Source organism: Stenotrophomonas sp. NPDC077420 (assembly GCF_044543385.1).
Classification (GTDB): domain Bacteria; phylum Pseudomonadota; class Gammaproteobacteria; order Xanthomonadales; family Xanthomonadaceae; genus Stenotrophomonas.
Map to the genome: position 1 here is coordinate 1 of NZ_JBITVZ010000016.1, position 57,671 is coordinate 57,671.

The following is a 57,671-nucleotide window of genomic DNA, read 5'->3' on the forward strand; positions in this document are numbered from 1 at the left end:
GGGCGAATTAAAAGGAGGAAGGGGGCGGCCGCAGGCCGACGCCGGGGGAAATTCGCCCACAAGGGCACGGCGGCCCCGCACTCGCCCCACCGGCAACCGCGTCTGGTTCAGCACGCGCGGTATGGCGCAGCCACGCAGGGCGTTGCGTTGCGCTACGCCTTGGGTTTGAGGGAGGCTGCGAGTTCTGTCTTGAACTGCTCGAAGTCCATGCCGTCAGCCTTGGCCTCGGCATGCGCGGCGTCCTTCAGCGCGTCCGAATACACCAAGCGTACCGGCGTGCCCTGGCGCTCGTGCAGTTCGGCGGCCTGCATGATCAGGGCCAGCACGCGCGCGGCACTGGGGGTCTGCCCGGCAATGCGGCCATCCATGCCCAGCACCCATTCGCCGTCGCGACGGACCACGCCCGCCAGCAGCGTGCGCTGCTGGTCGCGCAGTTCGGCATGCGGCTCGACCGGCGAGGCATGGGCCTTTTCGCGGTTGGCTTCTTCGATTTCGCGGCGCCGGCGCAGGTCACGGCGCAATTTGGAGGTGGTCGACATCAGGGGGACTTCCGTACCGCAACAATAGGAGAAGAATAGCGCACGGGGGCTCAGGCCAGGCCAGCCGCCGCCTCGCGACGGCGTTCACAGCGACGCTCCCAGAACCAGAAGCTGGCGCCAATGGCGAAGAACCCGGCATAGCCCAGTGCCAGGTGCAGCGGGGTGCTGCTGAGCAGCGGCGAGATCACCCCGGCCACCACGGTGTTGATCATCAACTGGATGAACATCTGCATCGACGAAGCCAGGCCGCGCTGGTGCGGGTACATGTCCAGCACTGCCAGTGCCAGGATCGGGAAGATCAGCGCCATGCCGACGCCACCGACGAAGATCGGCAGCACCGCCCATGGCAGCGCGATCTGCCCCACCGCCAGGACATAGGCCAGGTTGACCAGCGCCGACACCGCGCACAGGCCAAAGCCGATGGCCACCTGCCGCTGCGCGGTGATCCGCCCGGCCATCCGCCCGGACAGGAACGACCCCATCGTCATGCCGCCGATGGTGGGAATGAACAACCAGGCAAAGCCGCCCTCGCCCAGCTTCAGGTGCTGCATCACGAACACCGGCGCCGAGGCGATGTACAGGAAGATGCCGGAGAAGTTGAAGGCGCCCGCTGCGGCCAGGCGCAGCAGGCGCGGGTTGCTGCCCATCTGCAGGTAGCTGCGCAGCAGCGCGCCGGCCGACAGCGGCGTGCGCGCTTCGACCGGATGGGTTTCAGGCAGCCACTTGCCCGTGGCCACCAGCAGCACCAGCGCAAACAGCACCAGGAACCAGAAGATCAACGGCCAGTCGCCGCCACCGAGCAGGATCCAGCCGCCGATGATCGGCGCGATCGCCGGGGCGATGCCGAAGATCATCGACACCTGGCTCATCAGCCGCTGCGCATCGGCGCCATGGTAGAGGTCGCGGATCACCGCGCGGCCGACGATCACCCCCACGCCGGCGGTCACGCCCTGCAGCGCGCGGAACACCAGCAGCGTGGTCAGGTCGCGTGACAGCGCGCAGCCGATCGAGGCGGCGATGAACAGCACCAGCCCGCCCAGGATCACCCGGCGGCGGCCGAACGCGTCCGACAGCGGGCCGTGCGCCAGGCTCATCAGCCCATAGAACAGCAGGTACACGCTCACCGTCTGCTGCACGGCGACCTGGTCGACCTGCATGCGCTCGCCCAGCAGCAGGAACGCCGGGAAAATGGTGTCGATCGAGAACGGACCGAACATGGCCAGGCCGGCAAGCAGCAGGGCCAGGCGGCGGTTCGAAGGGGCGGCGGGCGTCATCGGGGGCTTCCGTCAGCGACCGTGCGTGAACGCACGGAAGGCGCCGGCCCGGAGCGGGTGGCGCCTGATGAATACGAGGATCTCCCCATGATAGGCCGTTGGGGCCGCCAGTTCCATGCCGCATACGACATTCAGGTATGGAACACGGTGCACGTTCATCTGCCGGACGGCGGCTGTACAGCGGGGCCCTGGGATATAATCGGCAGGCAACATGGTGGGAGAAGCGGCGTCGTGTGTTCACGTGCCGCTGCCGAAGGCGCAACGCCCGTAATCGCTCAGGCCCGATACCACCCGCAGCAAAACTCTGGAGAGACCGGCCAGTGCCGGCGCCGAAGGGGCACGAAGCACGCCGCCGCGTGCTTCCAAACTCTCAGGCAAAAGGACAGAGGGGCACCCAGGAAGACCGCAGGGTCCGGTGGATCGTTGTCGCCCGCGACACGCCCCGTCCGCGCTTCCGACCGTGCGTGCCCACTCTTTTGGATGCCAGCCATGTCCCAGACCCGCCCCTCAACGGCCGCCCCTTCCCTGCGCGAGCTTGAACACAGCCACGCGTTCGTCGAACGCCATATCGGCCCCAACGACGCCGAAATCGCGCAGATGCTCGAGGTGGTCGGCCACGCCTCGCTGGACGCGTTGACCGACGCCATCGTGCCGGCCTCGATCAAGTCGCCGGCGCCGCTGGCACTGCCCGTGTCGATGACCGAGGTGGACGCGCTGGCCAAGATCCGCGCCATTGCCGACAAGAACCAGGTGTTCCGCACCTTCATCGGCCAGGGCTACTACGGCACGCTGACCCCGAACGTGATCCTGCGCAACGTGCTGGAAAACCCGGCCTGGTACACCGCCTACACCCCGTACCAGGCGGAAATCTCGCAGGGCCGCATGGAAGCGCTGATCAACTTCCAGACCCTGTGTGCCGACCTCACCGGCATGGAGATCGCCAACGCCTCGCTGCTGGACGAAGCCACCGCGGCGGCTGAAGCGATGACCCTGGCCAAGCGTTCGGCCAAGTCGAAGTCCGACACGTTCTTCGTGCACGACGCCGTGCATCCGCAGACGCTGGAACTGCTGCGCACCCGCGCCGAGCCGATGGGCATCGTGCTGCGCGTGGGCACGCCGGCCGAAGCGCTGGAAGCAGACAGCTACGGCGTGCTGCTGCAGTACCCGGACACCTTCGGCCATATCGGCGACTACCAGGCGCTGGCCGATGCCGTGCACGCGCGCGGCGGCCTGGTGGCCGTGGCCACCGACCTGCTGGCGCTGACCCTGATCGCCGCCCCCGGCGAATGGGGCGCGGACATCGTGGTCGGCAACTCGCAGCGCTTCGGCGTGCCATTCGGCTTCGGCGGCCCGCACGCCGCGTTCATGGCCTGCCGCGATGCCTACAAGCGCTCGATGCCGGGCCGCCTGATCGGCGTGTCGGTCGACGCGCAGGGCAATGCCGCCTACCGCCTGACCCTGCAGACCCGCGAACAGCACATCCGCCGCGAGAAGGCCACGTCCAACATCTGCACCGCACAGGTGCTGCTGGCGGTGATGGCCTCGATGTATGCGGTGTACCACGGTCCGGAAGGCCTGACCCGCATCGCCCGCCGCACCCACCGCCTGGCCGCGATCCTGGCTGCTGCCCTGCGGGGCGCCGGCATCAATGTCGGCGAGCACTTCTTCGACACCCTGCACGTCAAGGCGATCGACGCCAAGGCGATCCACGCCAAGGCCGCCGTCGCGCGCATCAACCTGCGTGCGATCGACAGCGAAGCGGTCGGCATCAGCCTGGACGAAACCACCACCCGCGCCGACATCGTCGCGCTGGGCCAGCTGTTCGGCGTGAGCGTCGACGTGGACGCGCTGGACGCGGCCACCGCCGACGCGCTGCCGCCCGCCCAGGTGCGCACCAGCGCCTTCCTCACCCACCCGGTGTTCAACACCCACCACAGCGAGCATGAACTGCTGCGCTACCTGCGTTCGCTGGCGGACAAGGACCTGGCCATGGATCGCACCATGATCCCGCTGGGCAGCTGCACCATGAAGCTCAACGCCACCGCCGAGATGATCCCGGTGACCTGGCCGGAGTTCGCCAACATCCATCCGCTGGCCCCGGCCGACCAGGCCACCGGCTACAAGGAACTGATCGACGGGCTGGAAGCGATGCTGGTGGAATGCACCGGCTACGACGCGGTGAGCCTGCAGCCGAACTCCGGCGCGCAGGGCGAATACGCCGGCCTGCTGGCGATCCGTGCCTACCACCGCTCACGCGGCGAAGGCCACCGCGACGTCTGCCTGATCCCGGATTCGGCGCACGGCACCAATCCGGCGTCGGCGCAGATGTGCGGCATGAAGGTGGTGGTGACCAAGACCGACGCCAACGGCAACGTCGACGTGGAAGACATCCGCGTCAACGCGGAGAAGTACAGCGACCGCCTGGCCGCGCTGATGATCACCTACCCCTCCACGCACGGCGTGTTCGAGGAGGAAGTGGTCGAGATCTGCGAGATCATCCACAAGCATGGCGGCCAGGTGTACACCGACGGCGCCAACATGAACGCGCTGGTCGGCGTGGCCAAGCCCGGCAAGTGGGGCTCGGACGTGTCGCACCTGAACCTGCACAAGACCTTCTGCATCCCGCACGGCGGCGGTGGCCCGGGCGTGGGCCCGTGCGCGGTCAAGTCGCACCTGGCCCCGTTCCTGCCCAAGGTGCTGGGCGGCGAAGGCGACGTGGGCATGGTCAGCGCGGCCAGCTTCGGCAGCGCCTCGATCCTGCCGATCAGCTGGATGTACATCACCCTGATGGGCACCGAAGGCCTGCGCAAGGCAACCCAGGTGGCACTGCTCAACGCCAACTACATCGCCAAGCGCCTGGCCCCGCACTTCAAGACGCTGTACACCGGCCGCAACGGGCTGGTGGCGCACGAATGCATCCTGGACGTGCGTCCGCTGGAGAAGACCTCCGGCGTGGTCGCCGAAGACGTGGCCAAGCGCCTGATCGACTTCGGCTTCCATGCGCCGACCCTGAGCTTCCCGGTCGCCGGCACGCTGATGGTGGAGCCGACCGAAAGCGAATCGCTGCACGAGCTGGACCGCTTCATCAACGCGATGATCCAGATCCGCGAGGAAATCGCCGCGATCGAAGACGGCCGCCTGGACCGCGAGGACAACCCGCTCAAGCACGCCCCGCACACCGCCACCGCGGTGTCGGCCAGCGAGTGGGCGCACGCCTACCCGCGCGAACTGGCCGCCTTCCCGCTGGCCAGCCTGCGCCAGCAGAAGTACTGGCCGCCGGTGGCACGCGTGGACAACGTGTACGGCGACAAGAACGTGATGTGCGCCTGCATCCCGGTCGACGCCTACAAGGAAGACGAGGGTGTGGAGGTCTGATCCTCCTGCCTGATTGAAACGAAGACGGCCCGCGAAAGCGGGCCGTTTTTGTTGGCGGATCTCTTCAGTCCCCGCCCCTGATCATGCGACTACTGCTGCACCATGTACTTCTCAAAGACCGCCAGGGTTTCCGGTGATCCAGAATCACCCGCCCTCTTGTGCGGCGTGTTACCAAAACGTTCGCGCGCAAGCGGGTCTGCACCCCATTCAAGCAGGAGTTCGCACATTTCCTTTTTCCCGTGCCATGCCGCCCAACGTAGCGGTGTTTCCATTTCGCCCCGCGACCCGATGTTCGGATTGGCGCCCGATTGCAGAAGCAAGCGCGTCATGTCGATCAGGTCACGGTACACGGCGTTGGCAAGCACGGTTCTTCCTTCCGGATCCAGCACATCGAGTTCGGCGCCATGCCTGATCAGGCACGCAGCAACGCCAAGGTGGTTGTGATATGCCGCAGCATGGAGTGCGCAATCGCCATCGCCGCTGTGCAGGCTGGGATCCGCGCCCCACGAGATCAGCGCTTCCGCCACCTCGGTACGCCCGTGCAAAGCGGCATACGTCAGCGCACTGGCCCCGCCGCGTGACACACTGTCAACGATGGCCTCGCCATGCAGCCTGTACAGCTCGTTGAGCTTGCCCATATCTCCCGCTATGGCGGCGCGGCTCCACGGTTTTGAATCCGGGTGCGACCGTGCCTCGTCATACGCCTCAAACAGCGACACCATGGAAGGCGTATTTGTGTCGTACATGCAATTTTCCCTCGCGTATTCCCGTGCAGCCACCCCCCGCTCATCCGGAAGATCGGGCTTGATTCCCGGTTGCTGCAGAAGGATCTGGACAACGTGATTCAAGCGCAGTTTCACCGCAAGCAGCAACGGCGTGGTTCCATCGAAAGAACTGCAGAGATTGACGTCCGCGCCGCCAGCCAGCACCGCCTTGAGGGTCGGCAGGTTGTTGCTCTCAATGGCCGATGCCAGCGTCGAGCGCCCCCGGACGACAACGTTCACATCGGCCCCGGCGTTCACCAGCGTCTCCACGGCACGCGCGTTGCCGCGTGCGGCGAACCAACGGAGCGCTGCGGCGGGCGACGGCCCATCGCCGGAAGGTTTGCGGTGGGCGCCAACGAGGATTTTGGCGACCTCCACGCTGCCACGGGTGGCGGCGACAAGCAGCGCGGTATCCTCCTCATCATCGATCGCCGAAACGTCGAAACCCGTCTCCAGCAATGCGTCAATCACCCTGGGCAGGTCGTCGTTCGCCGCCTTGAACCAGAGTGCGTTCCGGGCTGTGCCGTCCATCCGCCCAAGCAAATCGACCACCTCCTGGCGAAAGGCCCGCGACGTACCCGCCATCGCGTCGAGTCCAGCGGCATCAAGTCGACCCCATATCTGCTCTCGCATCTCGGGTGGCAGTCGCAGGAAGGCCCCCTGCAGGCTGCCCTGGCCTACGTGATCCGCGCCCGTGCCGACCGGCTGGAGCGGAGAGGGAGCGTTGGCGAGACTGTTCAGCGCCGATAGCGGACTCAGCTGCCCTCGCTCAGTCGCAAGGGACCGGGTTCCAGCGGTGGTGGTAGCCGGGGTTACGCCGCCCGTGGCGTGCATTGGCATATCAAAACGGTTCCGTGTGTACTGTCCGCGCCGGCCCGTGCTGGGCGGAACGCTGAAAGTGGGGCGCATACTCTCCCTCGCCTCTACTGCCGACGCTTCCAAGGAAGCCTCATCAGAGGCATCTGACTGCGCCAACCGTCGGCGCCATCGATGAAGGAAGACGAGGGCGTGGAGGTCCGATCTTCCTGGCGCGTTGAAACAAGAGCGGGCCGTGTCTTGCTTCCTGTGATGGCATTCTGGAAGCCGCATCAGCACGTCAGAGCTAACCTGCTCGCCCTCACCTGCAATGAAGCGTGGACTGCGGACGATTGAGCCGCGCTGCGCGCGGTTGACACGCATGGCGTGTCACTACGAACCGTGGCGTGCACGGGGACCGATGAGCCCGCCTGCGCGGGCACTGTGATGCAAATGCCGTCGGGAATCAGTCGACCCGGCGGTTGCGGCGTACGCGGCGGGCGATTTCGCTGCTCGCTGCGATCAGGGCAGTGAGTGCGGCCATCGACAGGAACTGCAGGCGGGTCTCCGACTCGGACAGCAGCAGGCCGAAGATCAGCGCCAGCACGCCCAGGCCGAACAGAGTGAGGTAGGGGTAGCCGGTCATGCGGAACGGCAGGCGGGTACCGGCCCGGTTGGCGCGCCGGCGCAGGATCAGCTGCGACAGCAGGGACATGGTCCACACCAGCAGGCAGGTCGAGCCGACGATGTTCAACAGCACCGGCAGTACCTTGCCCGGGAACAGCAGCTCCATCACCGTGGCGGCAAAGCCGAACAGCACGCTGGCCAGCACCGCGATGATCGGCACCTGGCGCGGGTCGGTCCAGCCCAGCACCGCCGGGGCCTCCTGGCGGCGCGCCAGCGAATACATCATGCGCGAGGCGCCATACAGGTTGGCATTCAGCGCCGACAGCAGTGCGATCACCGCGATCAGGGTGATGGCCGTGGCGGCGCCGGGAATGTTGGCCACCTGCAGCACCGCCGCGAACGGCGAGGACAGGCCTTCGCTGGTCCACGGCACCACCGCGATGATCACGCTCAGCGAGCCGATGTAGAACACCAGGATGCGCCAGGCCACCGTGCGGATGGCCCGGGCAATGCTGCGCTCGGGATCTTCGGTCTCGGCAGCGGCCACCGCTACGATCTCGGTCCCCCCGAAGGCGAACACCACCACCAGCAGTGCGGCCCCGATGCCGGCCAGGCCCTTGGGAGCGAAACCGCCGTGCTCGGTGAAGTTGCTCAGGCCCGGTGACGGGACGTCCGGCAGCCAGCCCATCAGCAGCGCCACGCCGATCAGGATGAAGCCGATGATGGCGACGACCTTGAGGATGGCGAACCAGAATTCGAATTCGCCGAAGTTCTTCACCCCCAGCAGATTGATCGCAGTGAAGAACAGCATGAAGGCCAGCGCGGCCATGGGTACCGGAATGGCGGGCCAGACCGTGGCCAGCAGGCCAGCCGCACCCACCGCTTCGGCGGCGATCACGATCACCAGCTGCACCCACCACAGCCAGCCCACCGTGGCCCCAGCGGTGGCGCCCATGGCGTCAGCGGCGTACACCGAGAACGCGCCGCTGGTCGGCTTGGCGGCGGCCATCTCGCCCAGCGCGTTCATCACGATGATCACCAGCGCGCCGGCGACCAGGTAGGAGAGCAGCACGGCCGGTCCAGCGGCCTGCACACCCACCCCCGAGCCCAGGAACAGGCCAGCGCCGATCGCGCTGCCCAAGCCCATCATGATCAGCTGGCGGGGTTTGAGCGCGTGCTCGAGGCGGGCGGGAGCGGAAGAAGCGGAGGCGGCCGGAGTCTGGGATGCGGGCATCGGTGTCGGAGGCGGGCAACAGGTGCGACACGATACCCTTTCCGGGCTGTCGCAGGCATCCCACCCAGGTCAGGGTGGGTCAGGCGTCGGCGCGTTCGGCGATCTGGGCGCGATAGGCCCGGGGCGACACCCCGACCTCGGCCTTGAACTTGCGGGTGAACGCGCTCTGGTCAGTGAAGCCGCAGGCCTGACCGATGCTGGCAATGGTCTCGCTGCCGTGCAGCAGATGCACCGCCATCTGGATGCGCAACCGGGTCAGCACCTGCTGGGGGGTCATCTGGAACACCTTGCGGAAGGTGCGCTCCAGCTTGGAGAGCGAGAACCCGGTGATGTCGAGCAGGGTCTGCATGCGCACGTTCTCGGCGTAGTGCGCGTTCAGGTGGGCCAGCGCCAAGCGCAGCTGTTCGTACTGGGTGCCCAGGCTGTCCTTCTGGCCCAGGTCGCGCGAGATGCCGATCAGCCCACGGATCTGCCCGTCCACCAGCAATGGCCGTTTGCAGGTCAGGCACCAGCCCGGTTCGCGGTTGGCGAACAGGTGCAGCTCCATCAGGTTCTCGATCACCTTGCCGGCCAGCACCTGGGCGTCCTGGGTGGCGTAATCGGCGCCCAGCCCGGTCGGGTAGATCTCGGCGGCGGTGCGCCCGATCACCTCTTTCCGCGACTTCAGCCCCAACCGCCGCAGCATGGTCTGGTTGATGTGCGTATAGCGACCGTCGCGATCCTTCATGAAGAACAGCACGTCGGGAATCGCATCGAACAGCGCTTCGATGTCGGCAGGTTCAACACGCATGGGCGGGCGCAGGCAGGAGGGGCACGCCCCCAAGGATACCTGCCGCGCGCCTGCCAGGCGCCCCGGCGTGAAGCGCAGGTGCAAGCCGGGTCGGGTTCTCCGACCCACGATTAACACGCATCACGCCAGTGTTGGGGATCAAACCCCCCTCGCCAGCCCGGAGTCGCCTGATGGCCACCAGCAAGCCCCGCACCAAACCCGCCCCGCCCTCCGACGCACGCGGCGAGGGTGACGAACTGCACCAGCGCGCCGGCGGTGGCCATCCCGCGCTCACCACCAACCAGGGCATTCCGGTTGCCGACAACCAGAATTCGCTGCGTGACACCCCGCGCGGCCCGACCCTGCTGGAAGACTTCATCCTGCGCGAGAAGATCACCCACTTCGACCACGAGCGCATCCCCGAGCGCATCGTGCATGCCCGCGGCAGCGCGGCGCATGGCTACTTCGAGCTGACCCGTTCGCTGCAGGACTACACCCGCGCCCGTGTGCTGACCGAAGTCGGCGTGCGCACCCCCGTGTTCACCCGCTTCTCCACGGTTGCCGGTGGCGCCGGCTCGGTCGATACGCCGCGCGACGTGCGCGGCTTCGCCGTCAAGTTCTACACGCCCGAGGGCAACTGGGACCTGGTGGGCAACAACATCCCGGTGTTCTTCATCCAGGACGCGATCAAGTTCCCCGACCTGATCCACGCCGTGAAGATGGAACCGGACCGCGCCTTCCCGCAGGCGGCCAGTGCGCATGACACGTTCTGGGACTTCGTGTCGCTGATGCCCGAGTCCATGCACATGATCATGTGGGCGATGAGCGACCGCGCCATTCCGCGTTCGCTGCGCATGATCGAAGGCTTCGGCATCCACAGCTTCCGCCTGCTCAACGAGCAGGGCGAGTCGACCTTCGTGAAGTTCCACTGGCGCCCGAAGCTGGGCCTGCAGTCCACGGTGTGGGACGAAGCGGTGAAGCTGCAGGGCGCCGACAACGATTTCCACCGCCGTGACCTGTTCGAAGCGATCACCGGCGGCGATTTCCCCGAGTGGGAGCTGGCGGTACAGCTGTTCACCGAGGAACAGGCCGAGGCCTTCCCGTTCGACCACCTGGACTCGACCAAGATCATCCCCGAGTCGCTGGTGCCGCTGACCGTGATCGGCCGGATGGTACTGGACCGCTGGCCGGACAACTTCTTCGCCGAAACCGAGCAGGTGGCCTACTGCCCGGCCAATGTGCCGCCGGGCATCGACTTCAGCAACGATCCGCTGCTGCAGGGCCGCCTGTTCTCCTACCTGGACACCCAGCTCAGCCGCCTGGGCGGCCCGAACTTCCACCAGATCCCGGTCAACGCACCGAAGTGCCCGTTCGCCAACCACCAGCGCGACGGCCACATGCAGATGGCCATTCCCAAGGGCCGCGTTGCCTACGACCCGAGTTCGCTGCAGGGCGACAGCCCGCGCGAAACCGCCAGCGGCTTCCCCAGCCACGCCACGCCGGCCGATGACGGCCGCAAGGGGCGCGTGCGCGCGGCCAGCTTTGCCGACCACTACAGCCAGGCACGCATGTTCTTCCGCAGCCTGGAAGCGCCGGAACAGGCGCACGTGGCCTCGGCGCTGGTGTTCGAGCTGTCCAAGGTTGAAACGGTGGCCGTGCGCGAACGCACCGTGAGCCACCTGCGCAACATCGACGAGTCGCTCGCCAAGCGCGTGGCTGATGGGCTGGCGATGCCGGCCCTGCCCGCGCCCGCCCCCACCGCCACGCCCGCCCAGGACATGCCCAAGACACCGGAAGTGCGGGTCATTGGCCGCACCAAGGATCTGCTCATGGGGCGTTGCGTGGGCATCCTGTTCGACGAGGGCTCGGATGCAGGCCTGATCGCCAACCTGCGCAAGGCCGCCGAGAAGGCCGGCGCCAAGGTGAAGCTGGTCGCCCCGAAGGTAGGCGGCGGCAAGCTGAGCGACGGCAAGCTGCAGCCGGCGGACGGCCAGCTCGCCGGTACGCCGTCGGTGGTGTTCGACGCGGTGGCCATCGTGCTCAGCGCCGACGCGGCCAAGCGCCTGTCGAAGGAGTCTGCAGCGATCGATTTCGCCGCCGACGCCTGGGCCCATCTCAAGGCGATCGCCGCCGACGAAGGCGCCCAGCTGCTGCTGAAGACGGCACGCGTGGGCAAGGACAACGGCGTGGTGGAAGCCGAAGACGCAAAGGGTTTCATCGCCGCCGCCGCGACCCGCCAGTGGGCCCGCGAACCCAAGGTGCGCACCCTCGCCTGACCCACCCCGGCAGGAGCGGACGGTAGATCCGCCCCTGCATTGCAACCGGTAGAGCGGACCGTTGGTCCGCTGCTCCCTGAAGAGAGGACGATTCCATGCCCCGCGGAGACAAATCCAGCTACACTGACAAGCAGAAGCGCCAGGCCGAGCACATCGAGGCAAGCGAAAAAGCCGAAGGCCGGAGTGAAGAAGCGGCCGAGCGCATCTCCTGGGCGACCGTGAACAAGCAGGACGGCGGTGGCAGGAAGGCGCCTGCGAAGAAGGCGGCCAGGAAGACCACGAAAAAGGCTGCTTCAAAGAAGACTGCAACGAAAAAGGCTGCTACGAAGAAGACTGCTACGAAAAAGGCTGCTACGAAAAAGGCTGCTACGAAGAAGGCTGCTTCAAAGAAGACTGCTACGAAAAAGGCCGCTTCAAAGAAGGCTGCTACGAAGAAGGCTGCCACGAAGAAAGTTGCTTCAAAGAAGGCTTCTTCAACGAAGACCGCTGCGAAGAAGGCTCCTGCAAAGAAGGCTGCGACCAGGAAGACCGCGACGAAGAAGGTTGTTGCGAGGAAGACTGCTGCGAAAAAGGCGGCCGTAAAGAAGGTAGCCCGGAAAGCGGCGAAGAAAACCGCAACAAAGAAGGCAGCGGCCCGGTAGGAGCGGTTTCCCAGACACCAGGACACGGTCCACGCGCTTTGACGCATGGAACAGATGCCGAAACACGCTCCCTGAACCAGCACGGGGTGTCGGCAGAACCGGCACCCCGTTGTCGTTACAGGCCTCCGCTTTGGCGCTACGGCACCCAGCGGGAATCGGCGATACTCGGGCATCACCGCTGGAAGCGACTACCGGGGACCACGACCCATGAAATCTGCACGCTCACTGGCCGCCATGGCCCTGCTCCTGCCGTTGTCCGTGCTTGCGCAGACGGGGCAGCCCGACGCCACGGGCAGCAGCATGCCGCTGACCTCCGCCACGCAGACCAGCGAAGGCTTTTCCGCCTCGATGGTGATCACCGCCGACCCCGACTGGCAGACGAAATGGGAGTCCCCGCCCGACGTGGCGCCCCGCTTCGACCTGGCCACCGAGGTCAAGGAAGGCGGTTCGCTCTACATCCTGTCGTTCCTGTCCAATCCCATGCTGGATGCTGCGGGCATGGCGCAGGTGCGCTGCGACCTGCGCATCAGCAAGCCGGACGGCAGCCTGAGCGGCGACGAGCACGACCTGCCCTGCTTCGTCACCGCGCTGCAAACCGACCCGAAGCTGGTCTACCTGTCTACCGTTGGCGTGAAGTTCACTGCTGAAGCCGGTGATCCGAAAGGCACCTGGACCGTGGCGATCACCGTGCGCGACACCCTGCGCAACGTGGCTATTCCGCTGCGATCATCGTTCGAGATGCGCTGACCGGGAGTACGACGGCCGGCTTGGCTGCCAGCACCCCCGATTGCATGCCGTTGATGGCCGAAATGGGCACCGCCTCGGCGCGGCGCTGCTTTGGCCACCATCGCTGGGGCCCGCAGTGCAGATCGCATCGCTTCACAGACCTCGATCAGATCGAGCACCAGCCGTTCGGTGCTGAGGCTTATCTATTGCAGCTGAGCCAGCATGTCGTTGACCGGGCCATGGATGATCGCTCGGAGCAATCGGGCCTCGCCCGGATCCACGGCCCGGGCGGCGCCGTCTTCGTACTCGTTGTAGAGCCTGCCAACGTGCGCTTGAACTCGCTCAAGCAGGTAATCCAGCTCGCGTTCTGCTGCACGGGCGTTGATTCCGATAGTTGCGCCGAACGCTACGACAGGGCCGCGGGTCAATTGTCTGTAGGGCAAGCCTCCAGGTGACGTGACCGGGATATCGTTCCCCCACGCATTGCCTGGCGCGTAGATGCTTGTGCAGATCAGGTCGTAGTGCGGCGCCAGCACCCATCCATCGGCCCCGCCGAGGAAGCTCAGGTTCTTCAGGTGTGCGTCGGAGTTGCCCGTGATCAGGTTGAACAGCCACCACCGGTAAAGTCGGGCGCGTGTGTCGGCTTTATGCACGCAGAGTTCGATGAGCGCATTCAATGCCGCCGGCGTCGCTTCCCTGTACTTGAATACTGCGTCCAGGGAAAGCATCTGGCACGCGTCCAGCACGGGCAGACGTTCAACCGGTGTTCGGAAGGTGCGATCAAAGCGCCGGACCAGGTACACAGCCTCAGGAACGCGTCGAATGGTCACTTCCGCCGCATCCATTCCTACAGCCGATGCCAGTCGCATCACAAACCACTCGTTGATGGTGGTCTGCCAGTAATGGTCCGGCTGCGGGTGATCCGGCTTGAGGATATGGGTGGAAGGCTCGGATCCTGCCGGCTCGAAAATGCCTTCCTCCCGCACTGTCACGGCAAGCTTGTGCTGCGCACCCGCCAGCGACATACGCTTGGGTGCATCATGGCTCAAGGGAACCTGGGGCAGGCGCCGGATCCGCTCAGAGAGGGCGTCATCCGTCAGCGGCTGGAGGCTGGCAGGTGAAAGCACCTCGCCCTCGGCCAGCAACGTGAGGGCTCCCGCGGATTCGCGGCCGTAGAATTGCAGTAATCCGAAGTTGTCGGCGGCATCCACGCGCGCATCCTGCGCGAGGAGGACCTTCGCGCCTTCCTCTGGCAGCAGGTTGCTGAAGAACCACTGGACCGGTCGGAGCGATGCTCCGTCGAGGATGGAACCTTGTGAGCGACGAATGGCGGGTGACAGGTCACCCCCTTCCCACGCGGGTTCGTAGTCGAACCGCCAGATGTTCCCTTCTTCGGAGAGCCGACCTACCAACGCTGTATCCAGCCAGACACACAGCAGACGCCGCGAGGATGCGTTCATCCGGCACCGGACCGCTTTGATCTGGGCTCCATGACCGCGTCCGGGACCTGCAGCGTGACGTTGATTCCCAGCTCATCCAGCGCGCGGAGCACTCTGCCCAGCTGTACCGACGGTTTCCCGCGCTCGGCGTCGCGCATGAACACATGGCTGGAGTCGATGTATGCGGCCAGATCGTCCTGGCGGATCCCTTGGTTGCGGCGGACACGACGGATGATTTCGCCAATGTCTTCAGGGGTTTTCACCTTGATGTCGATCACGGTCGTTGCCACCGAATCTAAGCAGTTGTTTCTATCATGCGAGATGATGTGGGGGTTTGCAACGATTTCTAAACAGCTATTTCGAAATAGCGGCCTTGGGGACTGGAATCCATCTAAACGAAACAACAGCTTCGAAATACCAGTCCTTGCCCGATGGGTAGGTTCTTCCCCTACCTCCGCCCCCTGCGGGGCAGAAAGCAGAAGCCCCGCTTTCGCGGGGCTTCTTTTGCCGGCCAACGGCCGGCGCTACCGGGGTTCGGTATTTCGCATTGCCAGGCAGGGCCTGGCACTACGGTTACGCGAACGGGTCCTGCAGGACCATGGTGTGGTCGCGGTCCGGGCCGGTGGAGACGATGCTGATCGGGCAACCGGCCAGTTCCTCCAGCGCGCGCAGGTAAGCGCGGGCCGCGGCCGGCAGCTTGTCCCACTCGGTGATGCCGTGGGTGTTCTCGTTCCAGCCCGGGAATTCCAGGTACACGGGAGTGCACTCTTCCCAGCCCTGCGCGTCCAGCGGCGCGTACTCGGTGCGCTTGCCACGGTATTCGTAGGCGATGCAGACCTTCAGCTTCTCCATGCCGTCGAGCACGTCGAGCTTGGTGATGCACAGGCCGCTGATGCCGTTGATGGCCACGGCGCGCTTGAGCGCGACGATGTCCATCCAGCCGCAGCGACGCGGGCGGCCGGTCGAGGCGCCGTACTCGGCACCGCGGTCGCGGATGCCCTGGCCGATCTCGTCGTCCAGTTCGGTCGGGAACGGGCCACCGCCGACGCGGGTGGCATACGCCTTGGCGATGCCCAGCACGTAGTCGATCGCGTCGGCGCCCACGCCGGCACCGGCCAGCGCACCACCGACGGTGGTGTTGGAGCTGGTCACGTACGGGTAGGTGCCGTGGTCGATGTCCAGCAGCGCGCCCTGCGCACCTTCGAACAGCACGCGCTTACCCTGCTTGCGCAGGTCGTGCAGGATGCCGGCCACGTCGGACTTCATCGGCTGCACGTATTCGCCGAAGGCCAGCGCTTCGTCGTAGGTCTTCTGGAAATCGACCGCGTCGGTCTTCAGGTAATTGGTCAGCACGAAGTTGTGGTAGTCCAGCGCGGTGCGCAGGAGCTCTTCGAGCTGGGCCGGGTAATGCAGGTCGGCGATGCGGATGCCGCGACGCGCCACCTTGTCTTCATAGGCCGGGCCGATGCCACGGCCGGTGGTGCCGATCGCCTTGCCGCCGGCGGCGCGTTCGCGCGCCTGGTCCAGGGCGATGTGGTACGGCATGATCAGCGGCGCGGCCGGGGAGATCTGCAGGCGCGAACGCACTTCCACGCCGGAGGTTTCCAGCTCGGCGATTTCCTTCTGCAGGGCGGCCGGCGAGATCACCACGCCGTTGCCGATCAGGCACAGCGCGTCTTCGCGCAGGATGCCCGACGGGATCAGATGCAGCACGGTCTTCTTGCCATTGATGACCAGGGTATGGCCGGCATTGTGGCCGCCCTGGAAACGCACTACGGCACCGATTTCCTCGGTGAGCAGATCGACGATCTTGCCCTTGCCTTCATCGCCCCACTGGGCACCAAGCACTACGACAGACTGACCCATGACGGGCTCCTCGAATTGTTGCGGCCATCGGGGCCGCGGACGGGTAAACCGTAGCAGGGTCGGCCAGCGCGGGGGTGACGGCTCCAATCGGGGAGCGGTCGGCGATGGCAGGCCCAGACACGGAAAAAGCCGAACGGGGGAGGCCCGTCCGGCTTTTGTGCATTATCCGGGTTTCCGGGGTCGGCCGCCACCCCGGGGGGCGGCGGATTCAACCAGCGGTCAGCGGTCGTTCTTCATGTACTGCAGGAACGGGTCGTTCTTGTCCAGCACGATCACCCCGTTGCCGTCGGTCATGGAGTTCCGGTAGGCCTCCAGGCTGCGGTAGAACGAGAAGAAGGACGGGTCGGCCGAGCCGGCCTTGCCGTAGATCCGGGCGGCTTCGGCGTCGCCGGCGCCGCGCAGGCGCTGGGCGTCACGCTCGGCTTCGGCCACGATCACCGTGCTTTCGCGATCGGCCTGGGCGCGGATGGTCAGCGACTGCTCCTCACCCTCCGCACGCAGCTTGGCCGCTTCCTGCTTGCGCTGGGCGCGCATGCGCTCGTACACATCGCTGATCACCTGGCTGTCGGTGGGCAGGTCGATCTGCTTGATGCGCAGGTCGATGATCTGCATGCCCAGGCCTTTGACCGCCTCGTTGATGCCGGTCAGCTGCCCGGCGATCAACTCGCTGCGGTCGCCGGACACCAGCTGCTGCAACGAACGCGAGTTGATCTGGTTGCGCAGCGAGTCGGTGATGATCGGGGCCAGGCGTGCATCGGCCACGCTGGCATCGCCGCCGGTCGCGCGGTAATAGGCGCGCACGTCGGAAATGTAGCCAATGGCGAAGAAGTCGACGCTGACGTCCTTCTGTTCGGCGGTGAAGTAGCGCGCCGGCGCGGTGGCCAGCACCTTCAGGCGACGGTCGAACACCCGCACCGACTCCACAACCGGCACCTTGAAATGCAGGCCCGGCTTGATGTCCGAACGCACCACCTTGCCCAGGTTCAGCACCATCGCGGTCTGGTCCTCACGGACCACGTACACCGAGCCCAACAGGGCCAGGACCGCGGCCACGGCCAGGCCGATCCACAACGAACTCTTCATCGGATGGCTCCTTCACGACCGGCCGGTCGCGTGGTCGGGCGCTCGGTGGTACGCACGCCGTCCACCGGCGTGCTGGCCGGCAGCGACGGCATCATCACTTCCGGGGTCACCAGCGGGGTGCTGCTGCCGGAAGCGCCGGCCGCGCCGGCGCGGTTGTCGGGCATCGGCACATAGATCAGCTGGCGACCATCGCCGCCGATCACCTTGCGGTTTTCCTTCAGCACGCTTTCCACCGTTTCCAGCCACAGCCGCTTGCGGGTGACGTCCGGGGCGCCCTGGTACTGCTGCTGCAGCAGGCTGAAGCGTTCTGCGTCGCCTTCGGCGCGGGCCACGGCGGCCTGCTTGTAGCCTTCGGCAGTGGTACGGGCCCGCGAGGCCTGGCCACGCGCTTCGGGCACCACCTTGGCCGCGTAGGCCTGGGCTTCGTTGATCAGGCGTTCCTTGACCTGCTGGGCACCGTTGACCTCGTCGAAGGCCGGCTTGACCTCTTCCGGCGGTCGCGCGTCGGGCAGGGTCAGGCCGGTCACCACCAGGCCGGTACGGTAGGCCTTCAGCGCGGCCTGCAGGCGTTCCTGCGCGACCACGGCCAGCGGACCACGGTTGTTGAGCACCGCGTTGAGGTCGGCACGACCGACCTGCTCACGCACCGCGCTCTGCGCGGACTGCTCCAGCACCTGGTTGGCGTCGACCGAACCGAACAGGTACAGGCGCGGGTCGTCGATGCGGTACTGCACGTTGAGCGACACGCGCACGATGTTCTCGTCGCGGGTCAGCACCGGCACATCGCTGCTGAAGGTCTTGATCTGGGTCGCGTTGACCTTGGTCACCGACTCGATCGGCCACGGCAGCTTGAAGTTCGGGCCCGGCTGCAGGATGCGCGAGAACTGGCCGAAGCGCAGCACCACGCCGCGCTGCTGTTCGCCGATCAGCTGGAAGCTGGAGAACAGCAGCAGCAGGACCACCGCCACCACCACCCAGCGCAGGATGCCGCCATCGAACAGGTCTTTGAGCGGTCCGGGGAATCCGCCCCAGCCACCCCCACCGCCGCTGCCACCGCGGGGACCGAACGGCCCTCGTCGATTCTCGTCGGGGCCTTGTCCGCCCTTGTTGCCGCCGGGTGTATTCCAGGCCATGCACGCTCCATCAGTAAAGGTTGCCTGCGGGCCAGTCCCGCACCGTCAACCGTTGAATCCCGCCCGATTCTACTAGATGGGGCTGGCCGACAGGATTGGAAGGGCGAATGCGTCGCAGGCCGCGATTCATCCCCCGCCCCGGCCCTGCCGGGCCACCGGCGGGGCGCGGCGCGATAAGGTGGGAGCCCCCTTCCCCCGCAGGCCACCCCATGGCACTCCCCGACCGCTTCACCGCATTCCGCATCCACCAGGACGACCAGGGCCACCGCAGCGGGCTGGAGTCCATTGCGCTGGACCAGCTGGATCCCGGCCAGGTGGTGGTGCGGGCCGAATGGTCGTCGGTGAACTACAAGGATGCACTGGCCGGCACCGGCAAGGGGCGCATCCTGCGACGCTTCCCGCTGGTGGGCGGGATCGACGTGGCGGGCACGGTGGTGGCGTCCAGCGACCCGGCCTGGCGCGAGGGCGACGCGGTCCTGGCCACCGGCTGCGGCCTGAGCGAAACCCGCGATGGCGGGTACAGCCAGTACGTACGCCTGGAGGCCGGCGCGGTGATCGCGCGCCCGGCCGCCTTGGGCGCGCGCGAGGCGATGATCATCGGCACCGCCGGCTTCACCGCGGCGCTGGCCCTGCTGCGCATGCTCGACAACCGCCTCACCCCCGCACACGGCCCCCTCGCGGTCACCGGCGCCACCGGCGGCGTCGGTTCGCTGGCGGTGGACATCTTCAGCCGCGCCGGATTCCAGGTGCATGCGATCAGCGGCAAGCCCGAGCAGGCCGACTACCTGCGCGGGCTGGGTGCCCACCAGGTGCTGCCCCGCGACACCCTGGCCACCGACCGGCCGATGGAATCGGCGCGCTTCGGCGGCGGCCTGGACAACGCCGGCGGGCCGATGCTGGCCAGTCTTCTGGCCCAGACCGTGCCCTACGGCAGCGTGGTCAGCGCTGGCCTTGCCGCCCGTCCGGCGCTGGAGATGACGGTCATGCCGTTCATCCTCCGCGGGGTGTCGCTGCTCGGCGTGTCGTCGTCTTCGGCCCCACGGGCGCTGCGCGAGCAGGTATGGGAACGCCTGGGCAGCGACTGGAAGCCGCAGCACCTGGACCGCATCTGCACCAGCGAGATCGGCCTGGACGGTTTGCCCGCGGTGTTCGAGCGGATGCTGGCCGGCGGTTCGCACGGCCGCACCGTGGTCCGGATCGACTGAGCGTTGCAGCTGGGCGACGGACGGCGCGGCGGATGCTTCACGCTGACATGGGCGCAGCACTACACTGCGGACATCACTTGGGGAACAACATGGCACGCATTCTGATCGTCGACGATTCACCGTCGCAGCAGCTGGGCATCAAGCGCATCGTCGAAAAGCTGGGGCATGAAGTGTTGACGGCCGAGGACGGCCAGGCCGGCGTCGAGGTGGCCAAGGCCGAACTTCCCGACCTGGTGCTGATGGATGTGGTGATGCCCAACCTCAATGGTTTCCAGGCCACCCGTACGCTTGCGCGCGAAAGCACCACCCGGCATATCCCGGTGATCCTGGTGACGACCAAGGACCAGGACACCGACCGCATGTGGGGCATGCGCCAGGGCGCCAAGGCCTACATCACCAAGCCGTTCTCCGAAGACGAGCTGTCGGAAGTGCTGGAGCGCGTGTTCAGCAGCAAGGAACCGCCGGCGGTTTGATCGCCAGCGGTTCCGTACCGACCAACGGTCGGTACCTACCGGTTTGCGTACCGACCAACGGTCGGTACCCCGGTCAGATCTTTTCGCCGAAGGCTTTGGCCAACGCCTTGTAGGCCTTCTTCTGCGCCTCGTCGGTCGGGGCCGGGGCGATGATCTCGATCTCCACGATCTGGTCGCCGTCGGGGTTGCCCGGCAGGCCACGGCCGCGCAGGCGCAGCTTGCGGCCCGCATCCGAACCGGCCGGCACCTTCAGTTCCACGGCGCCGCCCAGTGTGGGGACGCTGATCGAGGTGCCCAGCGCGGCCTGCCACGGCGTGACGTCCAGCGTGTAGAGGATGTTGCGGCCGTCCACTTCGAACTGCGGGTGCGCCGCGTATTCCACTTCCAGCAGCAGGTTGCCGCCCTGGGTGCCCTGCCCGGTCAGCCGGATCACCTGGCCCGGCCGGATGCCCTTGGGCACGCGCACGTCCAGCTGCTTGCCGTTCACCGTGATGCGCAGGCTGTCGCCGGTATAGGCCGCCTCCAGCGGCACCGACAGCTTCGCGCGGGTGTCGCGCACCGGCTGCGGACCGGCCCCGGCACCGCCAAAGCCACTGGCCCGGCCGCCACCGCCGCCGCGCTGGCGCGCGAACAGGCTCTCGAAGAAGTCGCTGAAACCGCCGCCGCCGGCCCCGCCGCCGAACACCTCCTCGAAATCGAAGCCCTGCGCGCCGCCATAGTTCGGCGGGGCATTGAACTCTTCGCCCGGACGGTAGCCCTGGGCCTTGAGCTGGTCGTAGGCCGCGCGCTTCTGCGGGTCGCGCAGCGCTTCATAGGCCTCGTTGACGGCCTTGAACTTCTCTTCCGCGCCGGTTTCCTTGCTCACGTCCGGGTGGTACTTGCGCGCCAGCCGGCGGTAGGCGGTCTTGATCTCGGCATCGCCCGCGCTGGGTTCCACGCCCAGGGTGGCGTAGTAATCCTTGAATTCCATCCATACACCTCGAATAAGTTCGGCGGCCCGCGCCGGCGGGCCCCGTCAACACAATTCTAGCGGCTGGCGGCCCGGCTGCCGTGATCGGGCGGATGATCCTGCGCAATGCGGTCCGCGCACGCCCCGCTCATGCTCCCTATGGGAATGAACAGGCCGCGTTCAACGTTTTGACGCCGCCCTCCCACGTCCCTTACTACCCTGCCCATGAACCAGGAGCTCCCATGACCATCCACGTTGGCGACCGCATTCCCGAAGTCACGCTCAAGCGCATCCGCCAGGGCATGGAGACACTGGATACCCATGCCCTGTTCGACGGCCGCAAGGCGGTGCTGTTCGGCGTGCCCGGTGCCTTCACCCCGACCTGCTCGGCCCAGCACCTGCCCGGCTTCGTGGAGCACTTCGCCGCATTCCGCCACCGCGGCATCGACGTGTTCTGCATGGCGGTCAACGACCCGTTCGTGATGAAGGCCTGGGGCGAAAGCCAGCAGGTCCCGGATGGGTTGCAGCTGCTGTCCGATGGCAACGGCGATTTCACCCGCGCGCTCGGACTCGAACAGGATGCCAGCAGCGCCGGCATGGGCATGCGCTCGCGCCGCTTCGCGCTGTATGTCGAAGACGGCGTGGTCCGCGAAACCTTCATCGAAGAACCCGGCAACTTCGAGGTGTCTTCGGCGCAGTACGTGCTGGAGCACCTGCCCAGCTGATCCTTCTCCCGCAACAAAGGAACCCGGCCAGCCATGTCCAAGCCAGCCAAGCAGCACCCGACCCCATCCTCCAATGAACGCTCCGCCCCGCACGACAGCCGACCGCCGGGCATCAGCGACACCGCCACCCTGCGCGCCAAGGCCCGCCAGGACATCGAAGATGGCGCCGTCACCGACAGCTACACCGCCGATCGCGAGGCGGTGATCACGCTGCTCAACGCTGCGCTCGCCACCGAATACGTGTGCGTGCTGCGGTACTACCGCCACTACTTCATGGCCAAAGGCATGCTGGCCGACGCGGTCAAGGGCGAGTTCCTCGAACACGCGCAGCAGGAACAGGCGCATGCCGGCAAGCTGGCCGAGCGCATCGTGCAGCTGGGCGGCGAACCCGACCTCAACCCCGACACGCTGACCCGACGCTCCCATGCCGAGTACAAGGAAGGCAAGGACCTTCGCGACATGGTCCGCGAGAACCTGATCGCCGAACGCATCGCCATCGACAGCTATCGGGAAATGATCAACTTCGTGGGCGACAAGGACACCACCACCAAGCGCATCCTCGAGGAGATCCTGGCGCAGGAAGAAGAGCACGCCGACGAGTTCGCCGACCTGCTCGAAGGCTGGATCGGCGAGTAGGCGCACATCACGCCTTACTGCAGGATCCGGAACCGCACCTGGGTCCAGGCCCCATCGGCGGCGAGCGCGGTGAGCGTGTGCTCGCCGACCTCGTCGAAATCGCGCTGGAAGCTGCGCGCGCCCTCGCTGCGTGCGATCCAGCGGCCGTCCAGCAACCAGTCCACGGCGTGCTCACTGCCCAGCGCGCGCAGTTGCAGGCGCACGCCGTGTTGCGCGTTGGGCGCGCGCGCCAGGGTTGCACGGTCGTTGAGGCCCTCGATATGCAGGCTGCCGCCGTTGCTGCGACCATCGTCGCGGCAATCCGGCGACAACGCGGGCAACTGCGCGGCCTGGCGCTGGGCCAGCGGCAGCCACGGCGACACCAGCGCCGGCCAGCGCGCGATTTCACGCCGCTCGGCCGCATGCGGCGCGCTGCATTCCGGTGACAGGCGCAGGCCGGTGCGTGCGTCCACGTCGAAGGCCTGCCGCCCCGCCTGCCACAGCCGCGCATCGCGTTCGGCGAAGGTGGGCGGCACCACGTCATCCAGGAGGTAGGCCTGCAGGCGCCGCTGGCAGAGCGCCGGCGGCGTGTGTTCGGCGCGTTCGCCGGTGGGCCAGCACACCTCGGCCCGGGTGACGTTGGCCGGCAGTGGCGCGGCGGCGGCGTCGCCGCGCTGGCGCGGCAGGCTGTCCACCACCTCGAACATCAGCGGCAGCGCGGTCACCGCGCCGTACTGGCCCGGCAGCGGGGTGCCATCCGGCCGTCCCACCCACACGCCCACGGTGTAATGGCGGGTGCCGCCGATCGCCCAGGCATCGCGGTAGCCGTAGCTGGTGCCGGTCTTCCAGGCCACGCGCGGGCGGCCCGTGACATCGAACGTGCCCGCGCCGTAGCCGGGACGCGGATTCGACTCGAGTACCTCGCGGGTGATCCAGGCCGCGCCCGGCGACATCAGGCGCCGTTCGATCACCGCATCGTCGGGGGTATAGCGCACCCGGCCGGCGATGCCGTTGCGGTTGAATGCGGCGAAGGTCCCCACCAGGTCCTCCAGCCGCGCGCCGGTACCGCCCAGGATCAGCGACAGGTTGGGCGCGCTGCCGTGCGGAAAGCGCAGGGTGATCCCGGCATGCGAGAGGCGGGCGGCGAAGCGGGCCGGGCCGACCCGGTCCAGCAGGTCCACCGCCGGGACGTTGAGCGACAAGCGCAGAGCGGTGGCGGCACTGACCGGGCCGTTGAACGCCGCATCGAAATTTCCCGGACGGTACCCTGAGAAGCTCTGCGGCGCATCCACCATCAGGCTTTCGGAATGGATCAGGCCGTCGTCGAGGGCCATGCCGTACAGGAATGGTTTGAGCGTGGAGCCCGGCGAGCGCCACGCCTGCACCATGTCCACGTGGCCCAGCCGCTGCTTGTCGCCGAACGCCACCGAACCCACGTAGGCGCGCGCCTCCAGCGTGCGGTTGTCGACCACCAGCAGCGCTGCGGAGGTGCGTTCGGGCAGCTGCGAGAAGTACGACGCCACACGCTCTTCCAGGGTGCGCTGCAACCCGCTGTCCAACGTGCTCTGGATCCGCGCGGCGCGCGGTTGCGCGGCATGCAGGCGCTGCGCGAGCAGGGCCGCGCGCAGCGGCGGCTGCAGCGCGCGGGTCACCACCGCCTCGATGCGGGCATCGTCCACCTCCTCGCGCGTCCACACCCCGAGCGCGACCATGCGTTCGAGCACTTTGTCGCGGGCGGCCTGCGCCGCCTCCGGATGACGGTCCGGGCGCAATCGGCTGGGCGACTGCGGCAACACCGCCAGCAGCGCAGCCTCGGCATGCGACAGCTGCGCGGCCGGCTTGCCCAGGTAGGCCCAGCTGGCCGCTTCGACGCCCTCAATGGTGCCGCCGTAGGGCGCGCGCTCCAGGTACAGCGCCAGGATCTGCGCCTTGGTCAGATGCAGCTCCAGCTGCAGCGCGCGCAGCAGCTGCTTGGCTTTGCCCCAGGGCGTGCGCGTGTGCGGATCGAGGATGCGCGCGACCTGCATGGTCAGGGTGGAGCCGCCGGACACGATCCGCCGTTCCAGCAGCCACTGCTTGCCCGCGCGCAGCAACGCCCACGGGTTGACCCCGGAGTGGCGCCAGAACCAGCGGTCTTCGTAGTTGAGCAGCGCCTGCAGGTACAGCGGCGAGACACTGTCTGCCGAGGCCGGGTAGCGCCAGACGCCATCGGCGTCGGCAAACGCACGCAACGGCGTGCCATCGGCGGCCACCACCAGCGTGCTGGTATCGCGCTGCTTCGGCAGCGGCGGAGGAAAGCCGAGGTCCAGCACCAGCAGCAGCGCCAGCAGGGCCGCCGTCCCCCAACGCAGCGCCAGCCACAGCCAGGGCCGCCACCGGGTCCAGCGCAGTCGGGGAAGAACGGTCTTCATTGCATCACTGCCGGCAGTGCGGACGCCGGCAGCGGCCGGCGCCCTCGCAGGGTCACGGCTGGACCACCGTCAGCGTGGTCGGATTGCTGCGGCCCACCCCGCGCAGGTCGGGGCGATACATGTCCTCCACCAGCGGCGGCGGCACCGTGTAGGTGCCGGGGGTGACCGCACGCACCAGGTAGAACACCTTGGCGGTGCTGCCACGCGAGAGCTTGAGCGCGGCCACGTAACGGTCGTCGCGGAACTCTTCGTGGCGCAGCGTGGCCGCCTCGCCACGATCTTCCACGCGCAGTCCATCGACCACCACGTCGGACCACTGCTTGGCATCGCCCAGGTTGAAGTTCTCGATCTCCAGCCCGGCCGGCAGCAGGTCGGTCAGCAGCGCATCGGGCACGTCCACGTTCGGGGTCACGCTGACCCGCACGATCAGTGCTTCGCCTTCCTTCAGCGCACGCGGGGTCCAGGGCTTGCCGTCGGTGGTGAACCAGCTGCGTTCCACGCCAAGGGTGCGGTTGTCCGGTTCCGGCGCGGTGCGCGGAATGCCGGCCACTTCCAGGCTGGCAAACATCGGCGGCTCGCCCTTGGGGCTGAACCGCACGCCCTTGGCCAGTGCGGCGTAGTCGAAGCTGCGGCCGAACATGCGGCGCGCGGCGATGGCCTCCACGTCGCCCCCGACGGCCAGCTCGCCGGATACCTGCCTGGTCTGGTTGGCCGCCAGCGCCTTGCCCAGGCGCGCGATGGCCACCTGTTCCTGCGTGCTCAGCCACATCCAGCCGTTGTTGCGGCGGGCATCCAGTGCGCGGCCCAGTTCCACCGCGCGTGCGTCGTAGGCGGGCTTGGACAGCTTGCGCTCGTGCAGCAGCGCGATCATCAACGCATCGTCGCGCACCGCGCTGCCGTAATCACCGAAGTACTCCGGGCGCTCGCTGCTGGGCTTGGCGAAACCGGCGGCAATGGCGGCATCGCCGCGCTTGTGGTCACCCTGCAGCGACAGCGCGATGCCCAGGTGGACCAGCGACAGGCCGGTGAGCGACTTGCTGCGTTCGTTGTCGTACAGCGCGCGCAGGGTCCCCAGCGGAGCCCGGTTGACCCGCGCCAGCACGTAGCCCGAATACGCCTGGTTGGCGAATTTCAGGTTCTCGCGGCGGTCCTCGCCGTAGAACTGATTGCCGCCGGACAGCAGGTCCTCGCTGAGCCGGTTGAGCGCCTTCTGCAGCACGCCGTCGGGCACGGCGAAGCCGGCGTCCCTGGCATCGAGCAGGAACTCGGCGATGTACGGGGTCAGCCACGGGTTGACGTAGCCGTCGTCGCCCCACATCGAGAAGTTGCCGTTGGCCACCTGCATCGACGCCAGGCGGCCGAACGCGCCTTCCATGCGTTCGCGGCGGGTTTTGGCATCCAGGCCATCGGCCCCGAGCATGGCCGAAGTGGCTTCATCCAGCATCAGTGCGGCGTAGCCCTTGCTGGTGGTCTGCTCGGCGCAGCCATACGGATACTTCAGGGCACCGTCCAGCGCACTGGCGAAGGGAATCGGCGGCAGCGCGCTGACCAGCATGCGTGCGGTGACCGAATCGCTCATCAGGCCATCGGCCAGGCCCGCGCCCAGCTCCACGTCGGCCAGCGGGTCCAGCGTGCGGGTCTGCGCGCGCAGCACCTGCGGCCACGCCGCGCGTACCGGAAGGTCATAGCGGCGGTCGACCTTGAAGCCGTTGCCTTCCACCCGCACCCGCACCTTGGCCACCGTGTAGCCCTCGCGCGCCACCAGCGGGAAGCTGAGCGTGCTCTTGGCATCGGCGTTGAGCTTGAGCGCCCGGCTGGGCTCGCCGAGGGTCAGCGGGCCGATCCCATCGACCTGCACCTTGAACTCGCCGGGCGTGCCGGTGAAGTTCTGCACGTCCAGGGTGACCGTGCTGCGGTCGCCCGGGGCCAGCACGCGCGGCATGCTGGCTTCGGCCAGGATCGGTGCACGCACCACGGTTTCCACCTCGCGCTTGCCGTACTGGTCATCGGCGTAGACCAGCGCGGAGACGCGCAGGGTGCCGTTGAAATCCGGCACCTTCAGGGCGATCCGGGCAATGCCCTTGGCATCCAGTTTCACCGGGCCGGAGAACAGGTCCACGGTCTGCACCCGCGCGGTGGGGCGCTTGGCCTGCGGCAATGCGGCCAGGGCCATGTCGCCACCGAACTTCAGCTTGCCGCTGCTGCCGTCGAAGCTCTCGATCACCCGGCTGTAGATGTCATAGGCATCCACGCCCAGGCGACGCTGGGCGAAGAAGTGGCCGGCCGCATCGGGCACAGGGAAGCGGGTGATGTTGAGGATGCCGACGTCCACCGCCGACACCGTGACGTGCGCCAGCTTGCCCGCCAGCTGCGGCGCGCTGACCGTCACCGGCAGCGTCTGCTCGGGCCGCATCTGTTTGGGTGCGGACAGGCCGACGGCGATCTGGCGTGCCTTGCGGTCCATCGGCACGTGCACCACGCCGACCGCGCGGGCCGGGGTGATCTTGCTCGGCGCACTGCCACCGCGGAACACCAGCGCGGTGATGTAGACGTCGTGGCGCTCCCACTCGGCGGTGACCGGGATGTCGAAGGTGCTGCCCGGCTTGGCGTCGATGTCCTGCACGTACAGCATCTTGTCGCTTTCAACCATCAACACGCCCTTGCCCGCGTGCGGCGGGGTGACGGTGACGCGGACCTTGTCGCCGGCCTTGTAACCGGTCTTGTCCAGGCCCAGCTTGATCTTGTCCGGGCGTGCATCCAGGCCGCGGTTTTCGTCATTCCAGCTCCAGCCGGCGTGGAACGGGTAACGGGCGGTCAGCCCGGTGGCCGGGTCGAACACGTCCAGCCGGTATTCGCCCCACTCCACCGGGAAGTCGATGCCCACGGCGGCGGTGCCGGCATCGAGGGTGCGGCTCTCCTTGTTCTCGAAGCGGCGGCTGAAGTCGTAATCCCAGCGATTGTCGTTGAAGGTCCAGTGGTAGTCGCGCAGTTCGCGCACCAGGGTGACCTTCAGGCCCTTGCCCGGGTGCGGCTTGCCGGCCGCGTCCACGCGCAGGACTTCAAAGCGCGCGTTGCTGTTGGCGTCGGCGCCGTCGTCCGGATTGAACAGCGGGCGCACGCCGACCAGCACCGGGGCGGGCCACATCACCCGCTTCAACGTGCGGCTGACCGTGCGGCCGCCGGTTTCATACACGCTGCCGGACAGCACCACCGCCACCGGCGCGCTGGCCTTGACCTCGGCCGGCAGCTCCACGTCCTGGCGCAGCGTGCCATCGGCGGGGAACTCGGTATCGATCACGTCGCGCGCTTCGCGCGGCAGTTCCAGGGTCGGGTCGCCGAAGAAGTAGCCCGGCAGCGATTCCACCGGCGACTGCTCGGCCGCCACCGCCAGGCGCGCGGTGAAGCGGTTGCCATCGGCCGGCGCGCCGTACAGGTAGGCGGCATCGGCCTGCAGCTTGAGCGGCTCACCCGGCTTGAGGGTCTTCTGCGGGCTGTCCAAATCCAGCTTCATGCGCTCGGGCAGGAACTCCTCGATGCGCAGGGTCATGCCCTGGATCGCTTCCTTGCTGGCCGGGTTGGTGCGGAATTCCACCTGCCAGCGCCCGGTCGGCGCTTCCACCGGAATGGTCTGCTCGAAGCTGAGGTAACCCTGCTCGCCCGGCTGCAGGCGGGTTTCGCGGAAGGTCTTGCCATCGGGCTGCTTCAGGCGCAGGAACACCGGCTGCCCGCCCTTGCCAGGGCCGCTGACCGGCTTGCCGTCGTTGTCGCGCAGCAGCGCGGAGATGCGCACGGTTTCGCCGGGGCGGTACAGGTCGCGCCCGGACCAGGCAAACACGTCGAACCAGGCGTTGTCACGGCCGGCCACGGCGAATTCGCTCAGGTCCAGCGCCGGCTGGTTGAACGGCAACATCGTGGTGTCCGGGCCGCTGCTGGCGATCAGCACGTGGCCCGCATCCAGGGTGTACTTGAGCAGCGCGTTGCCGTTGCCGTCGGTAGCGCCCTTGAGCACCACCTCGCCCTTGGCGTCGATGATGCGCAGGTCGACCTTCTTCAATGCGGCGCCGCTCTGCAGCGAGGCGGTGTGCACGAACAGCGTGTCCTTGTAGGCACGCGTGTGCAGGCCGATGTCGCTGACGGTGAAGAAGGCGGTATCGAATTCGCTGTCGAACGAGCCGCTGCGCTTCATCACCGCGAAGTACAGGCCCGGTTCCTGCAGTTCCTTGATGTCCTGCGTGGGCAGGTAGGTGAGCACCCGCTCGTTCTGCTTGCCGCCCAGCACGAAGCGGTTGACGTAGACCGGCTCGGCCAGCTGCGACATCGGGGTCTTGTCGCCGTACTCGCTGTCCAGCTCCCAGCTGCCGCGGCGGCCGCCGCGCTGGTACTGGCTGAAGAAGCCGGGCAGCTGCTTTTCGCGCACGCGCAGGAACTCCACGTCGACTTCGGTCACGTTGACCGACACCACCGGCAGGCCGCGGCTCTCGCGCGCCGGCAGCACGCTGCCCTGCGAGGCAAAGCCGGCTACCGGCTTGAGCTCGCCACTGAAGACCTTCTGGCGCAGTTCCTTGCCGATGCGGCTGCCGTCGGCGGCCAGCAGGTCCGGCGAGACGATCAGGGTGTACTCCCTGGCCGCCTCGACAAACGGGTAGCGCAGGGTCTTGCCGTCATCGGACAGGGTCCAGCTGCTGTCCTCGGTGCCGACCTTTTCGCCGAAGCGGACCAGTGTGTCGAAGTCCTGGGTGCCGACCAGCGGCCGCGAGAACTCCAGCGCCAGCGAAAGCCCATCGCTCTTCTGGTCAGGGAAGGCGCGTACCAGGGTGAACTCGCTGACGGTTTCGGCCTTGGCGGCGATCGGTGCGCCGGACGGCGTTGGCAGCTGGCCGCTGTCGTTGCGCTTGCAGCCGCCGATCCCCAGTGCCAGGCCGGCGACCAGCGCCATCCCCAGGATTCCTTTCCAGCCCCACCGCCCGACCGTTGCCATATGTCGCTCCTTGAACAAGGGCTTCATTATGCACCCGGGCGTTACGGGCTGCCTGGACACGCCATGCGTGTCCCAGGGAGTGCGTACCGGGCGGTCAGACGGTCCCGGCCGGGACCCTCACCGCGCCTTCCATCAGCACCCGTGCGCTGCGACTCATCACTGCCTTGGTCACGACCCACTGGCCATCGACCTGCGCCGCCTCGGCACCCACACGCAGGGTTCCAGACGGATGCCCGAACGTCACCGCGCCGCGTTCGCCGCCGCCAGCCGCCAGGTTCACCAGCGTGCCGGGAATGGCCGCCGCCGTGCCGATGGCCACCGCCGCGGTGCCCATCATGGCGTGGTGCAGCTTGCCCATCGACAGCGCGCGGGCGTGCAGGTCGATGTCGCCCGCCGCAAACTGTTTGCCACTGGAGGACACGTAGTCCTGCGCCGGGGCGACAAACGCAACCTTGGGCGTGTGCTGGCGGGTCGCAGCCTGGTCGACGCTGTCGATCAGGCCCATGCGTACCGCGCCGTGTGCGCGGATCGCCTCGAACCGGGCAAGCGCGGCCTTGTCCTCGTTGATCGTCGGCTGCAGCTCGGTACCGGTGTAGCCCAGGTCCGCGGCGTTGAGGAAGATGGTGGGAATGCCAGCGGTGATCATCGTCACCTGGACGCTGCCCACGCCGGGCACGTCCAGCGTGTCGACCAGGTTGCCGGTGGGAAACATCGAGCCGCCCTCGCCTTCGCCGTCGTCGGACGGATCGAGGAACTCCAGTGCGATCTCAGCGGCCGGGAAGGTCACCCCGTCCAGTTCGAAGTCACCCATCTCCTGCACCTGCCCGTCCACCACCGGGACGTGGGCCAGGATGGTCTTGCCGATGTTGGCCTGCCAGATCCGCACCGTGCAGATGCCATCGCGCGGAACGCGGGTCGGATCGATGAAGCCGTTGCTGATCGCGAACGGTCCCACGGCGGTGCTGAGGTTGCCGCAGTTGCCGCTCCAGTCCACGAACGCGGTGTCGATGGAGACCTGCCCGTAGAGGTAATCCACGTCATGGTCGGGCACCGATGGCGCCGAGATGATCACGCACTTGCTGGTGCTGGACGTCGCCCCGCCCATGCCGTCGGTGTGCTTGCCATAGGGATCGGGCGAACCGATCACGCGCATCAGCAGCGCATCACGCGCCGGGCCTGGGACCTGCGCGGCGAACGGCAGGTCCTGCTGGCGGAAGAACACACCCTTGCTGGTGCCACCGCGCATGTAGGTGGCGGGAATGCGGAGTTGGGGAAGATAGGTCATTGCGTATCCAATAGGGCATCAAGGCCGCGACGTGCATTCCAGGTCCTGACGACACGGATGTCGTCAGCCAACGCTATGTAGTAGATGAGGTAGTCATCAAAACGACGAATGGGAAGGAAGCGCAGCGATCCTTCAGGAAGGTCAAGGACACCATCGTGTCGGCTTGAGCCTGCTTCCGGGTGCCGCTCCACCAGTTCAACGGCTGCCTGAAGTGCATCGATGAACGCCAGTTCCAGCGCCGTTCCGCCTGCGCCGGCGAACCACTGGGCCGCCTCGTCGGCGTCCTGGAGCGCGCGTGGATACCAACGGGAGGGCTTCATTTCCCGCTGCGCTCCTTGGCCCGTTCACGCATGCGATGGAAATGATCGGATTCCAGCGGCTCTGCGGTTCCCGACGCAAGGCCTTCTGCAACCAACTTGCGGAGCAGGTCTTGCGATTTGCTCCGCTGACGCTGGCGGATCAGGTCACGCACGTAATCGGAGGTACTGGAGTAGCCGCCTTCGCTGACTTCTTCGTCGACAAACTGCTTGAGCGGGTCACTGAGCGAGATGTTCATCGTGGCCATGGGGGCCTCCTATGGCAATTCTTGCCATGGATGGTGCGCCTACCGCCGGATGGCTGCAAGCGCACCCCCATTCATCCTTCAGCTTCGGTCGGACCCACAGGATTTCACGCCACCTGCGAGGATTCGAGGAAGTCCTGCGCAAAACGCTGCAATACCCCGCCCGCTTCGTAGATCGAGACTTCTTCCGCGGTGTCCAGGCGGCAGGTGACCGGCACCCGCAGCTGTTCGCCGTCGCGGCGGTTGATCACCAGGGTCAGCTCGGCGTGCGGCACGCGCTCACCGACCACGTCGAAGGTTTCGGTACCGTCGATGCCCAGCGACAGGCGGTTCACGCCCGGCTTGAATTCCAGCGGCAGTACGCCCATGCCGATCAGGTTGGTGCGGTGGATGCGCTCGAAGCCTTCGGCGGCGATGGCTTCCACGCCGGCCAGGCGCACGCCCTTAGCGGCCCAGTCGCGCGAGCTGCCCTGTCCATAGTCGGCGCCGGCGATGATGATCAACGGCTGCTTGCGCTCCATGTAGGTTTCGATCGCCTCCCACATGCGGGTGACCTTGCCTTCCGGTTCGATGCGCGCCAGCGAACCCTGCTTGACCTGGCCGTCGACCACGGCCATTTCATTGATCAGCTTCGGGTTGGCGAAGGTGGCCCGCTGCGCGGTGAGGTGGTCGCCGCGATGGGTGGCGTAGGAATTGAAGTCCTCCTCGGGCAGGCCCATCTTCGCCAGGTACTCACCGGCGGCGCTGCTGGCCAGGATCGCGTTGGACGGCGACAGGTGGTCGGTGGTGATGTTGTCGCCCAGCACCGCCAGTGCACGCATCCCGGTCAGCCCGCGCTCGCCGGCCAACGCGCCCTCCCAGTACGGCGGGCGGCGGATGTAGGTGCTCTGCGGGCGCCAGTCGTACAGCGGGCTGATCGGCGCGCCGTGTTCGACCTTGAAGGTGAACATCGGCGCATAGACCTGGCGGAACTGTTCCGGCTTGACGCTGGCGGCCACCACCGCGTCGATCTCGGCGTCGCTCGGCCACAGGTCCTTGAGCGTGATCGCGCTGCCGTCGTCGCGGAAGCCCAGCGCATCCTTTTCAATATCGAAGCGCACCGTGCCGGCAATGGCGTAGGCCACCACCAGCGGCGGCGAGGCCAGGAACGCCTGCTTGGCATACGGGTGGATGCGCCCGTCGAAGTTGCGGTTGCCCGACAGCACGGCGGTGGCGTACAGATCGCGGTCGATCACTTCCTGCTGGATCTTCGGGTCCAGCGCACCGCTCATGCCGTTGCAGGTGGTGCAGGCGAAACCGACGATGCCGAAGCCCAGCTGCTCCAGCTCGCCGATCAGGCCGGCCTCTTCCAGGTACAGCTGCACCGCCTTGGAACCGGGCGCCAGCGAGCTCTTCACCCACGGCTTGCGGCTCAGCCCGGCACGGTTGGCGTTGCGCGCCAGCAACCCGGCGGCAATCACGTTGCGCGGATTGCTGGTGTTGGTGCAGCTGGTGATGGCGGCGATGATCACCGCGCCGTCCGGCATCAGCCCCTGCTCCTGCTCGAGCCTGCCGGAGGCCAGCTTGGCTTCGTCGGCGATGCCGCGCGCGGCCAGTTCGCTGGTGGCCACGCGCTTGTGCGGGTTGGACGGACCCGCCATGTTGCGCACCACGCTGGACAGGTCGAACTGCAGCACGCGCTCGTAGCGCACCTGGCCCAGGTCGTCCGACCACAGGCCGGTCACCTTGGCGTAGGTTTCCACCAGCTGCACCTGGGCCTCTTCGCGGCCGGTCAGGCGCAGGTAGTCCAGGGTCTGCTGGTCGATGGAGAACATCGCCGCGGTGGCGCCGAACTCCGGGGTCATGTTGGAGATGGTGGCGCGGTCGCCGATGGTCAGCGCGGTGGCGCCTTCACCGTAGAACTCGATCCACGCCCCCACCACGCGCTCCTTGCGCAGGAACTCGGTCAGCGCCAGCACCAGGTCGGTACAGGTGATGCCCGGCTGCGGGCGACCGGTCAGCTCGACACCAATGATGTCCGGCAGGCGCATCCACGAGGCGCGGCCCAGCATAACGTTCTCCGCTTCCAGGCCGCCCACGCCGATGGCGATCACGCCCAGCGCGTCCACGTGCGGGGTGTGGCTGTCGGTGCCTACGCAGGTATCGGGGAAGCCCACGCCATCGCGCACCTGGATCACCGGCGACATCTTCTCCAGGTTGATCTGGTGCATGATCCCGTTGCCCGGCGGGATCACATCGACGTTCTTGAACGCCTTTTTAGTCCAGTTGATGAAGTGGAAGCGGTCTTCGTTGCGGCGGTCCTCGACGGCGCGGTTCTTCTCGAACGCGGCCCTGTCGAAGCCGGGGTATTCCACCGCCAGCGAGTGATCCACGATCAGCTGGGTGGGTACCACCGGGTTGATCTGGGCCGGGTCGCCACCGGCATCGGCAATGGCGTCGCGCAGGCCGGCAAGGTCGACCAGCGCGGTCTGGCCAAGGATGTCGTGGCACACCACGCGGGCCGGGTACCACGGGAAATCCAAGTCCTGGCGGCGCTCGATCAGCTGCCGCAGCGAGGCCTCCAGGGTGGCCGGGTCACAGCGGCGCACCAGGTTTTCGGCCAGCACGCGCGAAGTGTAAGGCAGCGTGGCGTAGGCGCCCGGGGCGATTGCATCGACCGCCGCACGGGTATCGAAATAGTCCAGCGCGGTGCCTGGGAGGGTCTTGCGGTAATCAGTGTTCATGGCTGGCGTTAGCTGCTTGTATTTGGCGGGCCGTGCGGTGATACGGACAGCCGGCCAGAGGCCGGCTCTACAGGACGTGCCGGCCCGGTGGGCCGGCAGCTCCGTTCAGCGGCGTTCGTCGATCGGCACGAAGGCCTGGTCTTCCGGGCCGGTGTAGTTGGCGCTGGGGCGGATGATCTTGCCGTCGATGCGCTGTTCGATCACGTGCGCGCTCCAGCCCGAGGTGCGGGCGATCACGAACAGCGGGGTGAACATCGCGGTCGGCACGCCCATCATGTGGTAGCTGACGGCGCTGAACCAGTCCAGGTTCGGGAACATCTTCTTGATGTCCCACATCACCGATTCCAGGCGATCAGCGATGTCGTACATCTTCAGGTTGCCCTGCTCGGCCGACAGCTCGCGGGCCACGTCCTTGATCACCTTGTTGCGCGGATCACTGACGGTGTAGACCGGATGGCCGAAGCCGATCACCACTTCCTTGCGCTCGACGCGGGCCTTGATGTCGGCCTCGGCTTCGTCCGGCGAGTCGTAGCGCTTCTGCACTTCGAACGCCACTTCATTGGCGCCGCCGTGCTTCGGCCCGCGCAGCGCGCCGATGCCGCCGGTGATGCAGCTGTACATGTCGCTGCCGGTACCGGCAATGACGCGGCAGGTGAAGGTGGAGGCGTTGAACTCGTGCTCGGCGTACAGGATCAGCGAGGTGTGCATCGCCTTCACCCACGACTGCTGCGGCGGCACGCCGTGCAGCAGGTGCAGGAAATGACCGCCGATGGAGTCGTCGTCGGTTTCCACGTCGATGGCGCGGCCGTTGTGGCTCCAGTGGTACCAGTACAGCAGCATCGACCCCAGGCACGCCATCAGCTTGTCGGCGATGTCGCGTGCACCGGGGTGGTTGTGGTCGTCCTTCTCCGGGGACACACAGCCCAGCACGGACACGCCGGTGCGCATCACGTCCATCGGGTGTGCCGACGGCGGCAGCTCCTCCAGCGCGGCCTTGACCGCCGCCGGAATGCCGCGCAGCGACTTCAGCTTCGCCTTGTAGGCGGCCAGTTCGGCACGGGTGGGCAGCTTGCCGTGCACCAGCAGGTGGGCGATTTCCTCGAACTCGCTGGTGGTAGCCAGGTCCAGGATGTCATAGCCGCGGTAGTGCAGGTCGTTGCCGCTGCGGCCGACGGTGCACAGCGCGGTGTTGCCCGCGGCGGTACCCGACAGGGCGACGGACTTCTTCGGCTTGAAGCCGGGGGCGGTGGTTGCTTCGCTCATGATCCCTCCAGAAAACAATGGTGCGACGTTACTTCTTGGCGGCGAACAGCGCATCGAGCTGCTGTTCGAAGGCGTGGTAGCCGATACGGTCGTACAGTTCCTCGCGCGTCTGCATGCTGTCCACCACGTTCTTCTGGTGGCCGTCGCGGCGAATGGTCTCATACACGTTCTCGGCGGCCTTGTTGGCCGCGCGGAACGCCGACAGCGGGAACAGCTGGATGGCCACGCCGGCCGAGGCCAGTTCGTCGCGGCTGAACAGCGGGGTCTTGCCGAATTCGGTGATGTTGGCCAGCACCGGCACCTTCACCGCATCCACGAAGCGACGGTAGGTGGCCAGGTCATAGGCGGCCTCGGCAAAGATGCCGTCGGCGCCGGCCTCCACGCAGGCGATGGCGCGTTCGATCGCCGCATCCACGCCGTCCACCTGGATGGCGTCGGTGCGCGCGATCAGGAAGAAGTCCGGATCGGTCTTCGCGTCGGCCGCGGCCTTGACCCGGTCCACCATCTCGCCCTGGGTGACGATTTCCTTGCCCGGACGGTGCCCGCAGCGCTTGGCGCCCACCTGGTCCTCGATGTGGCAGGCCGCCGCGCCGGCCTTGATCAGCGATTTCACGGTGCGTGCGATGTTGAACGCACTGGGACCGAAGCCGGTGTCGATGTCGACCATCAGCGGCAGGTCGCAGACGTCGGTGATCCGCCGCACGTCGATCAGCACGTCCTCCAGGGTATTGATGCCCAGGTCCGGCAGGCCCAGCGAACCGGCCGCGACGCCACCGCCGGACAGGTAGATCGCCCGGTAACCGGCGCGCTGCGCCAGCAGGGCGTGGTTGGCGTTGATCGCGCCGATCACCTGCAGCGGCGACTCGGCGGCCAGCGCGGCGCGGAAGCGGGCGCCGGCGGAGGAAACAGCGGTGCTCATGGGCAACATTCCATCAAGAGTGACTCCACGACAGCCGCAAGGGCCATGCCAACCGACAAGTCATTGATTTCATTGACGTCACCCCTGCCGGGCAACGTTTCATATTGAAACATTGAAACATATGTAACATGGCTGGAACTGAAACACGGTCGCTGCCATGTCCATCCGCCTGCCCCACTCCCGTCTGGCCGATCCCGAGCGCGGCGCGCTGCCGGTGATCTGGACGGTCAGCGTGTCGCGCCTGACCGGACTGCTCGGCGATGTGATTCCCGAATTCGATCGTCGCGCCCGCATCGTGCCGATCAACCTGGGCTTTGAGGAGGCCGTGGATGTGATCGGCCAGCGCCTGCGCCGCGAGCACTGCGACGTGGTGATTGCCGGTGGCTCCAATGCCGCCTACCTGCGCAGCCGGCTGGAGGTGCCGCTGGTGCCGATCCAGGCCAACGGCTTCGACCTGATGGAAGCGCTGGCCCGGGCGCGTCGCATCGCATCGCGGATCGGGCTGGTCACCCATGCCAGCGATGTTCCGAGCTTCAACAGCTTCCAGCACAGTTTCGGGCTGGACATCGAGCACCGGCGCTTTGTCACCCGCGAAGACGCGCGTGACTGCATCGCCGACCTGCGTGCCAACGGGATCGAAGTGATCGTCGGCACCGGCATGGCCATCGACCATGCCGAGCGGGTGGGCCTGCCCGGGGTGCTGCTGTATTCGGCCGACTCGGTCCGCCAGGCCTTCGAGCATGCGCTGGAGCTCACCCAGACCCTGGCCCGCTCCGGCGCCACGCCGCCGCGGCGCCGCAGTAGCAGCGGGCGGCGTCCTGCCGCGCCGGTGCTGCTTGGCGACAGCCCGCTCATGCAGCAGGTCCGCGAACGCATTGCCCTGTACGCACCGCACGACAGTACGGTGCTGGTGACCGGGGCTACCGGAACCGGCAAGGAGCTGGTCGCGCGCCAGCTGCATGCAGCCAGCGGTCGCAGCGGCCGCTTCGTGGCGCTGAACTGCGGGGCCATCAGCGAATCGCTGTTGGAAGCGGAACTGTTCGGCTACACCGAAGGGGCCTTTACCGGTGCCCGCCGCGGTGGGCGGGTCGGCCTGGTCGAGGCCGCCGACGGCGGCACGCTGTTCCTGGACGAGATCGGCGAACTGCCGCTGCCGCTGCAGACGCGCCTGCTGCGGGTACTGGAGGAACGCGAAGTGCTGCGCGTAGGCGCCACCGAGCCGACTCCGGTCAACCTGCGGGTAGTGGCGGCCACGCTGCAGGCGTTGGAATCGCTGGTGGAGACGCAGCGCTTCCGCCGCGACCTGTACTACCGGCTGGCGGCCCTGCGTATCGCCCTGCCGGCCCTGAGCGAGCGGCCGCAGGATGTCGCCGTGCTGCTGGAGCACTTCTTCCAGCAGCTGGGACAGCGCCCCTCGCCACTGGATGCGGCGGCCACCGAGCGGCTGTGCGCGTACGCCTGGCCGGGCAACGTGCGCGAACTGCGCAACCTGGTCGACCGCCTGCGCATCCATTGGCCGGCACAGGCCGGCGTGCTGCGGCTGGCAGACCTGCAGCCGTGGCTGCCCGAGCTGCAGCAGATCGCGCCCGCGGCAGCGGCGCCGCCCGCGCTGCCGCGGGGGGCTGCCGCGCGGCCTTCGCCGACCCAGCTGCAGCAATGGCTGGGCGAACATGGCGGCAACCGCGAACAGCTGGCGGCACGGCTCGGTGTGTCGCGAACGACCCTATGGCGCTGGATGCGGGACGGAGGCTGACGCGGATGCGGCGCAACCCGCGGTTGACCGACACGCAGATCAGGCGTCATCCGACATTGCATCAGGAAAATTCCTAAACCCATTCGCATATTTTTCGTGCTGCGACGTGTTCATCATTGCCGCTACTGCAAGCGCAGAATGCGACAACCGATCCAACGCGCTCAACCGCCTGTGCAGATGCACGCTATCGCGCAAAAGGCGACATTGGGGCGTGCCGCACCGGGATTTCCCGGTCTTACCCGGGCGTCCTGTCGCCCACACGCGTTTGGACTGATAGGCAAGAGCAATAGCACCGATCGCCATTGGCACAGCTGCTCCGGTGCGTCGGATTCATCAAGAAAAACCCCGTGTGAATTCTCTGCGCGAAACGGAATGTGCAAGCCCGGACGCCGCCGGTAGGTTCCGGATCACACCGGCAACGTTGCCGAGCCGGTGGAACGTCCGCTCACTGCCATCAGGAATTCCGCATGCTCCCAGCTTCCGCCAGGATCCTCCCCAGCTTCGTCCTCCGCGCTGCACACGTGCTGCGCGGTCGCCGCGATACGCCCATTCGTGTTCCTCCACACCCCATGCCGCTGACGGCCATCAGCAACCAGGCCGTTCGTGCGCTGCCCGCCCCGGTGAAGGTGACGCGGATGCCGTCGAACGCCGCCAATGGCGACCCTGGCGACCCGGCACGTGCGCCGGGCCCCAACCCGGAGGCATTGGACGTCCTGAGCGGGCAGATCCTGGGGCTGCTCGACACGGCGCACCGTGAACTGCCGGCCGGGTTCGGCAACGTCGTGGATGCGATGGCACTCAAGCGCGACCGGGCCCTGACCCGCAAAGAGTGCAGCCTGCTGCTGCGGGCGATCCGGTCGCTGCCGAAGCACGCCTACGCGGCAGAACGGCAGCAGCAGCTGCGCCGGGCACTCTACGACCTGACCCGGGCGGCACGCGCCGAGGCGATGCTGCACGAGCAGATCGCCCGCCACACCGAACGGGAACGCGTCAACGCGCTTCCCGGTTCGCAGCGCAGCGCCGGCACCGGCGGCATGCTGGGGGTCCGCTTCGGACTGCCAGGCGCGGCCGACGCGGGGCTGGCGGCAGGCGCACGCCAGGAATGCAGCACGGGCACGTTCGACGACCTGACCATCGGCACCATCCGCAGCGCCACGGTGATGGCGGAAGCCAGCGTGCAGGCGGGGGTCGCACCGGGGGTCGGCGTCAGCGGCAGCCTCAGCGGCTACTCGACCGAAGGCGATGCCGAGATTTCGATGTCGATGCGCACCCGGGTGCTGCGCCTGGCGCACGCATCGGTGGCACGCCGACTGGGCGGCAACGCGCTGCAGCGCGCGTTCAAGCGCGTGGTCGAGCCGCGTCGCGACCGGTATGACGAGCGTACCAGCCGCGCCCAGGCCTGGCAGTCCGCGCCGACGCTGCCGCTGCTGCTGGGGGAACAGGCGGTACTGCGCCCGCTGGACTTCGGCAAGCGCCCACTGCTGATCCGCGCCGGCATGACCACCCACGGTGCCGCACTGGGCGGCTCGGTCGGCCATGGCGTCGGCCAGTTGGGCGCCAACGCTGCGGTGAGCCGCACCGAGCTGCGCGCCTCGCTGCCCACCCGGCTGACCGAGCTGGCCAGCGACGGCCGGCCCGCAAGCCACACCCCCGAGATCCGCAAGGTGCTGGACGCGCGCGTTGCGCATCTGCTCGCCCGCCTCGGCGAGGTGCGCTCTCCGGCCCTGCGCAAGGTGCGCAAGCTGATGCAGCAGCCGCGGCGTCCGGACGCCATGAGCAAAAGGCTGGACGCGGCAGGGCATGTGGGTGTGGCCTTCGACCACCTTCAGGCACTGGCCGACCTGTCACGGCGTGCGCCTGCGCAGGCCGCCGCGCCGCTGGCGTCGCTGGCGCAGGACTGGGGCGGGCCGGGCGCCACGCGCGAAGCGGTCATGATCCACATGCTCGACACCCTGGCCTGGCTGCAGTCGGCTCCCGAGCCGGATGCCGGGCCGGCGCACGCGCAATGGGAACACCTGCAGCGTACGGTCCAGGCCACTGCCCGACGCATCCAGGACACCACCCTGCCGCATGATCGCGAACGGGTGCATCGCGCCACCCACGCGTTCCGCGAGCAGATCCAGCGCATTGCCACTACCCGCGGCACCGTGTCGCTGTCGGCCGCGCTGCCCCTGTTCGGTGCGGGCGGTGAGGTGTCCGTGGCCCGCCATGTCCGCCAGGACCCGGACCCGTTGCGCGACGGGACCTACCTGGAAGTGACCCTGGCCGCCCGTCTCGGTCCGGCCCTGGGCACCATCCTGTCCCACGTGGAACAGCAGCTTCCGGAATGGGGCACCCTGCCACTGCGCGAAGCGCAGGCGCTGATCGACCCGCTGACCACCGGCCTCGACATCACCGGCACCGTCCAGTGCGTGGTGCGCTTCTTCCGCCCTACCTTCCAGACCGATCCGGACTTCCCGGCGTCGGCGCGGGGCAACCACCTGCATGCCGTGCGGCTGGCCACCGGCGGTTCGCAGACCGTGGGCGTGACCGTGCCGGTACCGGTGCTTCCGGGGGTATCACCCACCCTGTCCGTGCAGCATGCGCGGACCACCCAGACCACCCGCCATGACCGTCTCGGGGAAGGCACGCTGACCAGCCCGCTGATGCGCTACCAGGCGTTGTGCTCGGCCACCACCCCACGTGCCGAGACCTGGGCGGCGCTGCTGGACACGCACGGCGCAGACCTGGACCGGCTGGCCCAGGCGCTGCAGGACCCGCGCTCGGTTCCAGCGCTGGAAGCACGCTACTGGCTGCAGCGTGAGCCGGCCAGCAGCACCGGCGCGTCGCCGACCCGACGCGCGGTGCCCGATACCACCACGCTGGATGCCTTCGCCCGGGAAGCCGACCGCGCAACCCGCCGTGAGCAGCTGCACGCGCTGTTCGAGGCGGTGGGCGCAATCACCGGCGCGCAGAAGTCGATGTCGCCGCTGATCGGCAGCCTGATCCTGCCGGTGGTCGGCTGAGCGACACGCCGGCTGCCGCAGGCGTGCGGCAGCCGGCGCGGTCAGGGATAGAGCAGGCGCTTGCTCCAGCGGCCATCGGCGTCGATCTCGTAGCACCAGCGTTCGTGCAGGCGGAACTGCGCGCCGTACCAGAACTCGATCCGGCGCGGCACCACGCGCAGCCCTCCCCAGCCGTCCGGGCGTGGCACCTCACGGCCGGCAAAACTGGCCTCGGCGCTGGCCACGCGCGCATCGAACGCCTCACGCGAGGCCAGCGTGCGCGATTGCAGCGAGGCCCACGCACCGATCTGGCTCATGCGCGGACGCGAGGCGAAGTAGGCGTCCGCCTCGGCGGCGTCGACCTGTTCCACGCTGCCCTCGATGCGCACCTGGATGCCCGCGTCGCGCAGGCTGCGCCACAGGAACAGCAGCGCGGCATGTGGATTGGCCTGGAGGTCGCGTCCCTTGTGGCTGTCCAGGTGGGTATAGAACACGAAGCCACGGGCGTCGAAGGCTTTCAGCAACACCGTGCGCGCCGAGGGCTGGCCCGCCGCCGACACGGTGGCCACGGTCATGGCATTGGGTTCGATTTCGGCGCTGCTCCGCGCTTCGTCGTACAGCGCGGCAAAGGTGGAGAGCGCTTCTGCGTAGAGGTCGGTCATGGTGGGTATCTTGCGGGTCGGTTTGGGATTATTGTCACCGCATGCACGTTGCAGCGCACATGCCCCGGAACAAAGGATTTCCCGATGCACTGGTCGCGCAGGCGCTGGACGACGCGCTGGCGGCAGGCGCCGGCGTACCAGTATTGGCGATCAGCGGCCTGCAGGGCAGCGGCAAATCGACGCTGGCCGCCCAGGTGGTGGCGCTGGCCCAGCGGCGCGGCCTGCGCGCGGCCATGCTGTCCATCGACGACGTCTACCTGACCCGCGCCGATCGCCAGCGCCTGGCCCGCCAGGTGCACCCGCTGCTGCTGACCCGCGGTCCGCCCGGCACCCATGACCTGGCCCTGGCGCACGCCACGCTGGACGCCATCGCCGCACGCGCGCCGGTCGCGCTGCCACGCTTCGACAAACTGGCCGACGAGCGACTGCCCGTGGCGCAGTGGCCAAGGCTGCAGGAGGGGCTGGACCTGCTGGTGTTCGAAGGCTGGTTCCTGGGCACGCCGGCGCAGGCCGAGGATGAACTGGACACGCCGCTCAACACGCTCGAACGCGAAGCCGACGCCGATGGCCGCTGGCGCCGCTGGTGCAACCACGCGCTGGCCCAGCACTACCCCGCGCTGTGGCAGCGTTGCCACCGCCTGTGGTTCCTGCAACCGCCGGACTTCGCCGTGGTACCCCGCTGGCGCTGGCAGCAGGAGCAGAACCTGCAGGCCGCGCAGCCGCAGCGCAGCAGCATGAGCCGTGCCCAGCTGGAGCGCTTCGTGCAGTATTACGAACGGGTCAGCCGGCAGGCGCTGCGTACCCTGCCGGGGCTGGCCGACCGCGTGGTGGTGCTGGACGAACACCGCCGCGTGCTGCCCGAGGCGCGCACAGGGAGGTGGTAGCATCGCGGGTAATGAATCCCGCTCCGAACCTGATCCTGATTGGCCCGATGGGCGCCGGCAAAACCTGCATCGGGCGCCGCCTCGCCGAACGCTTCACCCTGGACTTCGTCGACGCCGACCAGGCCATCGTCGATGCGGCCGGTGCCAGCATTGCGACGATCTTCGAGCACTCCGGCGAGGCCGGATTCCGCCAGCACGAACGCCAGGTCATCCAGCAGCTGCTGGCGGGCCACGGCCAGCTGGTCTCCACCGGGGGCGGCGCCGTTCTGGACCCGGACAACCGCGCGGCGATCGCGCAACGCGGCTTCGTGGTCTACCTGCGGGTCAGCGTGGCCGCACAGCTGGAGCGGCTGGCCCGCGACCGCACCCGGCCGCTGCTGCAACGGCCCGACCGCGAGCAGGTACTGCACGCCATGGCCAGCGTGCGCGACCCGCTCTACCACGGCCTGGCCGACCTCACCCTCGACACCGATCTGTACACGCCGGGCGACGCCACCGCGCAGCTGGTGCTGCGCCTGGCCACGCACTGGCAGCGACTGGAACCTTCCGCATGACCGCTTCTCCCCGCACCGTCGCCGTGGGCGGCGACACGCCCTACACCATCCACATCGGCCCGGGCCTGCTGGGCCAGGGCGCGCTGCTGGCCCGGCACGTGCGCGGCCGCCACGTGCTGCTGCTCAGCGACAGCGCGGTCGCGCCGTTGTACCTGGCCGGGGTCCGGCAGGCGCTGCAGGCCGAACGCCCGGAGCTGCTGATCGGCGAGCTGGTGCTGCCGGCTGGCGAAGCCTCCAAGACCCTGGCCAGTTTCGGCCAGGCCATCACCGCGCTGGCGGCGCTGGGGGCGACCCGCGATGCCTGCGTGATGGCCCTGGGCGGCGGCGTGGCCGGCGACCTGGCCGGGTTCGCGGCTGCCTGCTGGATGCGCGGGGTCGACTGCGTGCAGTTGCCTACCTCCCTGCTGGCCATGGTCGATTCCTCGGTCGGTGGCAAGACCGCGGTGGACATCCCCGAAGGCAAGAACCTGGTCGGCGCGTTCCACCCGCCGCGCGCGGTGATCGCCGATACCGCCGCGCTGCGCACCCTGCCGCCGCGCGAACTGCGCGCCGGCCTGGCCGAAGTGATCAAGTACGGCGCGATCCGCGACCCGCTGTTCTTCCGATGGCTGCAGGCCGAGCACGCCGCGCTGCTGGCCGGCGACGACGCCGCGCTGGCCCAGGCGATCGCGCGCAGCTGCGAGCACAAGGCCGAGATCGTCGCCCGCGATCCGCTGGAACGCGGCGAACGCGCCCTGCTCAACCTGGGCCACACCTTCGGCCATGCGATCGAAACCGAGCAGGGCTACGGCGCGCCCGGCAACGACAACCTCAACCACGGCGAAGCCGTCGCGGTGGGGATGGTGCTGGCCGCGCGGCTGTCGGCACAGTTGGGCATGAGCCCTGCGGAGGACACCGGGCACCTGCGCGACCTGCTGCTGCGCTACGAACTTCCGGTGGAGATCCCTGCCGGGCTGCAGCCCGACGCGCTGCTGGCGCGGATGCGGCTGGACAAGAAGAACGTGGCCGGTCGCCTGCGCCTGGTGCTGTGGCAGGGCATCGGTCGCGCGCAGGTCGTGGGCGACATCGATGAAGCCGACGTCCTGCAGGTACTTCGGGGGCAGTGACGGCCGCGTTGCCGGTTCGCGGCTACAATCGCGGCCATGCGCGTTTTCCTGCTGCACGCCCCGGTCGGCACCGAGCCGGCCCACTATCTCCAGCTCACGCTGCAGCCGGACCTGTTCGGCAGCTGGGAGCTGCTGCTCGAGTCGGGTCCGGTTGGCGGGCGCGCGCGGTTGCGCCGCCAGCAGTTCGCCGATGAAGCCGAGGCCCGGGCGGCCTTCGACAAGGCGCGTGACGCCGAGCTGCGGCGCGGCTACCAGATCACCTGAACCCGATTCCAAGGAAGCATCCCGTGACCAACCCCTCCCGCCACGATCGCCTGCTGCGCGCCCTGCGCCGCGAACCGGTGGACTGCACCCCCGTCTGGTTGATGCGCCAGGCCGGCCGCTACCTGCCCGAGTACCGCGCCACCCGCGCCAAGGCCGGCAGTTTCCTGGCCATGGCCAAGAACCCGGACATCGCCTGTGAGGTCACCCTGCAGCCGTTGCGCCGCTTCGACCTGGACGCGGCCATCCTGTTCTCGGACATCCTGACCATTCCCGACGCGATGGGCCTGGAGCTGTATTTCGTGGAAGGCGAAGGCCCGAAGTTCCGCCACCCGGTACGCGACGCCGCCGCGATCGCGCGGCTGGGCGTGCCGGACATGGAAACCGAGCTGCGCTATGTGATGGACGCGGTGCGGGTGATCCGCCGCGAGCTGGATGGCCGGGTGCCGTTGATCGGCTTCTCCGGCAGCCCGTGGACGCTGGCCTGCTACATGGTCGAAGGCGGCGGCAGCAAGGACTTCGCGCGGATCAAGGCGATGGCGCTGAACGAACCGGCCGCGCTGCACCAGCTGCTCTCGGTGGTGACCGACGCGGTGGTGGCCTACCTGGCCGCACAACGTGCCGCCGGCGCACAGGTGCTGCAGGTGTTCGACACCTGGGGCGGCGTGCTCAGCCCGGCCATGTACCGCGAATTCTCGCTGCGCTACCTGACCCGCATCGCGCGCGAGCTGGAACGCGGCGAAGGCGGGCAGCGCACCCCGCTGATCCTGTTCGGCAAAGGCACCGGCCTGCACCTGGCCGACCTGGCCGACACCGGCGCCGACGCGCTGGGGGTGGACTGGACCCTGGACCTGGCCGACGCGGTGGCCCGTACCGGGGGTCGCGTGGCGCTGCAGGGCAACCTGGACCCGGCCACGTTGTACGGCAACCCGGAGGCGATCGAACGTGCCGCCGGGGAGGTACTGGACAGCTACGCGCGCGGCAATGGCGGTTCCCGCGAGGGCCACGTGTTCAACCTCGGCCACGGCATGTCGCCGGACATGAATCCCGACCATGTGCAGGTCCTGGTAGAAGCCGTACATTCCATCAGCCGCCGTTGATGTAAGACCGCGCACGTCGCCAAGCCACGCACGTCGGCGCGGCGCCCGTCACCGGCCATTGCCCCGCATCTGCGATCATGTGCACCTCGTTGATGAAGGTGCACACGATGACGACCCCCAGCTACGCCTCGTTCCGGCCCCTGTTGTGGCTGGTGTCGCTGGCGATCTTCATGCAGATGCTGGACTCGACCATCGTCAACACCGCACTGCCGGCGATGGCGCGCAGCCTGGGCGAAAGCCCGCTGCAGATGCAGTCGGTGGTGTTCAGCTATGCCTTGGCGGTGGCCACCTTCATCCCTGCCTCCGGCTGGATCGCCGACCGCTTCGGTACGCGCCGCACCTTCCTGGCCGCGATCATCCTGTTCACCCTGGGCTCGCTGGCCTGCGCGCTGGCGCAGACCCTGCACCAGCTGGTCGCCGCGCGCGTGCTGCAGGGCGTGGGCGGCGCGATGCTGCTGCCGGTCGGCCGCCTGGCGGTGATGCGCTCGGTAGCGCGCGAGCAGTTCCTGCGCGCCATGAGTTTCATCGCCATTCCGGCCCTGGTCGGCCCGCTCATCGGCCCTACGCTGGGCGGTTGGCTGGTGGAAGTGGCGTCCTGGCACTGGGTCTTCCTGATCAACCTGCCGATCGGCGTGATCGGCTACGTGGCGGCACTGAAGATCATGCCCGACCACTATGCCGAACACCGCACCCGCTTCGACATCGCCGGCTACCTGATGCTGGCCTTCGGCATGGTGGTGTTGTCGCTGGCGCTGGACGGCATCTCCGGGATGGGCACCCCGCATGCCCTGGTCATGCTGATGACCGTGGCCGGGCTGGCTGCACTGGTCGGCTATTGGCTGCATGCGGCCAATTCCACCGCGCCGCTGTTCTCGCTGGCCCTGTTCCATGTGCCCAGCTATCGCATCGGCATTCTCGGCAACCTGTTCTCGCGGATCGGCAGCAGCGCGATGCCACTGCTGATTCCCCTGCTGCTGCAGGTGGGCATGGGCATGAGCCCGATGAACGCCGGTCTGTTGATGATCCCGGTGGCCGCCGCCGGCATGCTGTCCAAGCGCTACGCGGTGAAGCTGGTCGAACGCTTCGGCTACCGTCGCGTGCTGATGGTCAACACGGTGCTGGTGGGGCTGGCCATGGCCAGTTTCATCTTCATGGTGCCGGGCCAGCCGATGTGGCTGCGGGTGCTGCAGCTGGCGCTGTTCGGCGCGGTCAACTCACTGCAGTTCACCGTGATGAACACGGTGACCCTGCGCGACCTCGACCGCGATTTCGCCAGCTCCGGCAACAGCCTGCTGTCGATGGTGATGATGCTGGCCACCGGCTTCGGCGCGGCCGCGGCCGGCAGCCTGCTGGCCGCGTTCGGCCAGCTCGACGCACTGCACGGCGCCACGGCCGCGCTGCACGCCACGTTCGTCTGCGTAGGGGTGATCACCCTCACCTCCACCGTGATCTTCTGGCAGCTCCCCGACACCCGCCCCTCGCCCCGCGAGGTGGAGGAGGTCGCCGAATAGGCGACCTTCGTAGGAGCGGACCGTGGGTCCGATGGCATTCCGGCGCCGCAGGCTGTTCCGCGACCGCGGTGGCGGCGACTGTCAGTCGGCGGCGGGGTCTGCGACTAAGAGCAGCCGACTGACAGTCGGCTCTACCCGTCGGCTCTACCCGTCGGCTCTACCGCTTCAGCACCACCCGCGCTATTGCCTGCTCGAGCAGGTCGCCGGTGACCGGCTTGCGCAGGAAGCCCTGGAAGCCGGCCGCACGCACCTGCTCTTCGATGCCCGGATCGGTGCGCGCGGTCACCGCCAGCAACGGCATCGCGTAGCCCTGGTTGCGCAGGTGCCCGGCCAGCTCCATGCCGCCAAGGCCGGGCAGGTCCAGGTCGAGCAGGACCACATCGAACGCCGCATCACTGACCTCGCGCAGGGCGGCCAGGGCATGCCCGGCATGCACCACCTGGTGCCCACGCGCACTGAGCAGGCCGACGATCACGTCCGCCACGGTGTCGTCGTCTTCCACCAGCAACAGGCGCAGCGGCGGCAACGGCTGGCCTTCGCTTACGCCGGCGCTGCCCACCGTGGCGTCGGCCATCTGCAACGGCAGTGGCAGGGTCACGCTGAAACGCGTGCCCACGCCAAGCTGGCTCTCCACCCCGATCTGGCCCTGCATGGCCAGCGCCAGCTCGCGGCAGATCGCCAGCCCCAGCCCGCTGCCTCCGTACTGCGCGGCCGTGCGCGCGCCGTCAGCCTGCTCGAAGCGCCGGAACAGGCGCTGCTGCTGGTCGCTGCTGATTCCCGGACCGGTGTCGGATACTTCGAAATACAGGCCACGCGACGGGGCCTGTGCGCGCACCTTCAGCCGCACCTCGCCCTGGCTGGTGAACTTCACCGCATTGCTTAGCAGGTTGAGCAGGATCTGGCGGACGCGTACGGCGTCGCCCACGCTGCACAGCCCGGGCGGCAGTTCGTTGTCGACCACGAAGCGCAGGCCCTTCTGTCCAGCCAGCGCCGCCATCAGGGTGCACACGTCCTCGATCACTCCCTGCAGTGCGAACGGCTGGCTCTGCAGCTGCAGCCGCCCCGATTCGATCCGCGCCAGGTCCAGCGCGTCGTTGACCAGATGCAGCAGGTGTTCGCCGGCGTGCCGGATCGACTCGGTGTAACTGCGCTGCTGCGGACTCAGCGTGGAACCCAGCAGCAGTTCGCTCATGCCCAGCACGCCGGTCATCGGCGTGCGTACTTCGTGGCCCAGGTTGGCCAGGAAGCGGGTCTTGGCCGCCGATGCCTGCTCGGCCAGCTCCTGTTTGTGCAGGGCCAGCTGGTAGGCGTGCCGGCGCTGGACCCGGCGCCGGTACAGCCAGGCGAACAGGCTCATCAGCAACAAGGCGACGGAGGCCATCACCAGCAGGCCGGACGCGCTGCGCCACCAGGGCGGCTGCACGCGGAATTCCAGCACCTGCACCCGCGACCACACCAGGTCGGCCGAGCGCGCCTGTACCTCCAGGCGGTAGCGGCCCGGCGGCAGGCGGGAGAACACGCGTTCGCCCCCCGGCCCGACCTCCACCCAGTCCGGATCGTAGCCGGCCAGGCGATAGCGGTAACTGTTGGACGCGGAGTCGGCGAACGACAGCAGCCGCGCCACGATCCGCAGATCGCGGTCGGCGTCGGCGATTTCCAGCGGCTCCAGGTGGGTCAGGTCGAGCATCCGGTCGCCGCGCCGCACTTCCACCCGCTCGATGACCAGCGGCGCGCGCCGCGTGGCCGGTCGAACCTGGTCCGGGTCGAACAGCACTACCCCGGCCGGGGTGCCGCCGGCAATGCGCCCGGTGCCGGTGCGCACCAGGGTGCCGCGACGGAACTCCTGGCTGGGCAGGCCATCGCGCACGCCGTACTGGCGCACGCTGCCCTGCGCGGCATCGACGCGGATCAGCCCGCGTGCGCTGGCCGCCCAGACGATGTCCTGGGCATCGACCACCAGGCCGGTCGCCGACAGCTGCGGATAGCCCACCTCGGCCCCGACGTGCGCTTCGCGCTCCAGCCGCTCGCCGTTCCAGCGGTAGCGGAACAGCTGGCCTTCCTCGGATACCCAGATGCTGCCGTCGTTGGCACGCGCCAGGGCATGTACGGCCACCGTCGTGCCACCGGGCAACGGCGCGAATGCAGCGCGCGACGGCTCCCATTGCAGCAGGCCCTGGCTGGTGGCCAGCCACAGATGGTCCTGCGGACCGCACAACTGGTCCTGGACCAGCTGGCCCGCGGCCAGCCCGCGCGTGCCCGCCAACACCTGCTGCAGCACCTTTCCGTCGCTGTCGCGCTGCTGCAATCCCCCCGAGGACGCGCTCCATATCCGGCCGGCGTCGCACAGCACCAGCGTATCCACCGTGCCTTCCAGCGCCGCATCGGCCGCCGCATCGCGCCCCCAGCGCTGCAGTGCGCCGCTGCGCGGGTCATAGCGCAGCACCGCTTCATGCGAACCTATCCACACCTGGCCACGGCGATCTTCCAGCACCGACTGCAGCCACTGCCCTCCGTCGACCCAGGTCCGATGCTGCTCGACCCGCCCGGACACCGGATCGAAGCGGTCCAGTGCGCCATGCGTGCCCACCGTCCACACGCCGCCATTGGCCGAGGCCGCCATGCCCAGCACGTAGCCATTGCGCAGCGACGCCGGGTCGTCTTCCAACCGCGACAGCACCGAAAACTGCCACCAGCGCGGCAGCAGGTGCCACAGCCCGCTGTTGGTACTGGCCAGCCAGATGCCCCCCTCGCGATCCTCGTAGCCACCGGTCCAGTTCGGTCGAACCTGGCCGCGGGCGACCGCGCTGTACAACGGCACCTGCTGGAACCGGCCCTGGTAGACCCGCCCGAGTCCGGACAGCGTGTCGAGCCAGTACCCGCCCTGTTCGTCACGCAGCATCATGCCAAGCACCTGGTCGCGGGCGTCGACCTTCCAGGGTGCCGGCTCGAAGCTGCCGTCGGCGCGGCGCACCACGGTGCCGGCATTGGTGCTGATCCACAGGCTGCCATCAAGCTCGGCGGTCAGGCCGTTGATGAGCGTGGTGGGCAGCCGGGACGCCGGTACGCGCTCGAAATCGCGCCCGGTCCAGCGCGCCAGGCCGGCCTTGGTACCTACCCAGAGGCTGCCGTCGCGGGTGGTCGCCATGTGCGTGACCGACGCGGCCGGCAGGCTGCGCTTGTTGCCCGGCTCGGGCATGAAGCGGGTGATCACGCCGTTGCGGTCGAGGCGGTGCAGCCCGCCTTCGTACGTGCCGAACCACAATGCACCGTCGCCGGTGGAAGCCAGGCTCCAGACGGTGTTGCTGCCGATCACCGGATTGCTGGCGCGGTCGAAAAAGCGGAGCTCGCGGCGATCGGCGGACATCATCGCCAACCCGGCATTCTCGGTCCCGATCCACAACTGGTTGCGCGCGTCCACGTGCACGCTCCAGATCATGTTGTCGCGCAGGCCATCTTCGGCACGCCAGATCCGGTAGTTGCGACCATCGAACCGTGCCAGGCCGTCATTGGTGGCCAGCCACAGATACCCGTAGCCATCCTCCGCCATGCGGTTGACGGTGTTGGAGGGCAGCCCGTCGAACACCGTCAGCTGGCGCGGCGTGGGCGGAATCGGCTGCGCCACGGCCAGCAGCGGCCACAGACACAGCATGCCCAGCAGGAGCAGCCAACGCGAAGGCACCACCAATGGATCTCCTGGAACGGACTGGGCATGACCTGACGCAATCGGCACAAGTCACCGGTGGATGGTAAACGGTTCTGTCCCGTGCAGCGCCCGCCCCAATGCCGTGGCACTGACCGGTTTGCGCAGCAGGTCCACGCCCCCGGCCGCCTGCACCTGCGTGGCCAGGCCGGCCCGTGGCTCGGCGCACATCGCCAGCACCGGGGTCCCCGGGGCCTGCGCGCGCAGGAGGCCGACCAGGCTCACGCCGTCGACGCCACGCAGGTCGGTGTCCACCAGGACAACGTCGAACCGCGCAGCGGACAGTTCGGTCAGTGCGGCCAGCGCATGCGCGGCGCGGACCACCTGTGCCCCCTGCGTTCCCAGCAACGCACAGCCTGCCGCAGCGGCGCCGGGGTCGTCGTCCACCAGCAGGACCCGGCACGCGCTCCGCGCAGCATGCGGTCCGCAGGCGCCGGCCACCACCGGCATCGGCAGGCTTACCTGCACGCGCCAGTGTCGGCCGCCCACCGCGTGCACGCACAACCCGCCGCCCAGTGCACCGGCCAGGCGTTCGGCGGCGGCGAGCGCGGCACGCAACGACGCGATCGAGGGGGTCGGCGTGATCGATGCGCGGCCCGCACGCGGCGCCGCACGGCCCGCGACGTCGAACGCGAGCAGCAGGCCCTCGCGCCCGGGTCGCCACGCCACCTGCAGCACGACCCGTCCCGCCCCCGTGCGCCGGACCAGGACCCCGGCCACCGCATCGAGCAGCTGCGCCAGCCGGCGAGGGTCGCCATGCGCGCGGGCGTGCGGGTCCACATGCAGGCATAGCGCCAACGCGCTGCCCCGTCGGCACGACCGCACGACCTGGCGTGCCAGCCATTGCCGGTGCACGGCCGCCACCTCGAAATCGATCGGCTGCAGTGGCGCGCACCCCGCTTCCAGGCGCGCCTCGTCCAGCGCCAGGTTGACCCGCTCGAGCAGGACCTGTCCGCCCTCCCGGATGCGTTCCACCCGGCGCCGCTGCGCCGCGTGCAGCGGCGAGGCCAGCAGCAGTTCGCTCATGCCGAGCACGCCGGTCAGCGGGGTCCGCACTTCGTGTCCCAGCGTGGCCAGATAGTGCGCCTTGGCCTGCGCCGAGCGCAGGGTCAGCGCCAGTCGCTGCGCGCACGCCTCGCTGCGCCTGCCGCGCGCGACCCGGCGCAGTGCGACCCAGGCGCCCCCGCCCACCAGCAGCACGCCGGCACCGGCGCGCACGCCGGCCAGCATCGGGTGATACCAGCCGCTGCGGTCGACCTGCAGCAGCAACGATCCGGTGGAGGACCAGCTGCCATCGGACAACCGCGCCTGGAATTCCAGACGGTGCTCACCCGGCGGCAGACGCGGAAAGCCGCGGGTGCCGCTGCGGCCGACGCGGATCCATTCCCGGTCCAGCCCACACACCCGGAACCGGTACTGCTGGCGCGCCTGCACGGGCGCTCCCAGCAGGCGGACACTGACCTGGATGTCGCGATCCTCCGGGCGCAGCTGCACGACCTGCGCCGGTGGCAGCGTCTGCAGCGCTCCGTCGCGGTACAGCTGGACCCGCTCGACCACCAGCGCCGGTTCACCCCTGCAGCCGGCCAGGCCCTCCGGATCGAAGCGGACCGCCCGGCCGTCGACGTCCACCGCCAGCATCCTGTCGCCGTCGGCCTGCAACTGCGCGTTGATCGCCGCGTCCGGCACGCCCTCGCTGCGCGTGTACAGGCGCACCACGCCCTCACGCGGGCGCAGGCGCAGCAGGCCGCGCGCGCTGCTGGCCCACAACGTGCCGTGCGCATCGGTTGCCAGCGAGGCCAGCCGCACGACCGGCAGGCCCTGGCGTGCGTCCACCTGCACGCCCGGGCGGGCCACGCCGTCCTGGAGCTGGTAGCGACCCACCCGCCCCGGACTGGCCGCCCAGAGCGACGCCGCGTCGGTGACGTGCAGCGCGCTGACGTCCGCCTGCACACCGGGCACGGGGTGAAAACGCCCGTCCTGCCAGCGACTCACGCCATGCCGCCCGCCCATCCACAGCCCCCCGCCCACCGCGCAGTGCAACGCCAGCCTGCCGCTGGGGCGGGGTCGATCGATGTCCCAGCGCCAGCGCCGCGCCGCCGCATTGCGCGCGGGCTGGCGTTCGATGGCCTCGGCGTCCAGCCGCCAGCGGCTGCCGTCGACACAGGCCAGTTCCGTCGCGGGCAGCCCCGCTTCCAGACGCACGTTGCTGGCGGCGGGGGCCGCCGTGGGCGCGTGCGGCATCGGGGTGAAATACTGCCAATGCGGGGGTAACCGCCAAACCCCCAGGTGCCGCCCCAGCAGCCAGACACTGCCGTGACGGTCCTCCAGCGCCGCACGGAACTGCGGCCGGTCCGCGCTGGCCAGCGGTGCCACGTCCACGTCCGGCAGCGGCTCGGCACCGCGCTTCCAGACCTGCGCGTCGTCGCCGAGCCACGGCCCGCCGCGACGCGAACGCCCCAACGCGCGGGTGCCCGTGCTGGCGTCGACCGCTTCCAACCGGCCGGCGCGGGTCCAGCGCCACGGGCCTGCCGCCCCGCCCACCCAGAGGTGTTCTTCGCTGTCGACCAGCAATGCGCTGACCGGCGCGTCGGCGAGCAGCGCGGGCACCGCCTCGAAGCGCCCCTCGCGCCAGCGGGCCAGACCCCGCGGCGTTCCCACCCAGAGCGAGCCGTCGGCCGTCATGGCCAGGTGGTCCACGCGCCGGTCGGGAAGCCCGTCGCCGCGCGGGGTTGGAAGGAACTGGCGCAGGCGCTGCCCCGGGTCGAGCCGGAACAGGCCTGCGTCACGGGTGCCGAACCACACCGCGCCATCCGTCGCCGGCAGCACCACCCCGATCGCCGCGTTGGCCAGCAGGGGAAACCGCGCCGGGTCGAAATGCGCGATGTGCGCGCGGTCGGCCGACATGCGCATCAGCTGCCCCTGGGCGGTACCGATCCACAACCTGTCCGCTGCGTCGATCGCGATCGACAGCAGTTGATTGTCGGCCAGGCCCTGTTCGATGCGCCAGATCCGGAAATGCTGTCCATCGAAGCGGGCCAGGCCGTCGTCCGTGGCGAACCACAGGTAGCCGACCCGGTCTTCCACCACCTGGTGCACGGCATTGGAAGGCAGCCCCTCGGCCGTGGTGAAGCGCAGCGCGTTCGGCGGTGCCGCCTGCACAGCGGCGGCGAGCAGCATGCCCAGCAGGACCGCCGCCAGGCCACGCAGGGTGCAGGCGAGCACGCCGGTCACGGTGTTCCCAGCGCTGCGGCGAGCCGCGCCCCGGTCACCGGCAGGCGCAGGAATACCTCGAAGCCGCCTGCACGCGCGTCACGCTCGGCGCAGGCGTCGGCCCGCGCGGTCAACGCGACCCGCCGCACCCCTGGCCACAGCCAGTTCAGGCGGGCGCTGAGGCGCCCGCCCGCCGCCAACATGTCCGGGTCGGCGGCGATCACGTCCCACGGGCCGGGGTCCACGTCGCGTATCCACCCGTCGACATCACGCACCGCCACCACGCGGTGGCCCTGCGCCCGCAGCAGCGCGCTCACCACGTGCAGCGCCTCGACCGCCTCTGGCGGCAGCATCACCATCATCCGCAGCGAGCGGGGCTGGGTCGGTTCACGTGGCGGGGTCGGGGCCGCCACGCCGGGCAAGGCACGCCACGGCAGGGCGAGCTGGAACCGGGTGCCCTGCCCGCGCTGGCTGTCCACCCCCAGTGTGCCGCCCATCGCCTCGGCCAGTTCGCGGCTGATCGCCAGGCCCAGCCCGCTGCCGCCATGGCGCGCCCAGGTGGCGGGCGCATCCACCTGGCTGAAACGCTGGAACAGGCGCTGCAGCTGCGCTGCGGTCATGCCAGGACCGGTATCGGCCACGCACAGCCACAGCGCCGCGCCATCGGGCGAGGCGCGTGCGGACAGGCTTACCTGCCCGTGCACGGTGAACTTCAGCGCATTGCCCAGCAGGTTCAGCAGAATCTGGCGCAGTCGCTTCACGTCGCCCTTGAAGCAGGTGCCCGGGTCCAGCGTGGTGCTCCACCGCAGTGCCAGCGCCTTGCCGCGCGCGACCGGCCGCAGCAGCGCATGCAGCTCGCGCAGCACCGCATCAAGGGCGAACACGCCCGGCTGCAGCTGCAGACGCCCCGACTCGATGCCCGCCAGGTCCAGCGCATCGTCCATCAACTGCACCAGATGGTGCCCGGCCTGCTGCAGGCTGCCCACCTGTTCGCGCTGCGCGGGCGACAACGGCGACTGCAGCAGCAGTTCGCTCCACCCCAGCACCGGCGTCAGCGGTCCCCGCACCTGGCTGCCCAGCTCGGCCAGGAACCGGCTGCGCTGCAGCGAGTCCTGTTCGGCACGCTGGCGACGCGCACGTGCCTGGCGTCGACGCGCCCGACGCCGCCGCCGTCGCTGATGCAGGCGCGCTGCGCACACCGTTGCGATGCAGATCGCCACGCCTGCCGCGGTGCGGCCCAGTGGCGTTTCCCACCACCGCGGCAACACCCGCAGCGGCAGCTGGCGCACGCTCGACCAAGGGCCGTTGGCGTGCCGCGCCTGCACCAGCAGGGTATGGTCGCCGGCCGGCAGGCGGGTAAACAGCCGCTGCGCCACCGGTCCGGTGTCCACCCACTCCGGATCCTGCCCAAGCAGCCGGAAGCGGTAGTGGATACGGTCCGGATCGCCGCGTCCCAGCAGCCTGACAGCGATCCGCACATTGCGATCGGCGGTGCCCAGCATGGCCGGCTGCGCCGCAATCGGCACCTGCAGCACCCTGCCATGGCGGCGACGGCTCATGGCGTCGAAGACCAGCACCGGCGACGCGGCAGGCGGCCGCAGCGCGCCCGGATCGAAGGCCAGCAGTCCGCCTTCGCGCATGGCCGCCACCACGGCCCCCGACCCCGTACGCAGCAGGCGCTGCGCCAGCACCTCCTGTACCGGCAGCCCCTGCGCCGTACCCAGCACATCCACGTCGCCCGTGCGCGGATCGACCCGGATCAGTCCGCGGGCGGCGCCCGCCCAGGCCACGCCGTCGCGTCCGGCCACCAGCGCGTCGGCACGCAGCCGTGGATAGCCGTCGGCGCTGTCGATCCGGCGCAGGCGCTGCAGGTGCCCCGGGCCACGCCGGTAGTGTTCCAGCGCTGCTGCACGGCTGATCCACAGGCTGCCGTCATCGGCTTCGGCGATCGCCGAGACGCCGCCGTCACCATCGCCCGACACCCGTTCAAACCGCTCGCGCAGGGTCGACCAGCGCATCGCGCCCGCCGGATCGGTCGCCCATAGTTCGCCGTCACGCGTGCACAGCAGCTGGCGCACCGGCACGTCCGCGCTCAGCCCTGCGGCCTGCGGGGTGACGCTGCGCAGCAGCTCGCCGCTGGGTGACCATGCCTGCACTGCCTGCTGCTGGGCGAGCCAGACCTGCTGCGCGCAGACCTGCAGCGACAGGGCGGCATGCGGCGCGTGCAGGCCGAGCGGCCACACCCGCCGCTCGCCTTGCCGTGGATCGTAGCGAAGAAGGCGGTCGGCACTGGCCAGCCACACCCGGCCGTGTGCGTCTTCGTCCAGGCCCACCGGCAACGCGGTCACCCCGGCCTGCGGGTAGGGGGTGACGTCGCGGCCCTGTCCGCTGCGCAGGTCAAGCCGCTGCAGCCACCCCCGGCTGCCTGCCACCCAGGCGTGGTGGGGGCCCGATGCCGCCAGCGCCAGGGCATAGTGACTGCCGATGCCGGGGGTGCCGTCCGCGACAGCAGGCAGCGCGGTGAACTGCCGCCATCGCGCCGACAGCCACCACACGCCATGGCGCTCGCTGACCCACCACAGGTCGCCGCTGCGATCCTGCAGCGCCTGCCTGACCACCACCGGCCCCGGCGCTGCGCCGGGCGGCAGGGGCATTGCCACCGGCACGATCTTTCCGGCCTCGCGCCGTTGCAGCCCCGTGCGGCCCTGCTGCCAGAGCGTGCCATCGGCACTGCGCAGCACGCGACGCGCCTCCAATGCCCCCGCGCGCGCCTGCGCGTTCGCTGCGATCGTCCAGGTGCCACGCGACGTGCTGACATCCACGCCGCCGTCGGGGTCGGCCCACAACGACCGGATCGGCGCCGTGACCGCGGCCGGCAGCGCGACGCGGGTGAAGTGCGTGCCGTTGCGCCGCCACAGGGCTGCGGCCTGGGCCACCCACAGCACCCCGCTGCGGTCGCGGACCAGCGCAGCCACCGCGCCCCCGGGCAACGCGTGCCGCCGCCACTGCCCGTCGCGTGGCGACACCCCGTACAGGTGCTGGTCGCTGCCGATGGCCCAGACCCAGCCATCGGCACTGCTGCTGATCTGGCGCACCTGGCCCGAGCGCAGGCCAGAAGGTGCCGATGCCGACAATCGCTGGAAGCCGGTGCGCTCGTTGCCCATCATCACCAGGCCCTCGTTGGCGGTGCCCAGCCAGAGGCGGTCGCGCGGATCGACATGCACCGCCTGCAGGTCCACGTCCGGCAGGCCTTCTTCCCGTCGCCATTGGCGGAAGCGCTGGCCATCGAACCGCAGC

At 68.6% G+C, this 57,671-nt stretch carries 39 protein-coding genes and 1 riboswitch (1 of these 40 running past the window's edge); of the genes, 16 read left to right on the forward strand and 23 right to left on the reverse strand.

Translation table 11 applies throughout. From position 1 onward, the window contains the following. Positions 1-152 precede the first annotated feature (152 nt). Complete coding sequence (locus ACIGII_RS14970) at positions 153-539, reverse strand: hypothetical protein (protein ID WP_399639468.1); 387 nt, start codon at positions 537-539, stop codon at positions 153-155. Between the two features lie 50 nt (positions 540-589). Further along, entirely contained in the window at positions 590-1,813 is a 1,224-nt protein-coding gene (locus tag ACIGII_RS14975; protein ID WP_399639466.1) for a multidrug effflux MFS transporter, read from the reverse strand. A 294-nt stretch (positions 1,814-2,107) separates the two neighbouring features. Then, positions 2,108-2,209: riboswitch (glycine riboswitch) on the forward strand. Positions 2,210-2,293: 84 nt separating this feature from the next. Here ACIGII_RS14975 and gcvP point away from each other — a divergent pair. Then, complete coding sequence (gene gcvP, locus ACIGII_RS14980) at positions 2,294-5,188, forward strand: aminomethyl-transferring glycine dehydrogenase (RefSeq protein ID WP_399639463.1); 2,895 nt, start codon at positions 2,294-2,296, stop codon at positions 5,186-5,188. A gap of 89 nt (positions 5,189-5,277) precedes the next feature. Here gcvP and ACIGII_RS14985 read toward each other — a convergent pair whose 3' ends face one another. The 3 genes from ACIGII_RS14985 to ACIGII_RS14995 all read right to left on the reverse strand — a co-directional run bounded on the left by ACIGII_RS14985 (position 5,278) and on the right by ACIGII_RS14995 (position 9,398). Beyond that, positions 5,278-6,537 (reverse strand): ankyrin repeat domain-containing protein, encoded by a 1,260-nt coding sequence (locus ACIGII_RS14985; RefSeq protein WP_399639460.1) that lies wholly within the window; start codon positions 6,535-6,537, stop codon positions 5,278-5,280. Positions 6,538-7,213: 676 nt separating this feature from the next. Next, positions 7,214-8,608, reverse strand: coding sequence for an amino acid permease (locus ACIGII_RS14990; RefSeq protein ID WP_399639457.1), 1,395 nt, complete (start codon positions 8,606-8,608; stop codon positions 7,214-7,216). A 79-nt stretch (positions 8,609-8,687) separates the two neighbouring features. Further along, positions 8,688-9,398 (reverse strand): PAS domain-containing protein, encoded by a 711-nt coding sequence (locus ACIGII_RS14995; protein WP_399639454.1) that lies wholly within the window; start codon positions 9,396-9,398, stop codon positions 8,688-8,690. Positions 9,399-9,568: 170 nt separating this feature from the next. Here ACIGII_RS14995 and ACIGII_RS15000 point away from each other — a divergent pair, with 170 nt between their 5' ends. From ACIGII_RS15000 to ACIGII_RS15010, 3 genes are all read left to right on the forward strand, one after another. Continuing rightward, complete coding sequence (locus ACIGII_RS15000) at positions 9,569-11,653, forward strand: catalase (protein ID WP_399639451.1); 2,085 nt, start codon at positions 9,569-9,571, stop codon at positions 11,651-11,653. Between the two features lie 95 nt (positions 11,654-11,748). Further along, positions 11,749-12,294: a histone H1-like repetitive region-containing protein gene (locus ACIGII_RS15005; protein ID WP_399639449.1), complete on the forward strand. Its 546-nt coding sequence runs from the start codon at positions 11,749-11,751 to the stop codon at positions 12,292-12,294. A gap of 207 nt (positions 12,295-12,501) precedes the next feature. Next, the gene (locus tag ACIGII_RS15010) at positions 12,502-13,041 is read left to right on the forward strand and encodes a hypothetical protein (protein WP_399639446.1); all 540 of its coding nucleotides are present in this window, start codon (positions 12,502-12,504) and stop codon (positions 13,039-13,041) included. 182 nt (positions 13,042-13,223) lie between these two features. Here ACIGII_RS15010 and ACIGII_RS15015 read toward each other — a convergent pair whose 3' ends face one another. From ACIGII_RS15015 to hflK, 5 genes are all read right to left on the reverse strand, one after another. Next, a complete protein-coding gene (locus tag ACIGII_RS15015; protein WP_399639443.1) occupies positions 13,224-14,480 on the reverse strand; it encodes a HipA domain-containing protein in 1,257 nt (418 codons plus the stop codon). Continuing rightward, complete coding sequence (locus tag ACIGII_RS15020) at positions 14,477-14,737, reverse strand: transcriptional regulator (protein WP_399639440.1); 261 nt, start codon at positions 14,735-14,737, stop codon at positions 14,477-14,479. Before ACIGII_RS15020 ends, ACIGII_RS15015 begins: the two co-directional genes overlap by 4 nt. Positions 14,738-15,032: 295 nt before the next feature. Further along, complete coding sequence (locus tag ACIGII_RS15025) at positions 15,033-16,325, reverse strand: adenylosuccinate synthase (protein ID WP_399657559.1); 1,293 nt, start codon at positions 16,323-16,325, stop codon at positions 15,033-15,035. Positions 16,326-16,544: 219 nt separating this feature from the next. After that, the gene (gene hflC / locus ACIGII_RS15030; protein ID WP_145479578.1) at positions 16,545-17,408 is read right to left on the reverse strand and encodes a protease modulator HflC; all 864 of its coding nucleotides are present in this window, start codon (positions 17,406-17,408) and stop codon (positions 16,545-16,547) included. Further along, a complete protein-coding gene (gene hflK / locus ACIGII_RS15035) occupies positions 17,405-18,541 on the reverse strand; it encodes an FtsH protease activity modulator HflK (protein ID WP_399639438.1) in 1,137 nt (378 codons plus the stop codon). Before hflK ends, hflC begins: the two co-directional genes overlap by 4 nt. Positions 18,542-18,750: 209 nt before the next feature. Between hflK and ACIGII_RS15040 the strand changes: the two genes are divergently transcribed. Continuing rightward, positions 18,751-19,746, forward strand: coding sequence for a YhdH/YhfP family quinone oxidoreductase (locus ACIGII_RS15040; protein WP_399639435.1), 996 nt, complete (start codon positions 18,751-18,753; stop codon positions 19,744-19,746). Positions 19,747-19,835: 89 nt separating this feature from the next. Beyond that, positions 19,836-20,219, forward strand: a complete 384-nt coding sequence (gene pilH, locus ACIGII_RS15045) for a twitching motility response regulator PilH (protein ID WP_399639433.1) — start codon at positions 19,836-19,838, stop codon at positions 20,217-20,219. A gap of 73 nt (positions 20,220-20,292) precedes the next feature. On the opposite strand, the gene ACIGII_RS15050 is transcribed toward pilH, so the two are convergent. Continuing rightward, positions 20,293-21,189, reverse strand: a complete 897-nt coding sequence (locus ACIGII_RS15050; protein ID WP_399639431.1) for a DnaJ C-terminal domain-containing protein — start codon at positions 21,187-21,189, stop codon at positions 20,293-20,295. Between the two features lie 221 nt (positions 21,190-21,410). Here ACIGII_RS15050 and ACIGII_RS15055 point away from each other — a divergent pair, with 221 nt between their 5' ends. Continuing rightward, positions 21,411-21,893 (forward strand): peroxiredoxin, encoded by a 483-nt coding sequence (locus ACIGII_RS15055; protein WP_399639428.1) that lies wholly within the window; start codon positions 21,411-21,413, stop codon positions 21,891-21,893. A 33-nt stretch (positions 21,894-21,926) separates the two neighbouring features. Continuing rightward, entirely contained in the window at positions 21,927-22,529 is a 603-nt protein-coding gene (locus tag ACIGII_RS15060; protein WP_399639426.1) for a bacterioferritin, read from the forward strand. Positions 22,530-22,543: 14 nt separating this feature from the next. Here ACIGII_RS15060 and pbpC read toward each other — a convergent pair whose 3' ends face one another. From pbpC to prpB, 8 genes are all read right to left on the reverse strand, one after another. Beyond that, a complete protein-coding gene (gene pbpC / locus ACIGII_RS15065; protein WP_399639424.1) occupies positions 22,544-24,919 on the reverse strand; it encodes a penicillin-binding protein 1C in 2,376 nt (791 codons plus the stop codon). Between the two features lie 52 nt (positions 24,920-24,971). Further along, the gene (locus ACIGII_RS15070) at positions 24,972-29,855 is read right to left on the reverse strand and encodes an alpha-2-macroglobulin family protein (protein WP_399639421.1); all 4,884 of its coding nucleotides are present in this window, start codon (positions 29,853-29,855) and stop codon (positions 24,972-24,974) included. Between the two features lie 136 nt (positions 29,856-29,991). Next, a complete protein-coding gene (prpF, locus tag ACIGII_RS15075; RefSeq protein ID WP_399639420.1) occupies positions 29,992-31,182 on the reverse strand; it encodes a 2-methylaconitate cis-trans isomerase PrpF in 1,191 nt (396 codons plus the stop codon). Beyond that, entirely contained in the window at positions 31,179-31,502 is a 324-nt protein-coding gene (locus tag ACIGII_RS15080) for a type II toxin-antitoxin system RelE/ParE family toxin (RefSeq protein ID WP_399639417.1), read from the reverse strand. Before ACIGII_RS15080 ends, prpF begins: the two co-directional genes overlap by 4 nt. Then, a complete protein-coding gene (locus ACIGII_RS15085; RefSeq protein WP_399639415.1) occupies positions 31,499-31,747 on the reverse strand; it encodes a type II toxin-antitoxin system ParD family antitoxin in 249 nt (82 codons plus the stop codon). The genes ACIGII_RS15080 and ACIGII_RS15085 overlap by 4 nt, the downstream gene beginning before the upstream one ends. A 104-nt stretch (positions 31,748-31,851) precedes the next feature. Next, positions 31,852-34,467: a Fe/S-dependent 2-methylisocitrate dehydratase AcnD gene (gene acnD / locus ACIGII_RS15090; protein WP_399639412.1), complete on the reverse strand. Its 2,616-nt coding sequence runs from the start codon at positions 34,465-34,467 to the stop codon at positions 31,852-31,854. A 105-nt stretch (positions 34,468-34,572) separates the two neighbouring features. After that, entirely contained in the window at positions 34,573-35,730 is a 1,158-nt protein-coding gene (prpC, locus tag ACIGII_RS15095) for a 2-methylcitrate synthase (RefSeq protein ID WP_399639410.1), read from the reverse strand. 28 nt (positions 35,731-35,758) lie between these two features. Continuing rightward, on the reverse strand, positions 35,759-36,658 hold the full coding sequence (gene prpB, locus ACIGII_RS15100; RefSeq protein WP_399639407.1) for a methylisocitrate lyase: 900 nt from the start codon (positions 36,656-36,658) through the stop codon (positions 35,759-35,761). 148 nt (positions 36,659-36,806) lie between these two features. On the opposite strand from prpB, the gene prpR reads away from it, so the two are divergent. Both prpR and ACIGII_RS15110 read left to right on the forward strand, forming a co-directional pair. Then, positions 36,807-38,402: a propionate catabolism operon regulatory protein PrpR gene (gene prpR, locus ACIGII_RS15105; RefSeq protein ID WP_399639404.1), complete on the forward strand. Its 1,596-nt coding sequence runs from the start codon at positions 36,807-36,809 to the stop codon at positions 38,400-38,402. Between the two features lie 467 nt (positions 38,403-38,869). Then, a complete protein-coding gene (locus ACIGII_RS15110; RefSeq protein ID WP_399639402.1) occupies positions 38,870-41,407 on the forward strand; it encodes a hypothetical protein in 2,538 nt (845 codons plus the stop codon). 41 nt (positions 41,408-41,448) lie between these two features. On the opposite strand, the gene pdxH is transcribed toward ACIGII_RS15110, so the two are convergent. Then, positions 41,449-42,048, reverse strand: coding sequence for a pyridoxamine 5'-phosphate oxidase (gene pdxH, locus ACIGII_RS15115; protein WP_399639399.1), 600 nt, complete (start codon positions 42,046-42,048; stop codon positions 41,449-41,451). A 41-nt stretch (positions 42,049-42,089) separates the two neighbouring features. Here pdxH and ACIGII_RS15120 point away from each other — a divergent pair, with 41 nt between their 5' ends. From ACIGII_RS15120 to mdtD, 6 genes are all read left to right on the forward strand, one after another. Beyond that, complete coding sequence (locus ACIGII_RS15120; protein ID WP_399639396.1) at positions 42,090-42,932, forward strand: kinase; 843 nt, start codon at positions 42,090-42,092, stop codon at positions 42,930-42,932. An 11-nt stretch (positions 42,933-42,943) separates the two neighbouring features. Then, positions 42,944-43,486, forward strand: a complete 543-nt coding sequence (locus ACIGII_RS15125) for a shikimate kinase (RefSeq protein ID WP_399639393.1) — start codon at positions 42,944-42,946, stop codon at positions 43,484-43,486. Further along, complete coding sequence (aroB, locus tag ACIGII_RS15130; protein WP_399639390.1) at positions 43,483-44,592, forward strand: 3-dehydroquinate synthase; 1,110 nt, start codon at positions 43,483-43,485, stop codon at positions 44,590-44,592. Before ACIGII_RS15125 ends, aroB begins: the two co-directional genes overlap by 4 nt. Before the next feature lie 36 nt (positions 44,593-44,628). Continuing rightward, a complete protein-coding gene (locus tag ACIGII_RS15135; protein WP_399639388.1) occupies positions 44,629-44,856 on the forward strand; it encodes a WGR domain-containing protein in 228 nt (75 codons plus the stop codon). A gap of 23 nt (positions 44,857-44,879) precedes the next feature. Beyond that, positions 44,880-45,953 carry a uroporphyrinogen decarboxylase gene (gene hemE / locus ACIGII_RS15140; protein WP_399639385.1) on the forward strand — a complete coding sequence of 358 codons (1,074 nt, stop codon included), beginning with the start codon at positions 44,880-44,882 and terminating at the stop codon, positions 45,951-45,953. A 107-nt stretch (positions 45,954-46,060) separates the two neighbouring features. Next, on the forward strand, positions 46,061-47,464 hold the full coding sequence (gene mdtD / locus ACIGII_RS15145) for a multidrug transporter subunit MdtD (protein ID WP_399639383.1): 1,404 nt from the start codon (positions 46,061-46,063) through the stop codon (positions 47,462-47,464). A 157-nt stretch (positions 47,465-47,621) separates the two neighbouring features. On the opposite strand, the gene ACIGII_RS15150 is transcribed toward mdtD, so the two are convergent. The 3 genes from ACIGII_RS15150 to ACIGII_RS15160 all read right to left on the reverse strand — a co-directional run. Then, complete coding sequence (locus tag ACIGII_RS15150; protein WP_399639480.1) at positions 47,622-51,113, reverse strand: ATP-binding protein; 3,492 nt, start codon at positions 51,111-51,113, stop codon at positions 47,622-47,624. 84 nt (positions 51,114-51,197) lie between these two features. Beyond that, positions 51,198-54,395, reverse strand: a complete 3,198-nt coding sequence (locus ACIGII_RS15155) for a two-component regulator propeller domain-containing protein (RefSeq protein ID WP_399639380.1) — start codon at positions 54,393-54,395, stop codon at positions 51,198-51,200. Further along, positions 54,392-57,671 carry the 3' portion of an ATP-binding protein gene (locus tag ACIGII_RS15160; RefSeq protein ID WP_399639377.1) on the reverse strand. Its footprint extends 209 nt past the window's final position, so the window shows 3,280 of its 3,489 coding nt (coding positions 210-3,489); its start codon lies beyond the right edge, outside the window; its stop codon occupies positions 54,392-54,394. Before ACIGII_RS15160 ends, ACIGII_RS15155 begins: the two co-directional genes overlap by 4 nt.

What these genes read in the sequence shown, in the direction of transcription:
- ACIGII_RS14970 (WP_399639468.1), bottom strand. Translation starts at nt 539, where the DNA reads ATGTCGACCACCTCCAAATTGCGCCGTGACCTGCGCCGGCGCCGCGAA.
- ACIGII_RS14975 (WP_399639466.1), bottom strand. Translation starts at nt 1,813, where the DNA reads ATGACGCCCGCCGCCCCTTCGAACCGCCGCCTGGCCCTGCTGCTTGCC.
- gcvP (WP_399639463.1), top strand. Translation starts at nt 2,294, where the DNA reads ATGCCAGCCATGTCCCAGACCCGCCCCTCAACGGCCGCCCCTTCCCTG.
- ACIGII_RS14985 (WP_399639460.1), bottom strand. Translation starts at nt 6,537, where the DNA reads ATGGCGGGTACGTCGCGGGCCTTTCGCCAGGAGGTGGTCGATTTGCTT.
- ACIGII_RS14990 (WP_399639457.1), bottom strand. Translation starts at nt 8,608, where the DNA reads ATGCCCGCATCCCAGACTCCGGCCGCCTCCGCTTCTTCCGCTCCCGCC.
- ACIGII_RS14995 (WP_399639454.1), bottom strand. Translation starts at nt 9,398, where the DNA reads ATGCGTGTTGAACCTGCCGACATCGAAGCGCTGTTCGATGCGATTCCC.
- ACIGII_RS15000 (WP_399639451.1), top strand. Translation starts at nt 9,569, where the DNA reads ATGGCCACCAGCAAGCCCCGCACCAAACCCGCCCCGCCCTCCGACGCA.
- ACIGII_RS15005 (WP_399639449.1), top strand. Translation starts at nt 11,749, where the DNA reads ATGCCCCGCGGAGACAAATCCAGCTACACTGACAAGCAGAAGCGCCAG.
- ACIGII_RS15010 (WP_399639446.1), top strand. Translation starts at nt 12,502, where the DNA reads ATGAAATCTGCACGCTCACTGGCCGCCATGGCCCTGCTCCTGCCGTTG.
- ACIGII_RS15015 (WP_399639443.1), bottom strand. Translation starts at nt 14,480, where the DNA reads ATGAACGCATCCTCGCGGCGTCTGCTGTGTGTCTGGCTGGATACAGCG.
- ACIGII_RS15025 (WP_399657559.1), bottom strand. Translation starts at nt 16,325, where the DNA reads ATGGGTCAGTCTGTCGTAGTGCTTGGTGCCCAGTGGGGCGATGAAGGC.
- hflC (WP_145479578.1), bottom strand. Translation starts at nt 17,408, where the DNA reads ATGAAGAGTTCGTTGTGGATCGGCCTGGCCGTGGCCGCGGTCCTGGCC.
- hflK (WP_399639438.1), bottom strand. Translation starts at nt 18,541, where the DNA reads ATGGCCTGGAATACACCCGGCGGCAACAAGGGCGGACAAGGCCCCGAC.
- ACIGII_RS15040 (WP_399639435.1), top strand. Translation starts at nt 18,751, where the DNA reads ATGGCACTCCCCGACCGCTTCACCGCATTCCGCATCCACCAGGACGAC.
- pilH (WP_399639433.1), top strand. Translation starts at nt 19,836, where the DNA reads ATGGCACGCATTCTGATCGTCGACGATTCACCGTCGCAGCAGCTGGGC.
- ACIGII_RS15050 (WP_399639431.1), bottom strand. Translation starts at nt 21,189, where the DNA reads ATGGAATTCAAGGATTACTACGCCACCCTGGGCGTGGAACCCAGCGCG.
- ACIGII_RS15055 (WP_399639428.1), top strand. Translation starts at nt 21,411, where the DNA reads ATGACCATCCACGTTGGCGACCGCATTCCCGAAGTCACGCTCAAGCGC.
- ACIGII_RS15060 (WP_399639426.1), top strand. Translation starts at nt 21,927, where the DNA reads ATGTCCAAGCCAGCCAAGCAGCACCCGACCCCATCCTCCAATGAACGC.
- pbpC (WP_399639424.1), bottom strand. Translation starts at nt 24,919, where the DNA reads ATGAAGACCGTTCTTCCCCGACTGCGCTGGACCCGGTGGCGGCCCTGG.
- ACIGII_RS15070 (WP_399639421.1), bottom strand. Translation starts at nt 29,855, where the DNA reads ATGGCGCTGGTCGCCGGCCTGGCACTGGGGATCGGCGGCTGCAAGCGC.
- prpF (WP_399639420.1), bottom strand. Translation starts at nt 31,182, where the DNA reads ATGACCTATCTTCCCCAACTCCGCATTCCCGCCACCTACATGCGCGGT.
- ACIGII_RS15080 (WP_399639417.1), bottom strand. Translation starts at nt 31,502, where the DNA reads ATGAAGCCCTCCCGTTGGTATCCACGCGCGCTCCAGGACGCCGACGAG.
- ACIGII_RS15085 (WP_399639415.1), bottom strand. Translation starts at nt 31,747, where the DNA reads ATGGCCACGATGAACATCTCGCTCAGTGACCCGCTCAAGCAGTTTGTC.
- acnD (WP_399639412.1), bottom strand. Translation starts at nt 34,467, where the DNA reads ATGAACACTGATTACCGCAAGACCCTCCCAGGCACCGCGCTGGACTAT.
- prpC (WP_399639410.1), bottom strand. Translation starts at nt 35,730, where the DNA reads ATGAGCGAAGCAACCACCGCCCCCGGCTTCAAGCCGAAGAAGTCCGTC.
- prpB (WP_399639407.1), bottom strand. Translation starts at nt 36,658, where the DNA reads ATGTTGCCCATGAGCACCGCTGTTTCCTCCGCCGGCGCCCGCTTCCGC.
- prpR (WP_399639404.1), top strand. Translation starts at nt 36,807, where the DNA reads ATGTCCATCCGCCTGCCCCACTCCCGTCTGGCCGATCCCGAGCGCGGC.
- ACIGII_RS15110 (WP_399639402.1), top strand. Translation starts at nt 38,870, where the DNA reads ATGCTCCCAGCTTCCGCCAGGATCCTCCCCAGCTTCGTCCTCCGCGCT.
- pdxH (WP_399639399.1), bottom strand. Translation starts at nt 42,048, where the DNA reads ATGACCGACCTCTACGCAGAAGCGCTCTCCACCTTTGCCGCGCTGTAC.
- ACIGII_RS15120 (WP_399639396.1), top strand. Translation starts at nt 42,090, where the DNA reads ATGCACGTTGCAGCGCACATGCCCCGGAACAAAGGATTTCCCGATGCA.
- ACIGII_RS15125 (WP_399639393.1), top strand. Translation starts at nt 42,944, where the DNA reads ATGAATCCCGCTCCGAACCTGATCCTGATTGGCCCGATGGGCGCCGGC.
- aroB (WP_399639390.1), top strand. Translation starts at nt 43,483, where the DNA reads ATGACCGCTTCTCCCCGCACCGTCGCCGTGGGCGGCGACACGCCCTAC.
- ACIGII_RS15135 (WP_399639388.1), top strand. Translation starts at nt 44,629, where the DNA reads ATGCGCGTTTTCCTGCTGCACGCCCCGGTCGGCACCGAGCCGGCCCAC.
- mdtD (WP_399639383.1), top strand. Translation starts at nt 46,061, where the DNA reads ATGACGACCCCCAGCTACGCCTCGTTCCGGCCCCTGTTGTGGCTGGTG.
- ACIGII_RS15150 (WP_399639480.1), bottom strand. Translation starts at nt 51,113, where the DNA reads ATGCTGTGTCTGTGGCCGCTGCTGGCCGTGGCGCAGCCGATTCCGCCC.